This is a genomic window from Spongiactinospora sp. 9N601, from assembly GCF_044326295.1.
GTDB classification, from domain to species: Bacteria; Actinomycetota; Actinomycetes; order Streptosporangiales; family Streptosporangiaceae; genus Spongiactinospora; species Spongiactinospora gelatinilytica.
Genome location: NZ_JBIRBB010000021.1, coordinates 57,672 through 112,195 on the forward strand (window position 1 = coordinate 57,672; position 54,524 = coordinate 112,195).

The following is a 54,524-nucleotide window of genomic DNA, read 5'->3' on the forward strand; positions in this document are numbered from 1 at the left end:
GTCGCCGGCCCCGTTCGCCGCTCCGGTCACCCATGCCGCGCGGCCCCGGCTGGCGTGGTCCAGGCCGGCGAGCTGGGTGGCGAGGTGGAACGGCTCGGTCGTGGTCGCGTGCAGGGTGGGCGCGAGCCCGATCCGGTCGGTCAGCAGCGCGGCGTAGGCGGCCCGGACCCCGGCCTCCAGGCGTCCGGCGGCGTCGGTGGTGCTGCTCGGCGGGAGCGGCCCGTCGGCGAAGGTGGCGAGCGCGAAGCCCGCCGCCTCCGCGTCCGCCACGGCACGCCGCAGCGCGGCGGCGGTCAGCGCCTCGGCCGGCGGACGGCCGCTGTGCCGCCAGGCGGCCGGATGGGCGCCGTCCCCGTCCAGCTCGACGGCGAGTAACAGGCGGCGGTCGGTCGGATGATCGGTCGGGCGGTCGGTCATCGGCGGCGCTTCCCTTCGCTTCGTACGGCCTCTCCCGCGGCTTCTGGCACAAGGCCAAATTAGCCGCAATATTGGTAGGAATGCCATGAAATAGGGATCTGTTCCCGTAACGGGTGATCGATCCTTGGCGGGGTTCAGCGGGCGGCGGGCCGCCGGCCGAGTTCGGGGCCGAGCCTGGTGGCGATGTCGGTCAGGATCTGCACGTAGTCCTGGTGACCGAAGGTGAACGGCAGCGCGAACGCGACCTCGTCGACCTCCCGGAACGCGGCGTGCGCGTACCACGTCCGCCCGGCCAGCCCCGGCGAGTGCGGCTCGACCCGCTCGGAGTAGACCTCGATGCCCTCGGTGCCGTGGAAGCCGGAGGCCGGCTCGCCGCGCAGCAGGTCCAGCAGCCGGCGCACCCGCTCGCGGCCGAAGTCCTCAACGTCGGCCGAAGTCCTCAACGTCGGCCGTGTCCGTATAGAGCGCGTCCTTGACCTGGTCGAAGTGGGCCGGCGGGCCCACGCTCACCCCCGGATTGAGCCGCCCACCGGAAAGGACGTCCACCGTGGCGAGGTCTTCGGCCAGCCGCAGCGGATTCTCCCAGCCGAGCGGGATGACCGCGGTCCCCAGCGCGATGCGGGTGGTGCGCTGGGAGGCCGCGGCCGGCACCGCGACGGGGGAGGAGATGCCGTACTGCAGGTGCCGGTGGCGTACCCACGCGCTGTCGAAGCCCAGCCGCTCGCCCAGCTCGATGATCTGTAGCGTCGACTCATGTCCCGGGCGCGGGTCGCCCCCCTCGAACAGCCCGATCGTCAGGAATCCCAGCTTGCGCAGTGGTCGCGTGGGCAGCGGCGCGGTCGTTCCTTCCTTCGCGTGATCCACTCCCTACCAACCAGGAAAGCCGGGAAATAATTGCCCGGTTCAGCCTGCTTTGCGGACCAGTTCGCCGATCTCGGGCAGTACGGCGTCCGCGACCGAGACCTGCCGCTCGATCAGCCCGTTGGCGTGGAACAGGTCGGCGGCGTGCTGCTGCTCGGCGACGAACTCCTCGCTGATCGGATGCAGGCCCCACGGGCGGGTGCGCAGCGCGTGCTCCCAGGCGTCGAGGTCGCCGTCGAACAGTCCGGCCGCCTCGCGCGGGCGCTCTTCGGTCCAGCGGTCGGCCGCCTTGAGCGCGGTGACGATCCGGGCCAGTTCCCCGGGCCGCTCCTGCGCGAAGTCGCGGCGGGTGAACCAGAGCGAGCGGTGACTGAACAGGCCGTCGGTCTCGACGAGCGTCCTGGTGCGCGACTCGACCGGCGTCAGGTAGGGGTAGGAACCGACCCAGGCGTCCACCTCGCCGTTCACCAGCAGTTCGGCGGCGTTGCCGTAGGCGTCCACCGGGACGATGTCGGCCCAGCCGAGCCCGGACCGTTCCAGTGCCAGCAGCAACAGCGTGGTCTGCCACGAACCGTGCCCGAGCGCGACCCGCTTGCCCGCGAGGCCGGCCACCGAGTCGATCGGCGAGTCCTCGCGCACCACCAGGCGGCCGTTCTCCACCCGTGGCCCCGAGATCGCCACGTACACGATGTCGTGGCCCTTGGCCTGGGCGGTGACCGGGGGAGTGGAGCCGGTGCCGATGAAGTCGTAGCCGCCGTCGAACAGGTGGTCGCCGTGCGCGGACGGAAGCGCCTTTCGCGGATCGACCGGTTCGCCGCGGCCCAGCGTGTTCAGGTCCACCCACTCCACGCCGGGCAGCACGTCACGGTGGCGGGCCACCCACAGCGTGTTGTTCTGCGGGAAGTAGCCGACTCTGGTGGTCGTGAGGGTGGTCATGAGGTGCGTCCTTTCAGCAGTGGCAGTACGTGGCGGCCCACGCGGCGGGCCTCTTCGAGATGGGGCACCCCGGCCAGGATGAAGGCGTCCACGCCGAGGTCGAGGAGCTGGTCAAGGCGTTCGGCCACCTGGTGGTAGTCGCCGACCAGCCCGAAGGCCGGGCCGTCGCGCAGCTCGGCGAACCCGCCCCACACGTTCGGCGCGACCTCCAGGGCGCGGTGGTCGTCACCGGCGTCGGCCAGGAAGGAACGGCTGCGCCGCACGCCGACCGAATCGCCCTGGTCGCCGCCTGCCGCCCCGGCCGTCCGGGCCCGCCAGCCGTGCGCGATCTCCTCCCACGCCTCCTCCTCGGTCTCCCGGGCGAGCACGTCCACGCGCACCGCGAACCGGGGCGGGGTCTCGCTTGCGGCGCGCACGGCGTCGAACTTCTCCGCCAGCGCCTCGAACGGCTCCAGCCACGACAGGTAGTAGCCGGCGTGCCGGCCGGCCGCGGCGATGGCGGCGGGGGAGGAGCCGGAGAAGAAGATCTCCGGGAACGGCTGTCCGGCCAGTTCCTTCGGCAGCCCGGCGTCCTGCACCCGGTAGAACCTGCCGTGATGGGTGAACCCGCCCGCCCACACCCCCTTGAGCACATCGAGGAACTCCGAGGTGCGCGCGTAGCGGTCGTCGTGATCGACCTTGTCGCCCCACCAGAGCTGTGCGGGCCCGCCGCCGCCGGAGATGACGTTGTAGACGATCCGGCCGCCGGTCGCCCGCTGCAACGTGGCCGTCATCCTGGCCGCCTGCACCGGATGCAGGAACCCCGGCTGGAAGGCCACCATGAAGCGGTAGGAGGTGGTCTCGCGGGCCAGCGTGGCCGCCGCCGCCCACGGGTCGTCGGTGATCGGGAAGTTCGGCAGCAGCCCGCCGGTGAAGCCGGACTCCTCCGTCGCCCGCGCGACCTCGGCCATGTAGTCGGCGTGCGTGTAGCCGTCGTCACGGCCGTCCCTGGTGCCGGGGGCGGTGCCGCCGGAGACCAGGCCGCCGCGGCTGTGAACCCTGCGGCGCAGCGAGGACTGGTCGCCCTCCATGTGGATGCGCCAGTAGATGTCAACCGGCAAGAGCCCGCTCCTTCACGTGTTCGCCGAGGTGGTAGACGTCCTCGGTCTGGAGGAAGAACTCGGTGACGCCCCGCCCGGCGTACTCCTCCACCCGGTCCAGGGACGACAGCAGGACGCCGTAGCGCAGGCCGGGCAGCTCGGGGACGATGGCGTCCAGGTCGTCGCCCTCGGCGAAGACGTGTACGTCGGCGTGCTCCCGTGACAGTGCGACGGCCTCCTGCGAGGTGCCGGACAACTGCACCTCGGGGAAGGGCGGCGCGGACAGCGGCGGGCCGAAGCCGCCCTTGGCGACCTCGTAGAAGGCGCCGCGGAAGTCGAAGGGGCCGCGCCAGACGCCCTTGGCGACGGTCAGGAACTCCGCGGCGCGGGCGTACCGGTCGGCGCCGGTCAGGAAGTCGCCCTGGGCGCGGGCCACGGCCGGGTCCAGGTCCACCGCGAGCCGCCAGCCGAGCCGCCCGGCGGCGAAGCGCTGTAGCGAGGCCGAGAGCTTGGCGGCGTAGACGGGGGTGGCCACGGCGGCGTGGAACTCGGCCGTCACCCGCAGGTGACGGGTGCGGCGCAGGGCGCCGGCCGCGACGGTCAGCGACTCCTGCCCGCCGGGGTCGAAGGGGGCCAGCGCGCCCGCCAGCCCGGCCAGGTCGGCGGCCACGGCGGCGCGCCCGGCCGGGTCGGCGCGGGCCGGCCGCACGTCGGTGACGAACGGCGGCAGCTCGGCCGGCGCGGGGGTCCTGGTGGGGAGAACGATGGAGAAATGCCGTGTCTCGCGGTCTGTCACCGCGCCACCTCCTCGCGCGGCGTCCCCGCGTGGGTGTCCACTCCGAGGTCGGCGAGGAGACGCCGGCGCAGTTCGACGAATTCGGGGTCCGTGCGGTCGCGCGGACGGTCCAGTCCGACTTGCAGGTCCGTGACGAACCTGCCGTCGCGGAGCACCGCGATCCGGTCGGCGAGCAGGATGGCCTCCTCGACGTCGTGCGTGACCAGCACCACGGCGGGGCGGTGCCGGGCGCACAGCTCGGCGATGAGGTCCTGCATGTGCAGGCGGGTGAGCGCGTCCAGCGCGGCGAACGGCTCGTCCAGCAGGAGCAGTTCCGGCTCGCGTACCAGCGCGCGGGCGAGCGCGACGCGCTGGGCCTCGCCGCCGGACAGCGTCGCCGGCCAGGCGTCGGCGTGCGTGCGGAGGCCCACCTCCGCGAGGGCGGCCAGGCCTTTGGCGCGCATGGCGCGGCCCTGGCCGATGATCACGTTGGCCAGCGCCCGCTTGGAGGGGATGAGCCGCGGTTCCTGGAAGACGACCGTGCGCACCGGCGGCACCAGCACCGTTCCGGCGGTGGCGGAGTCCAGGCCGGCCAGCACGCGCAGCAGGGTCGTCTTGCCGGTGCCGCTCGCGCCGAGCAGCGCCAGGAACTCGCCGCGCCGTACGTCGAGGTCCACCCCGTCGAGCACCGCGCGGTCACCGAAGACCTTGCGCAGCCCGCGGGTCCGCACCGCGAGGCTCATCGGATCGTCACCGCCCTGCGCCAGGGCATCGTCACCCGTTCGGCCAGCCGCAGCGTGAGGTCGGCGGTCAGGCCGATCACCGCGTACAGCAGCACGCACAGCGCCAGGATGTCGGTGCGCAGGTAGTCGGTGGCGCGGGCCATCAGGTACCCCAGACCGGCCGTCACGTTGATCTCCTCGGCCGCGATCAGCGCGATCACGCTGAGCGTGGTGGACAGGCGCAGCCCGGCGAAGACCGAGGGCAGCGCGCCCGGCAGCACGACCTCACGGGCGATCGCCACCCGGCCGAGGCCGAACGAGCGGGCCGCCTCGACGACCTTGCGATCCACGTTGCGCACGCCGCTGGCGACGTTGATGTACATCGGGAAGGTGCAGGCCACCCCGATCAGCAGGATCTTGGAAGCCTCCTCGATCCCGAACCAGACGATGAACAGCGAGGTCAGCGCCAGGAAGGGGATGGCGCGCAGCGCCTGCATGGAGGAGTCCACCAGCTCCTCGCCGAGCCGGGTGAAGCCGGAGACCACGCCGAGCAGCAGGCCGGTGGAGGCCCCGAGCACCAGGCCGAGACCGGCCCGGGTGACCGACACGCGCAGCGCCTCGGGCAATTGGCCGTCTGCCCACAGCTCGCCGAAGGTCTTGATGACGTCCTGGGGACCGGCGAGCACGTCCTCGGTGAGCACGCCCGAGGCCGTGGCCGCGTACCAGGCCGCCAGCAGCAGCACCGGGCCGATGGCCCGCAGCCCGAACGTCACCGCGGGGTGGCGGCCGGCCGCGCGCGGCAGGACCGGCGTGACCAGCCCCTCGGCTTCGAGCACCGCGGTGCCGCTCATCGTTCCCCGCCCCCGATGCCGGTCACGACGTGCTTGGAGACGTCCAGCGGCGCGGTGAGCACCTTCTGCTCGACGAAGAACTCCGCCACTTCCTGATATCTCGCGATCTCGGCGGAGGTGACCGCCTGGGCCGGCCTGCCCTTCCTGCGGATGCCGACCACGAGGTCCTTCTGCGCGCCCTGCACCGCCTGCGGGCCGGTCTGGGTGAACACGTTCTGGTAGGCCGCCGGATCGGCGATCTCCTTGGCGCTGCCCTCACGGATGAACTCGAACAGGGCCTTGACCACCTCGGGGTGCTCGTCGAGCAGCTTGTTGGCGGCCACGTGGATCACGTAGTTGTCGGACTTGATCGCCGCGCCGTCCGCCAGGATCCGGGCGTTCAGGTCGGTGACGGCGGGGATGAGGAACGTGGAGAACGTCGACCACGAATCCACCTCGCCCGAGCCGAAGACCGGCGCGGTCTGCGGCGGCGGCAGGTAGACCCGCTTGACCTTCTCCACCGGCACGTTGAACGTCCGCAGCGCCTTGAGCAGCAGGTACTCGCTGGTGCCGCCGTGCCCGACGGCCACGCTGCGCCCGGCCAGGTCCGCGACCGACCTGATCGGCGAGTCCTTCTTGACCACGATCCCCTCACCGGCGAGGTCGGGCGGCACGGTGGCGAAGATCTTGAAGCTGGGCTTGACGGCCAGCGCGGTGACACCGGCCGTGATCGAGCCGGTGGCGATGTCGAGCGAACCGGCGTTGATGGCCTGGGCGGCCGGGGCGAAGACGGAGAAGTCGCCGGCCCACTTGACCTTGGCGTTGACCTTGGCCAGCGCGGCGTCCAGCGTGCCGTCCCGCTTGGCGACGGCCAGGAAACCGCTGTTGCCCGGGTCCGACATCCTGACGATCACCTGCCCGTCGCGGTCCGTGGCATCGGCGCCGCCACAGGCCGCGGCCAGCAGGGCGAGGAGGGCGAGCGGCCCGATGAGAAGCGGCCTACGCATGCGGGACTCCTTGCAGCGGTGTGTGATCGGCCCAGGCGGCGACGTCCACGGGCGATTCGAGAAAGCCCTGGCCGCGCAGGAAGTGCTCCTGCCGGGCCAGCAGGTCGAGTCGTTCGGGGGACAGGTCTAGGTGGAGGGAGGCCCCGGGGACGTAGGCGGCGGCCACACCCGCCGTACCCGCGCCCGTCTCGGCGCGCAGGATCCTGGCCACCTCCTCCGAGTGCCCGGCGGCCCAGTCGGCCGCGCGCAGCAGGACGCCCAGGAAGCGGGCGACCACCTCGGGCCGCTCGTCCAGCAGCCGCTGGTGCACGGTGATCGGCCGCGGCGTGCCGTTGTTGACCCGGGCCCGCCGGTCCGGCAGGGCGTCGAGGTCGATGCCGACCTCGGCGCCGTGGCGCGGCGCGGCCTCGGCGGCGAGCGCGCCCTTGACGTAGACCGCGTCCACCTCGCCGGCGGCCAGGGCGGCCAGCTCGGCCTCCCACTGGCCGCCGCCCGGCTCGGCCTCGACGTCCACCAGGCGGGCGTCGCCGAGGCCCAGCCCGGCCTGCGCCAGCGCGCCGTGGAAGCCGGAAAGGGCCATGGCCCGCCAGAAGTCGATCGCGATGCGATGCCGGGGAACGGCCAGGCGCAGCCCCTTGAGCTGCTCGGGACGCGCGACCCCGGCGCCCGCCCGGACCAGGACGGCCTGCCGTTCCTCGATCCAGGTGAGCCCGATGAGCCGGGTGGCCTCGCCGCGCGAGCGCGCCCAGAGCGCCGGTACGTTGCCGCCTTCGCGGAACAGGCCGGTGAGGGCGTGGGTGTAGTGCGTCTCGCGGGGGACGCCGGGAAAGTCGTCCTGCAGGGACCGCACCTCGATCCCGTCGGTGGCGAACTCACCGGCCAGCCAGCCCTGGTCCGCCGCGATGCCCGTCGCGGTGGGTACCGGACAGCGGGTGAACCAGATGGTGTCGAGTGCTGTGGTCATGTAGGAGAGTTTGCTGGTAATTTGGTAGGAAATACAAAGTATTTCCCGCGATGCGGGAAGGAATCTCGGCCGGACCGGCTCCCACCTGGTCTCGGATCTCCCTACTCAGAAGCCGGAGTTTCCCGCATGGCAGCACAAGACGGTGTCAAGTCGGTGCGCAGGGTGATCGCCATCCTGGACTGCTTCGGCGGCGGGGACGCCACGCTCAGCCTGTCGGAGCTGTCGCGCAGGCTGGAGCTGCCGACCTCCACCGCCCACCGCCTGGCCAGGACGCTGAGCGGCGCGGGCTTCCTGGAGCAGGAGGCGGCGACCGGCCGCTACCGGCTCGGGCCGTCGATCACCGAACTGGGGCAGCTCTCCTTCCACCGGCGCGGCCTGCACCGGATCGCCCCCGAACTGGCCGAGCTGGCGCGGGTCACCTCCGCCACGGTGGACCTGGCCGTCCGCAACGGCAGGCACGCGGTCATCCTGAGCGGCGGCTCGCTCAACCCCGACAGCGGCGCCGGCCTGCGCCGCCCGCTGCACTCCACGGCGCTGGGCAAGGTGCTGCTGGCCTGGGACCCGGAGGGACGGGCGGATCTTTCCGCGCTCGGGCCGCTGCGGGCGATGACCGGCCGCACGATCGTGGACCACGGCGAGCTGCGCGCCGAGCTGGACCGGGTCCGCGAGGCGGGGTACGCGCTCAACGACGGGGAGTCGGGCGATGGCATCCGCACGGTCGCGGTCCCGGTGCTCGACCGGCTCGATCACGTACGGTACGCGCTGGCCGTACGCTCCACGCCGCTGGTCATCAGCGACGCGCGGATCGGGTGGTTCATCGCGCACGCGCGGGCCTGCGCGGGGGCCCTGGAAGTGCTCCTGCTGCCGCCCACCGAACGCAGGGCCGAACGCAGGCCGCGCGCCCAGGACTGAACCCTTCTACGGCGGGCCGAGCCGGGCGGCGCGGCTGAGCCGGGGCACGCTGTCGAGCAGCCGCCTGGTGTACGGGTGCGAGGGAGCGCCCAGCACGTCGGCCGTGCGGCCCTGCTCCACCACCCGCCCGCGCTCGATGACCGCGGTGTCGGCGCACAGCGCCGCGACCACCGCCAGGTCGTGCGAGACCACCACGACCGTCACCCCGTGGGTCTCGGCCAGCCCGCCGAGCAGTTCGACCACGCGTACCCGGGTGGTGACGTCCAGCGCGCTGACCGGCTCGTCGGCCAGCAGCACCCGGGGGCCGCTCACGATGGCCCTGGCGATCGCGACGCGCTGCCGCTGCCCGCCGGAGAACTCGTGCGGGTAGCGGCGGGCCGCGTCGGCGGGCAGCCCGACCGAGCGCAGCGCCACGGCCACCCGCTCGGCCGCCTCCTCCCGCCGGGCCGCGCGGGACCCAGCGGCGAGCAGGCCGAGCGAGCGCAGCGGTTCGGAGACGATGCGGCCGACGCGGCGGCGCGGGTCGAGCGAGGAGTACGGGTCCTGGAACACCGGCTGGACCGCGCGGCGGAACGCCGGATCGCGCGGGTTCAGCTCCGCGCCGTCGAACAGCACCCGGCCCGAGGTCGGCCTGGCCAGGCCGAGCAGCAGCCGCAGCAGCGTGGTCTTGCCCGCGCCGGACTCGCCGACCAGGGCCAGGCCGCGCCCCGGCGTCACGGACACCGAGACCTCCTCCAGCACCGGCCGCCCGCCCCGGTAGGCGTACCCCACCTCGCGGGCCGCCAGCACGGCGGCCGGGGCGGCGGTCACGGGGCCAGCCGATCGAGTTCGCCCTCCAGCGCCCACGCGCTGTCCACCAGCGAGCGCGTGTAGGCGTGCCGGGGCTCGCGCACGATGTCACGCGTCCTTCCCGACTCCACCATGGAGCCGTCCTTGAGCACCACCACCCGGTCGGCCACCTCGGCGATGACCGCGAGATCGTGGCTGATGAACAGCAGCGCCATGCCCCGGCCGGTGACCAGGCCGTCCAGCAGGGCCAGGATCTCGGCCTGCACCGTGACGTCCAGCGCCGTGGTCGGCTCGTCGGCGATCAGCAGTTCGGGCTCGCAGGCCAGGGCCATGGCGATGGCCGCCCGCTGGCGCTGCCCGCCGGACAGCTCGTGCGGGTAGGCCCCGGCGGCCCGGTCCGGCAGCCGTACCTCCGCGAGGGCCGAGTGGACCGCGGCCCGCAGCCGCGCGCCGCGCAACCCGCGGCGGCGGCGGATCGGCCCGGCGAGCTGCCGCCCGACGCGCATCAGCGGGTCCATCGCGGTCAGGGGCTCCTGGAAGACCACAGCGGCGGCCCGGCCGCGCACCCGGTTCAGCCTGCGGTCCGGCGTCCCGATCACCTGGGTGCCGCCCAGCAGCACGCTGCCGTGCGCGGTCATCCCGGCGGGCAGCAGCCCCATGGCGGCCAGCGCGGTCAGCGACTTGCCCGAGCCGGACTCGCCGATCAGGCCGAGCCGTTCGCCGGGGGCGAGAGCGAAGGACAGGTCGTGGACCAGTTCGCGGCCGTCCGCGTGGCGGATCGACAGGCCGGTCACCTCCAGCGCGCTCATCGGCTCCTCCTGCGGGTCGGGTCGGCGAGGTCGCGCAGGCCGTCGGCGACCAGGTTCGTGCCCACGACCAGGACGACGAGCAGTACGCCCGGCGCGATGGCGCCGGTCGGCGCGGTCAGTACGGTCGCCTGGGCCTCCTGGAGCAGCCGGCCCCAGGAGGCGTTCGGCGGGGGAGGGCCGAGGCCGAGGTAGGACAGGGCGGCCTCGGCCAGTACCGCGAGCCCGAGCTGGAGCGCCAGGTTGACGAGCAGCATCGGCCAGATGTTCGGCAGCACGTGCTCGGCCACGACCCGCGGCCAGGAGGTGCCGGAGGTCCGCGCGGCCGTGATGTAGTCCTGCGCCAGCACCCGTTTGACCAGCACCCGCGTCAGCCGGGCCACGATCGCGGACATCCCCAGCCCGATCGCCAGCACCACCGAGCCGAGCGACGCCTCCCGCGCCGCCGCCACCAGCATCGCCAGCAGCAACGTCGGGAACGCGATGACGATGTCCAGCGCCGCCGAGAGCGCGTCGTCCAGCCAGCGGGTCGCGAAGCCCGCGAGCAGCCCGCCCGCCACCCCGAGCAGCCCGCCGACCAGCACCGAGCCGATCCCGGCGATCAGCGCGGTCCGCGCGCCCGCCATGAGCTGGGTGAGCAGGTCGCGGCCCAGCTTGTCGGTGCCGAGCAGGTGCGCGCCGCCCGGCGGCGCGAGCCGCCCGCCCGTGGTGTCGGCCGGATCATAGGGCAGCCACACCAGCGACACGAGCGCCACCGCGAGCACCAGCCCCACCAGCGCGCACCCCGCCGCGAACGTCAGCCGCCCCCTCACCTGCGACCCCCACTCACGTGCGCCCGCAGCCGGGGATCGACCAGCCGCTGCACCAGGTCCGCGGCGAACCCGATCACCAGCACCCCGAACGTACTGACCACCAGTACGCCCTGGATGACCGGATAGTCGTGCTCGGCGATCCCCTCGACCAGCATCGTCCCGAGCCCCGGCAGGGTGAACACGCTCTCCACGACCACCGCGCCGAGGAACGTCGTGGCCAGCTCGATGCCGAGGATCGAGATGACCGGCACGGCGGCGTTGCGCAGCCCGTGCCGCCACATGGCCCCGGCGAAGGACGACCCGAGCGCCCGCGCGGTGCGCAGGTAGTCGCTGCCCAGCACGTCGAGGGTGGCCGAACGGACGTACCGGATCAGGGAGGCCGACATGACCAGCGCGATCGTGATGACCGGCAGGGCCAGCGCGGTCAGCGCCCGGCCCGGCTCGGCCCAGTCATCGCGCGGGAACCCGCCCGCCGGCAGCAGCCGCAGCCGCAGCGCGAACACCGTCACCAGCAACATCCCGATCCAGAACACCGGCACCGCGATGCCGAGCTGGGAGACCGCGTTCAGCGCCGCCCCGTACCAGCGATCGGACCGCCACGCCGCCACGAACCCGACCGGCACCGCCACCGCCACGGCGAGCGCGAACGACAGCAGCGTCAGCGGCACGGTGACCGCCAGCCGGGCCGAGATCTCCGGCCCGACCGGCAGCCTGCTGACGAACGACGTGCCGAAGTCCAGCCGGGCCAGGCCGGTCAGCCAGGTCCAGAACTGCTCGGCCAGGGGCCGGTCCGACCCGATCTGGCGGCGGGCCGCGGCGAACTGCTCCGGCGTCGCCCCGACCGACAGCAACGCGTTGGCCGGGTCGCCGGGCAGCATCCGCAGCAGCAGGAACAGCAGCCCCGCCGCCGCCAGCAGCGAACCGAGCAGGAAGGCGGTACGGCGCAGCAGGTAGCGCGCCATCAGCCCTTCTTGATCCCATATGCGTAGAACTGCGAGTTGAGGCCGTTGACCGGGTAGCCGGACAGCGCCGAGGAGGCCACCACGATCTGCGGGTAGAGGTAGATCCAGTCGCTGGCCGCGTTCTCGGCGATCCGCCGGTTGGCCTTCTTCAGCAGCGCGGTCTGCTCCTCGGTGGTCTTGGCCCGCTCGGCCTCCGCCACCCACGCGGTGACCTGCCCGTCGTCATAGCCCCAGTAGAAGCCGGGGTCGCCGTACCAGACCACGTCCCGGTCGTTGACGTGCTCCTGCATGGTGGCGGCGAAGTCCCGGTTCTTGTAGACCTTGGTGTACCACTCGTCGGCGGTGATCACGTTGATGTCCACCGTGATGCCGACCTTGGCCAGCTCGCCCTTGATGAACGTGGCGGCGGTGGGGTGCGGGTCGTAGTTGGGGGTGTCGAGCGTGAAGCGGAAGCCCTGGGCGTAGCCCGCCGCGGCGAGGTCCCGCTTGGCCTGCTCGACGTCGTGGCGGTCGAGCGAGGTCAGGTCCTCGTACCACGGGTCGGTGGGCGGCACCATCGAGCCGATCAGGCTGCCGTGGCCCGCCCACACCGACTCCAGCAGCTTGGCGTCGTCGATGGCCGCGGCGACGGCCCGGCGCACCTGCGGCTTGTCGAACGGCGCCTTGCGGTCGTTGAAGGCGAGCAGCAGCTTGGTGGTGGAGTGCCCTTCGCTGATCTTGTAGTCCGGGTTGCCGGTGAACCGGCTCAGCGCGTCGGGGCTCTGCTGGCTGGTGACGATGTCCACCGCGCCGGTCAGCAGCGCGTTGTTGAGCGCGGTGGCCTCGGTGAAGTAGTGGAACACGACTCCGCCGTTGGCGGGGCGGGGGCCCCAGTAGCCGGGAAAGGGCGCGAGGCTCAGCGTCGAGCCGCGCTTCCACGCGCCCAGCCTGTACGGCCCGGTGCCGTCGGCGGCGGTGGTCAGGTCCTTGGCGGCGGCGTTGACGATCCACACGTAGCTCAGGTTGTACACCAGCGAGATGGACCGGCTGGACAGCTCGACGACGGCGGTGGCGTCGTCGGGGGCGGTCACGGACTTGATCACCTTGAGGTTGCTCTTGCGCGCCGACTGGGAATCCTCGGCGAGGACCCGCTCGATGCTGTTCTTCACGTCGGCGGCCGTCAGCGCCTTGCCGGAGTGGAACCGCACGCCCTGGCGCAGCTTGAAGGTATAGGTCAGGCCGTCGTCGGCGACCTTGTAGCTCTCCGCAAGCAGGTTCTCGACCTTGCCGGCGTCGGTCAGCCGGAACAGGCCCTCGTACACGTTGCCGTTGAAAGCCTCGGTCACGCCCTGCCCGCCGCCCGCGATGTTGTCGAGGTTCTGCGGTTCGTACAGGGAGCCGACCTCGATCGTGGCGGCGGAGCCGGGCGCGGCGGACGAGCCGCCCTGCGGCGTGTTCCCGGTACCGGACCCGCACGCGGCCACGAGCAGGGTGAGGGCGGCCAGGACGCCGGCGAGCTTACTCGACACCGTTACTCCGTAAGAACTAGGTAGGTTTAGTGGACTATATCCGGTTTGTCGTGGAGGGTCCGGTGTGGGCCCCGTCCCCGCCGCGCAGCAGCGGCAGGAGCAGATCGCCCTGCCGTTCGATCTCCGCCAGGTACGGGGTGTCGGACAGCACGAAGTGGGTGATGCCGAGGGCCTGGTACCTGCGCAGTGACCGCGCCACCTCCGCGGCCGACCCGACCAGCCAGGTCGTGCCCGCGCCACCGCCGCCGAACCTGCCGGGCGCGGTGTAGAGGTTGTCGTCCAGGACCTCACCCCGGGCGGTCAGGTCGAGCAGCCGCCGCTGGCCGACGGCGATGTGCCGGTTCGGGTCGCGGGCGATCCGGCCCTCGGCCATCCCGGCGACCTTGGCCTCGGCGTCGGCCCATGCCTGCTCGCCGGTGTCGCGCACCAGAGTGGTGACCCGCAGCCCGAACTCCAGCGGCGGGTGCTCGCGCCCCAGCTTCTCGCCGAGCCGCTTCAGCCGCTCGATCCGCTCTGCCACGTCGTCGAGCGGCTCCCCCCAGAAGAGCTGCACGTCGGCCTCGGTGGCGGCCACCCGCTCGGCGGCCTCGGAGGCCCCGCCGAAGTACAGCCGGGGATGGGCCCGCCCCTCCCGGACGACCGGCCGCTGCGCCAGGGTCGAGCCGGTGACGCCGAAGTGCTCGCCGTGGTAGGTGACGTCCTCCTCGGTCCACAGCTTCCGCGTGATCCGGATGAACTCCCTGGTCCGCGCGTACCGCTCGGCCTGGTCGCCTTCGCTGTCGCCGTACGCCCCCAGGTCGTCCTTGCCCGACACGATGTTGACCAGCACCCGCCCGCCGGTGAGCCGGTCCAGCGTCGCCGCCGCGGCGGCGAAGTTCGCCGGCCGCCAGTACCCGGGCCGGACCGCGATCAGCGGCCGGAACGTCGTCGTCCGCACAGCCAGCGCCGCCGCCACCGTGAACGTGTCGGGCCTTCCCCACCCCGTCCCGATGAGCGCCCCACCCCACCCGTGCTCCTCCAGGGCCCGAGCCTGGCGGGTGAGCGTCTCCAGACCGTTGTGGTCGGCGACGACATCGTCCCCCCGATGCCCTGGCTGAACCTGGTTGGGGATGTACCAGAGGAATTCAAGGCTCATCGGCAGATCTCCCTGTTCTCTTCGCGAGCGCGCTTTGGCGGTGTCACCCCCTAAATCCTACTATTCATGTAGGCAAAGCATGATTTTAGGCTGTGGCGAGGGTCCCGCGGCCGATCAGCGGGCCCAGGGTGCGGGCGGCGATGTCCAGCCCCTGGTGGATCTTTTCCAGGGTGCCGCCCCAGACATGGTCCTCGTGCTCGACGGCGACCGTTCCGTGGTACCCGTGAGCGCGGAGCGTGCCGATGATCCGCTTCCAGTCGAGCTCGCCGAGGCCGGGCACGCGGTACCGCCACCACCCGACATCGGTGGGGGAGTTCCGGCCGACCGTCTTGCCGAACACTCCGTAGTGGGTGCGGGCCCGCTCGTCGATCTCGATGTCCTTGGCCTGTACGTGAGCGACCTCGCCGCGCCGGAGCGCGTGCTCCAGGGCGTCGATCGGGTCGATGCCCAGCCAGGGGAGGTGCGAGGGGTCGAAAGTGAGGTGGAAGCCGAGGCCGAACATCCAATCCCACAGTTCGGGGGAGTAGGCGAGATTGCCGGGGTAGCCGTCGGGGTGCCAGCCCTCCATGGGACAGTTCTCGGCGAGCAGCCGAACGTCGCGTTCGGCGGCGTAGTCGACCAGCGGGGGGAGTTCCCGCTCGGCGAGTCTCAGGTTGTCGGCGACCGAGCGGCTCGTGTCCCGCCCGATGAACGTCCCCACATTACGGACCCCCAGGGCCGCCGCGGTGTCGATGACGTGCCGGAGGTGGCGATGGACGTCTTCGCGCCGGCCTTCGTCGCCGTGCAGGTTGTTCTCGCAGTAGGTGAGCGCGGCGATGGACAGCCGATGGCGTTCCATGAGCCGGTGGACGTGCTCGGCGTCGGCGGCGGAGAAGGCCGCCACGTCCAGGTGGGCGGCCTGGTGAACATGAGCGCTGTGCGTTGGCCAGGCGGCCACTTCCAGGGTCTGGTAGCCGGCTCGGGAGGCGGCGGCGGCGACTTCGTCCAGGGACGACTGCCCCAGGCAGGCGGTCAACAGTCCGAGTTTCATGACTTCTCCGCGTGTTCGGTGAGCATGGCGAGCCACATGCGCGTGTCGTGGGTGAGGGGATGGCCGGGGCCGTGCCGGTGCCGTTGAAAGCGCAGCACACGCCGCAGTTCGCGGACGGCTGCGCGGTGCTCGTGCCGGATGAGGGGGTATGACAGGGCGCTCGCGAGCGCGAGGTACTTACGTGTTTCGAGGGTGTAGGGATGGCGGGCGCCGAAGACTCGCCGCATGTCCGCGACGAGGGGGAGGAGTACCGTGCGGGCGGCCTGCCCGTCGCCGTTGTGCACGAACATCTTTCCCTTGGAATGCCGCGCGTCGAGCGTGTCGGGGTGATCGGCACCCTGGGTGCCGGCCCGGTCCGAGATGACATGGTCGTACAGGGCGGCCGATTCGCGAACCCGGTGGAGTGTTCCCAGTGTCCAGGCGTGCTTGCACTGGACGTGCTGGCGGTCGGTCGTTTCGACCCCCGGCATGCCCGCCATGCGCGTGTGGAGGCTGTTCAGTCCTGCTTCGGCCTTGTCGAACCGCTCCGCACTGTGCCAGGCCCAATAGCGCAACTGGGCCGTTTTGATCGTCTGGGGGTCGTGGGGGCCGAACACCTTCAGTTCGTCGCGCATGAGTTCTCGCAGGAGCGCCTCGGCCCGCCGATGGTCTCCAGTGGCGAGAACGGCGCTCGCGTGGGCGCGGCGGAGTCCCAGTACGGCCCGGTTGCCGCGTCCCATCCGGCCCATCAGCGGGAGGGCGGCCTTGACCAGGTCGAGCGCGGCGCGTTCGTTGCGGTCGTCGACATAGGCCTGGCACGTCGTCGTGGTGGTGGCGAGCAGTACGTCGGCGGTCTCGTCATCGAAGACCGCGCAGGGCTTGCCGAGCAGCGCCCGCAGTCGCGCGGCCTGCCGGTCGAACTCTTTGCGTCTCGCCGGAGGATGGGTGCGGATGTCGCCGCCGAAGCTCTGCAGGCCCGTGCGCAGGGCGGCCACGGCGGAGAAGATCTGGCCGGCCTCGGCGCTCTCCCAGCAGGTCTCCACCGGCGGCCCGATCGCCTGCTGTACGACCCCGCGGACGGCCCACCTTAGGGCGAACAGCAGCTTGCCGATCTCCCCGGAACAGTCGTCCAGGTTTTGGTACTGCTCCAGGAGCCTGATCTCGGCCCGGGGGGTTCTCCCGTGGGAGAGGCGAACCGCCCACCTGATGAGCCCGCGCGCCGCCCGCTGCAGAAGTCCGCAGCATTCTGCCGCTATCAGGGCGATGACGACCGCGGTCACGAAACTTTGCATGGTCATGGTGTCTCACCTGGCTATCGCGGGCCAAGTCGGCCGGGGAGGGGGTGGAAGAAGCCGCGGAGCGGCCTTGCGGCCGTCCCGTGCTCTGGGGCCGGACGGCGCAGCGCCGCGGGCCGGCGTTCGGCGAGGATGGCCCGGGCGGCGGGCAGGCCGGTGGGTGTGAGCCGATACAGGCGCCGCGCGGGTTTGCCCGGTTCCGGGTTCGCCTCCCACTGGCCGGCGATCCAGTGCGCGTCCTCCAGGCGGTCGAGCATCTTGTAGGTCGCCGCCCCGGACAGGCCGGTCGCCTTCTTGATCGCCCAGCCGTGCAGCGGGGTGTCGCTCTCGAAGGCGTGGACGAAGACCTCCAGGACCATGAGCAATGGATTGGTGATGCGCGTCGGAAACGACATACCTCTTAAGTTACCTATAGCAAGCTAAGCCGGAAAGCGCAGGTGACCATGAACTTCCCTATCGGTCACCCTGATGCCTGTGATGGGTGGCGGTCAGGGTGAGGGGGGTGATCAGGAGGGCGATGGCGCCGGCGGAGGCGATGGCGAATGACAGGTCGGTGAGTTGGGCGATGCCGCCGATCATGGGTGGGCCGATGAGGAAGCCCGAGTACGCGATGGTCGTGACGAAACCGATCTCGCGCTCGCCGCCGGTGCCGTCGGCGCGCAGGCCGGCCGCGCCGGCGAGGTCGAGTACGACCGGGAAGGCGAACGCGAGGCCGCCGCCGGCCAGCACGTAGCCGGCGAAGGTGAGCCAGGTGACCGGTACGGTGGCGGCCGTCAGCAGGCCGGCCCCGGCCAGCAGCGACCCGGCGACCAGGATGCGGGGCGCGCCGAAGCGGTGCTGGATCCGCTCGCCGGCCAGCCGGACCACCCCCATCGTGAGGCAGAAGACGGAGAACAGGATCGCCCCGGCAGCCTCCGGCATGCCGCGCTCACGGACCGCGAACAGCGCCGACCAGTCGTAGCTCGAACCCTCGACGATGGCCGCGACGAAGGCGACGCCGCCGAGCAGCCACAGCGCCGGGCGGCGCAGGACGCTGCGGCCGAGCCCGGTACGCCGGGCGGTGCCGGAGGCGGGCTTCTCTCGTGGGACGAACCGGATCACGCCGGCCGTGAGGGTCAGCGCGGCGACGGCGGCCACGCCGAAGTACGGGAGCAGCGGGACGCGCTGATCGGCGGCGAACGCGGCGCCCAGCGAGCCGGCCAGCGCGCCGAAGCTGAACCCGGAGTGGAAGACCGGCATCAGCGGCCGTCCCACCCGGCGGATGACGCCGACGGCGGCGACGTTCATCGACACGTCGAAGGCGCCGAAGGACGCGCCGAGCAGTACCAGGACCAGGCCGAGCTGGAGCGGCGAGGTGACCAGGGCGAGCACGGGCAGCACGGCCGAGGCGGCGAGGGCCGAGGCGAGCACCATGACGCGGGCGCCGAGGCGGGCGCACCCCCAGCCCGCGAACGACGCCGCCGCGGCCAGTCCGGCGTTCGCCCCGAGCAGGGCCAGGCCGAGTGTGCCGGGGCTCGCCCCGATCCGGTCCGCGAGCGCGGGCATGCGCGGCCCCCACGAACCGGCGATGAGGCCGTTGAGCACGAAGACGATGAACACGGAGACCCGCGCCGAACGCATCTGCCCACCCCTGTCGGACGCCTTTGGACCAGGCCGCCGAGCGCGCGGCGACGGTCACCCACCGCCCCGCGCCTCCCATCATGCCCGGCCGCGGGTGGGTCCGAAGGGGGTGCGGTTCAGGGTTTGCGGGCGACTCCGCACACCGCGCTGACGACCGGGAAGGGCGGGTCCCAGCGGTCCGGGTCCGGGCGCCACTCGGGGGTCGGTACCACGCCCGGTTCGACCAGTTCCAGGCCGGTGAAGAACTCGGCGAGCCGTGCCGGGCTGCGCAACTGGTAGGTGTTGGCCGCGGTGCGGTTGTAGCCGCGCACGGCCTCGACGAGCGCCGGGTTGGTGTCCACGCCGTCGCTGAGCGCCAGGTAGCTCCCGGAGACCAGCGGGGCGAGCAGGGTGTCGATGATCTGCTGGGGGCCGTCCTTGTCGGTGACCTGCCCGGCGATGCTCAGCATCATCACCGCGACGGGCTCGCGGAAGTCGAGTGTCTTGGCGGCCCCGTCGAGGATCTCCTGCGGGTTGCGCACGTCCGCGTCGAGGTAGTCGGTGGCGCCGGGCGGGGCGCTGGTGAGCAGGGCGCGCGCGTGGACGAGCACGATCGGGTCGTTGTCGACGTAGACCACGCGAGACTCGGGGGCCAGGCTCTGGGCGACCTCGTGGGTGTTCTCCGCCGTCGGCAGGCCGGTGCCGAGGTCCAGGAACTGCCGTACGCCGGCCTCGGTCACCAGGTACTTGACCGCCCGCCGGAGGAACTCCCGCTGCAACCGGGCGACCATCGCGAAATCCGGGAACATCGCCAGCAGCCGCTCGCCGACCTCACGGTCGGCGGCGAAGTGGTTCTTGCCGCCGAGCAGAAAGTTCCACACCCGGGCCGAGTGGGGGATGGTGGTGTCGACGCGATCCCAGGCCGACTCGGCGGCGTTGGCGGGGTCAGTCATGGTGGTCCTTATCAGAGATGGGGGTTCGACCGTATAACGGATGACCCCAGACCATGGTCAACGACCCTCCCTTTTTGCGAACTCGCCCCGCCGGATGTCAGGCGCGGCGGTCGCGGAGCCGCGATCCGGGGTCCGCGCCGGCCGTCGCCGGCCGTCGCCGGCCGTCGCCGGCAAGGTGCCGTCCGCCCCCGCTACCGAATACCGACCCGCCATTCCAGTATTCATCCGGACAATACCACCAAAGGCACCGGGACGCCGTAAAGGGCAGCACCCAGGGAGCCCGGTAACACATATCAGCCCCCGGCCCAAAAGCGGACACCGAGGGCTGAATTGGATGATAGGGGCAACGTAGGACGTCCGTCCTCCGGCTCTTTTCCAGGAAAGGCCGGAGAACGGACGCGTGTGATCGGTGACCGTCAGCTACACGGGTTCCCGTTCACCTTGCAGTTGGAGATGCCGGAGAAGTTGCCCGGAGTCCCGCCCACACCGAACGTGACCGACTGGCCCGGATTGACCGAGCCGTTGTACGGCTTGTTGGTGAAGGTGTAGTGGGTGCCGTTCTGGGTCCGGTTCGCGTCCCAGGTGCTGTTGATGCCGTAGCCCGCGGGCACGTCGAACTCCACGGTCCACGACGTCAGCGCGGTGCTGCCGGCCGTGACGCTCACGCTCGCCTCGAAGCCCGACCCCCAGTCAGCGGTCTTGGTAAAGGCCGCCGAGGCGTTGGTGCTGCTGTTCTGGCCGACCGTCCAGGACAGCGTCTGCGTCAGATCCGGCTTGTAGATCGGGTTGCGGACCATCGCGGTCTCGTCGGTGACCGTGCCCTTCAGCGCGAAGGTGGACTTGCCGGTCGATGCGAAGTCGGCCGGGGTCAGCGTCTTCTTGCCGTCCCAGGCGGGCACGGCCACGCCGTCCACCTGCCACTTGACCGTCAGCGGCAGGTCCACCGTGGTCACCTCGAGCGGCTGCGTGGCGTTGTGCGTGCCGCCCTCGGGAGAGGAGACGGAGTCCACCGGATTGATCTCGCCGTAGAAGGACTGGACCAGCTTCTCCCGGTTGACCAGGCCGAAGTCCTGGTTGAGGTTGCGCATCAGCGAGTTCTCGCTGGGCCGCCAGACGCCGAAGCGGCTGTAGTCGCCGCCCTCGAAGGCGCCGATGATGCCGCCGTCAGGGGTCGCCTCGCCCAGCCACACGCCCCACTTGGCGCCGGTGGAATCGATGGTGACGTTCGCCGGGTAGGGCTCGGAGGTCCCCGGGTACTGCTCGGGGCCGCCATAGTCGTACTCGTCGGCCAGGTCGCCCTGCGAGTGGCCGAGCTCGTGCAGCACGACCTCCCGGGAGAGCGGGTTGCGCGAGAAGGTGCCGACGTCGGAGCCGGAGTAGCCGGCGCCGCCGTACTTGGTGCTGTTGGCCTGCACCAGGAGCTGGTCGGCGCCGGGCACGAGCGCCTGCGCGTACTCCCAGGTCTTGGTGGTGTCCACACAGAGCAGGCGCTCGGTGCCGCCGCACCAGTACGTCGAGGCCAGCGGGCTGTCCACGTGCACATCGGCGGTCGGGTCGCCGCTCACCCCCGACTGCGGCGAGTCGATCTCGATGCGCCAGACGTTGAAGAGCTTGCGATAGGACTTGTACGGCTCCCGCTGCGTCATGGTCGCCCAGGCCGCGTCGATCTCCGTACCGTAGGCGGCCTGCTCGGCCGCGGTATAACCGTCGCCGAGGAACACCAGGTCGATGCGGTTGTCACTGGGGCCGTTGATCTCCACCTCCTTGAGCCTGGAGGGCGCGGCGGCCAGCGACTTGGAGACCTTCGGCAGGTCGGCCGGGTCCACCTCGACGTGCTTGATCGTCCCGTCGGGGGAGAAGACCTCGTGGGGGACGTCGGGCTTGGCGGGTTCGGCCACCGCCGGCGCCGCCGCAAGGGCGGCGGACATCGAGGCCGCGGCTAATACCGCGGCCAACGCGCGCACGTTCAAGCGATCCTCCCTGTTGATGAACATGGAGGATGAGAAAGGGGGCCCCCGGATTCCAGACGTAATCCCGCCTGGAATATCTCCCATCCCTTATGGCGATCGTATGCGGCCGATGTGGCATTCGCGCAAGGGTTTTCCGCGGATTTTTGATGAAGCACGAGTGACCGCCGGGAAAAGCCCCGGCTGAACGGGGTCGTATTCGCTGAGTGATGGTCTCGTGCGATTTTCCGTAACTTATTCGGCCCTCGCCAGGCCCCTCGCTCCGGCCCCTCGCCGGGGTCACTTCGGGGGCGGCTCCCGGCACGGGCCGGGCCGCCGTGCCGGGAGCCGTCTTTCATTTGTCCTCGCGCAGTTCGACGTGGTCGAGCTGGATCCAGTCGCCGCCGGGGGCGCCGACGCCCCAAAGGCCCGCGAACACCGTGGCCTGGGTGTGGTTCCGCGTCCGGAAACGCGAGGTCACCTTGGCGTAGGCGCCCTTGTGCGGACCGAAGTGGACCTCGCCCGGAGGGGGCCAGATGCCCGCGAGGCGCGCGCCGAAGAAGCCGGTGTTCACCCTGTCGGAGGTGCGGATCCATCCGGTCAGGACGTAGGGGGTGTCCGGCCGCACCGGGACGGTCTGCAGTATCGCGTTCCAGTTGCGTCCGGTCGACCAGGTGAAGGCGTTGTTCTGGCCGGTGAGCATCTGGCCGAGCCCGACGTCCACGCCCTTCCAGTCCGGGCCCTCGCCGAACCAGGGGGCGGTGAGGTCGCGCTGCGAGCCGTACTCGAAGCCGCCGTTGAACAGGTCCTCGACCTGGACGTCGAAGGTGGGCCGGTCGCCGTCGAAGCGGTGCAGCGGCGAGCCCTGCCGGGTGGACTGCCGCACCCGCTGCCACTCGCCGAGGGTGAAGGAACCGACGGTCACGTTCAAGTGGTCCATGTTCCAGTTGTCGAAGACGCCGAACGGGTCGTTGACCACCTCCAGCCGGAGGCCGCTGACCTCGTCCGCGGTGAACCCGTGGCTGTTCAGGCAGATGCGTACCGAGCTGACCTCCCCGTTCCCCCAGTTCCTGCCCCTGTTGACGTTCTCCACCCGAAACGCCGGCCGTACCCGGGAGACCACGGTCACCGCGAGATTGGAGTCGCCCAGCCAGTCGTCGCCGCGCAGATCGTCTGCGCCGGTCCGGAATTGGAGCAGGACATCGTCCCTCGCCCCAGGACCGCAGAAATGCTCCTCAAGATCCTCCGCCGCCGCGGGAGTCGCACTGAGCAGTGCCCCCGCCAGGGCCAGGGTCGCCACCAGGCCCCCGGCCGTCCTTCCGCACCGGCCGAGCCGTACCGGACCCGCCATGCGTCACCTCGTTTCGCTCGCTCGGAATTCGTTGCCGCCAGATCATTGCGGCAGCGTCCGGGCGATCGGCAAAGGTCTTCCCCAGATGTCCGGACAAGTCCGTACAGCGGGCGGCGGCACGGCGCAGAGCCCCCGAGGAGGCGGCCCGGGCTCACGTCTCTTTTGGTGAATTTTCAGTCGTAAACCCGGCATGCCGCAGCGTCACGGATCGCCCTGGTCCACTCGGCCAGCGCGGGATCGTGCGCCGTGGACTCACAGAGGTTCTGCCACAGGTTCGCCTCGGTCCAGCGGGTGAACCAGCGATGGGCGGTGGGCACGGTGACGCCGAACGCGGGCGGCAGGTTCTGCCAGGCGCAGCCGCTGGTGATCACGTAAACGACCGCGGTCATGACCGTACGCGCGTCGGCCGCGGCCCGGCCGCCCCCCTGACGCCGTGGCCGCCGCCCCGGCATGAGCGCCCTGGCCACCTCCCACATCTCGTCGGGGACCAGCCGGCGGGCGAGTACCTCCATCCGGCGATCCTGCTACATGCCCGCTGAGCTGCCAAATGAGACATGAGCTGAGGTGCGCTGGAAGGGCGCGCCGGGCTAATCTCGGCCCCCGATCGACGGCCACCGGCCGTCCGCCGGGGAGCACCCGGCGCCATCGACGAACGGAGGAGCATCGATGACCATCCTGGTGACCGGAGCGACGGGCACGGTCGGGCGCATCGTGGTGGACCGGCTGCTGCGCGCCGGGCAGCGGGTCCGGGCCCTGACCAGGAACCCGGCCACCGCCGCCCTGCCCGAGGGCGTGGAACTGGTCGCGGGCGACCTCGGCGGCGCCGCCGACGCGCTCGACGGCGTGGACCGGGTCTACTACCTGGCCGGCATGCTCGACCCCGCGACCGCCGCCGAGCAGGCCCGCGCCTTCGCCGAGCGGGCGGTCAAGGCGGGCGCCGGCCGTGTCGTCACCCTCACCGGCGTGGCCGTCACGGTACGGCGGCCGGGCAGCTACGAGATGCTGCTCGAAGTCGAGCAGGCGATCGAGGGCTCCGGCCTGGAGTGGACCCACGTCCGGCCGGGCGAGTTCGCCGTCAACAAGCTGGACCTCTGGGCGCATACGGTCCGTACCGAGGGCGTGGTGCGCAACGCCTACCCCGACGCGCTCGGCGTGCCGGTGCATGAGGCCGACATCGCGGAGGTCGCCGTGGCGGCGCTGCTGGAGGACGGGCACGCCGGCCGGGCGTACTCGCTGAGCGGCCCGCAGGCGCTCACCCACCGCGAGCAGGCCGCCGCCATCGGCGAAGGGCTCGGCAGGACCCTGCGCTTCGAGCCGCTGACCTACGGCCAGGCGCGCGCCGCCTACATCACCGCGGGAGTGCCCGCGGACATCGCCGAATACGTGCTCGGCTACCAGGCCGAATACGCCGAGGAGCCGCCCGTGGTACTGCCGGACGTCGAGCGCGTCCTCGGCCGGCCGGGGCGGACGCTCGCCCAGTGGGCCGCCGACCACCGGGCCGACTTCTCCTAGCGCCCGCGGCCGGTCGCGCCCGCGCACGGCCGGACTCCCGTCCGCCAGGCGGGTGACCGGACCGGGCGGCGATCGAGAATCGCGGCCCGCCGGCCGGAAATCATCGTCACGGCCATGGACGTGACGATGGTTTCCGGCGAGCCCCTTTCCCCCGTGACCGAAGACGAGAGGAGCGACCGAAATGAACGACGTGCCAAAGCCCGGCTCGGAGGGCTTCACCGAAGAGGAACGAGCCGCGATAAAGGAACGTGCCAAAGAGCTGAAGACGGCCCGCCGCCGTGGCGGCGGCAAGGAGAAGGCCGCCGCCGACAGGCAGGACGTGCTGAACACGATCGCCGGCCTGCCGCAGCCGGACCGCGCGCTCGCGGAGCGCGTCCACGACATCATCACCGCCGAGGCTCCGGACCTGACGCCGCGGCTGTGGTACGGGATGCCGGCCTATGCCCGGAACGGAAAGGTGCTGTGCTTCTTCCTGAGCGCGCACAAGGACGAGGCGCGGTACTCCACGCTCGCCTTCACCGGCGAGGCGAACCTCGACGACGGCGCCATGTGGCCGACCACCTACGCCCTGACCGAGCTGACCCCGTCCATGGAGGCGGCCATCCGTGCGCTCGTCCGGCGTGCGGTGAGCTGAGGCCGGGCATCTTTCTTCACTGCCTGGTGGAGTTTTATTGGCATGCCCCCTAGCATGTTCTTCATCGACCGATGAAGAAAGGCGGTGCGGCATGCGCGTGATCGTGGTCGGCGCGGGTCTCGGCGGGTTGACCCTGGCCCAGGGGTTACACCGAGCGGGAATCGACGTCGTGGTGTACGAACGGGAAGGGGAACACGGCCGTCCGCAGGGGATCAGCCTGCATGTGGACGACCGGGGAGCGACGGCGCTGCGCGCGTGCCTGCCGCCCGGGCACGCCGCGATGGCCGAGGCCACGATGGGCGGACCGCGGCGCGAGACGCTCTCCCTCACCGAGACGGACGGGAAGCTCACCGTGCTGGGCGCCCGGCCGCTCGACGGCACGGCGGGGACGGCGCGGCCCGGCCGCCAGACGGACCGGCCGCTGCTGCGCGCGGTGCTGCTGACCGGACTGGGGGACAGGGTGCGGTTCGGGGCCCGGTTCACCTGGTTCGAGCGACGGGCCGATGGCCGCGTACGGGCCTGGTTCGCCGGCGGCGGCAGCGACACCGCCGACGTGCTGGTCGGGGCGGACGGGATCGGCTCGGCGGTCCGCCGCCAGTACCTGCCGCACGTACGCGTGCTCGACACGGGAACGCACATGCTGATGGGCGCCACCCCGCTGCGGTCGGTGGCCGGCACCGGGCTGCCCGAACTGATCGGCCACAACGCCGCCGCCGTGCGGGTGCGCGGCGCGATGATGGCGCTGGGCGTGCTGCGGTTCACCCAGCCGCCGGTGGCCGCGCGGGACCGATGGCTGCCCGCCCTGCGCGGCCCCGCCGTCACGGCCGCCGAAGACTACGTGATGTGGGCGTTGCCCGTCACGGGGGAGCGGCCCGACCCCGCAGAGTCGCCCGCCGAGGTGTGGCACCGGGCCCGGAAGGCGGCCGAGACCCTGCACCCGGTGCTGCGGACGATCGTCGGCCGGGCGTGGCCGGGCGTCACGGTCGCGCTGCGCGGCGCGACGATGCCCGCGGTGCCGGCGTGGCCCGCCGGTCCGGTGACGGTCATGGGCGACGCCATCCACGCGGCACCCGGTTTCGGCGGCAACCTCGCCATGCAGGACGCCCACCGCCTCCGCGACGCCCTGGTCCAGGCCGCGCGGGGGGAGCGGGAGTTGCCCGCCGCGATCGGCGGGTACGAGGACGCGATGCGCCGGGACGGCTTCCCCGCCCCGGTGCCGCCGGTCCGGGTCCCCGGCGGGACCGGCGTCGCGGAGCGGCGCGCATGACCTCCAACCTGCTCGCCCAGAAGTCGATGTCCCTGTTCACCGCGATGGGCGGCTGGCGCACGGTCGCCGAAGGCATCGCCTCCAGGGCGCTGTTCCTGATCGCCTACCTGCTGACCGAGCAGGTGGTGACCGCCGGGCTGATCGCGGTGGGAGGCGTCCTCGTGTGCGCGGTGATCCGGGTGTACGGCGACCGGAAGTACTGGCAGGCGGCCGGCGGGCTGGTCGTCGTGGGGCTGTCGGCGGCGCTGGCCGGGAGTACCGGGCGCGGGGTCGATTTCTACCTGCCGACCCTGCTGCTCGGCGTGGCCGGGGGAACGGTGTTCCTGATCTCCACGCTGGTGCGCCGGCCGGTGGTCGGCCTGATCGTGGAGGCGGCCGGCGGCAAGCGGTCCGCCTGGTGGCGGGATCGCCCGCGGCTGCGGCGTTACCAGAAGTGCATGGCGGTGTTCCTGGCGAAGTTCGGCATCGCCCTGGCGGTGATGGTGCCGCTGTACCTGGCCGGGAACGTGGTCGCGCTCGGGATCGCCAGCACCCTGATGGGCGCGCCCGCGACGGGCCTGTGCGCCTACCTGAGCTGGCGAATCCTGCGCGCGGACGCCCCGGCCTCGGCGTTCCCCTGCTAGACGAAGGCCGTGACGCCCTCGTATTCCCCCACCGGGGCGGCGCCCGCGGTCTCGTACGTGAGCAGCAGCAGGCCCTTCGCCGTCACCTCGTGGTGAACGAACCGGAGGCCGATGGGCGGGCTCGGGTGGGTGAGCAGCCGCCGCCCGGAACCGATCACGGCCGGCGCGACGACGAGCCGGAGCGTGTCGACCAGGCCCGCCGCCAGCAGGGCGGCGCCGAGCCGGGCGCTTCCGTGGATCTGGAGCTCCCGCCCTGGCCGGGCCTTGAGTTCCCCCACGGTCTTGACCGGATCGCCGTGGAGCACGGTCGCCGGCTGCCAGCTCCCCTCGGTGAGCGTGTTGGTCACCACGTACTTCGGCAGCGAGTTCATCCGCCCGGCGAACGGGTCGCCCGGGTCGGTGATCCGCGGCCAGTCCCGGGCGAACGCCTCGTAGGTACGCCGCCCCAGCAGCAGGCCGCCGGCGAGATCCAGCCACTCGGAGGTGCGCCGGACGAAGAGTTCGTCCAGGTAGGGCACGAGCCAGCCGCCCCGGGTGAAGCCGCCTCCGGTGTCTTCGGCAGGCGATCCGGGCCCCTGGCTGACGCCGTCGAGGGTGACGAACTCCGTCAGGGTGAGCTTCATCGTCCGGCCCGGCTCTCCGCGAACCCGGCGAGCTGCCCGGTGACCGATCCCCAGCCCGCGGCGAACCCGAGCTTCTCGTGGCGGGCGCGGGCGGCCGGATCGCCGTGCCGGACGATGATCCGGTAGTCGGTGCCGTCCGGATGGTCGCTCAGCGCGATCTCGGCCGTCATGGGGACCGGTGCGGGATCGGCGGGCCGCCAGGCGCTGTCGATCGCGTTGGTGAACACGATCCGCTCAAGCTCCTCCACGACGAGGAAGCTCGCGTTCATGTGCGGGACGAACTCCTTTCCGTCGTCGCTCAGCCGGGTCACCAGCCCGCCGCCGGGCCGGACGTCCAGCCGATCGACGGCGCACACGGCCGGAGCCGGCACCCACCACTTCGCGAAGTGCGCCGGATCGGTCCAGGCGCTCCACACGATGGCGCGGGGGGCGCGGATGACGCGTTCCAATGTGAGGTCAAGGTCGGGATTCATCGTCTTTCTCTTTCAGTTCGGTGACGAGGTGTTCGAGCCGGTCGGTCCGTTGCTCCCAGATTCGCCGCTGCTCGGCGAGCCAGTCGTCGACGAGGGCGAGCCGGTCGCGGTTGAGCACACAGGTGCGCACCCGGCCGACCTTGACCGTGCGGATCAGGCCGTTCGCCTCAAGCGTCCGCACGTGCTTCATGAACGAGGGAAGGGTCATCGGGAACTCGCGGGCGAGGTCGCCCACACTCGTCGGCCCGCGACCGAGCCGCCGGATCACGCCACGCCGGGTCGGATCGGCGAGCGCGACGAACACGCCGTCGATCTCCGCCGAATACTGTGCCATGCGGCTAAGTATTGCGCGCCCAGAACACTTAGCGCAAGGGCTAAGTGTTTCGCCACGTTCGCGACGGCCTTTCTGTCGGATCGCGGTGATGTCGTTCGTAGAAGGAGTGAGAGGCCACCCGGCAGGGGAGCCTCAGAGAGGTACAGGGGGAGTAAGCGATCATGAAGTTGACGACCGTCACGAACGTCTCCGTCGACGGCGTGATGCAGGGACTCGGCCGGTCCGACGAGGACCGCAGGGGTGGATTCGAGCGTGGCGGCTGGGCCCTGCCGCTGTTCGACGGCGAGGCCATGGCGTTCCTCGGGCAGGTCTACCGGCGCGCCGACGCGTTCCTGTTCGGCCGGCGGACCTACGAGATCTTCGCCGGATCCTGGGGAGTGATGCCGGATCCGGAGAGCAACCCCATCGGGGGTCCCCTGAACGCGCGGCCCAAGTACGTCGCGTCGGCCACGCTCACCGACCCGCAGTGGGCGGGCACGACCGTCCTGCCCGGTGACGTCGCGGCGGCCGTCCGGGAGCTGAAGGCCGGACCTGCCGGTGAGCTGCAGGTACACGGCAGCGGCGACCTGGTCCGCCGGCTGCTCGCCGACCACCTGGTGGACGAGATCACCCTGTTCACCTATCCCGTGGTGGTCGGCCAGGGCACGCGGCTGTTCCCCTCCGACGGCCCGGACACGGCGCTGGAACTGATCGACCACCGGGCCTTCGCCGGTGGCATTACCCTCCAGGTCTACCGGCCCACCGGACGGCCGCGGTACGCCACCGGCGACGTCGGCCCGCACCGCGGCTGACCCGCCCCGACCACAGGAGATGACCTGAAATGCAGTACCTGGTTTCCGTGATCGACGACAGGACCGGATCGGCCACCTCGGACGAGATGGCCGCCATAGACACGTTCAACGACCGGCTGGTGGCCGAGGGGCACTGGGTGTTCGCCGGCGGCCTCGCCTCGCCGAGCGCGGCCACCGTCATCGACAACCGGGGCGGGGAGGCGCTGTTCACCGACGGCCCCTTCCTGGAGTCGAAGGAGTACCTCGCCGGATTCTGGGTGATCAACGCGCCCGACCTCGACGTGGCGCTCGCCCTCGCCGCCGAGGGGTCCAGGGCGTGCAACCGGAAGGTCGAGGTACGGCCGTTCCTGGAGGAGTGAGCATGGCCGGCGTCCGAGAGGCGATCACCCAGGCCCATCAGGGGGAGTGGGCGCGCGTGGTCGCCGCCCTGGCCAGGCGTTTCGGCGGCCTCGACATCGCCGAGGAGGCGGCGGCCGAGGCGTTCGCCACCGCGGTCGAGCGGTGGCCGGTCGACGGCGTGCCGCCCAACCCGGGCGCGTGGCTGACCACCACGGCCAGCCGCAAGGCCATCGACCGGATCCGGCGCGAGAGCAGGCGCGATGACAAGCAGCGGGAGGCGCAGAGGTTGTACGAGAACGACCCGCCCGGGCCGCCCGGCGCCATCGACGACGACCGGCTCCGGCTGATCTTCACCTGCTGTCACCCGGCGCTCGCGATGGAGGCCCGCGTGGCACTGACGCTGCGCATGGTCGGCGGCCTGACCGTGCCCGAGATCGCCCGCGCCTTCCTGGTGGGGGAGGCGGCCATGGGGCAGCGGATCACCCGCGCGAAGTCCAAGATCAAGGCGGCCCGCGTCCCCTACCGGGTACCGTCCGAGGCGGACCTTCCGGCGCGCGTCTCCGGCGTGCTCGCCGTCCTGTTCCTCGTCTTCAACGAGGGCTACCTGGCGACCGGCCCCGGCACCGACCCGGTACGTCCCGGCCTGACCGCCGAGGCGATCCGGCTCGCCCGCCTGCTCCGCGCCCTGCTGCCGTGGGACGGCGAGGTGGCCGGGCTGCTGGCGCTGATGCTGCTCACCGAGGCCCGCCGCACCGCCCGGGTCTCGGCGAGCGGCGAGCTGGTCCCCCTGGGCGAGCAGGACCGCGGCGCCTGGGACGCGGCGCTGATCGCCGAGGGCCACCGGCTGGTACGCGAGCGCCTGGCCGCGGGGGTGGCCCCGGGCCGCTACCAGATCCTCGCGGCGATCAACGCCGTGCACACCTCCGCCCGCGACGTACGCGACACCGACTGGTCGCAGGTCGTCGCCCTCTACGACCAGCTCGTCCGCCTCGACCCCTCGCCGATCGTCGCCCTCAACCGGGCCATCGCGGTCGCCGAACTCGACGGCCCCGAGGTGGCGCTGGCGGCCATCGGCCGTCTTGACGACGCGCTGGCCGGCTACCACGCCTACCACGCGACCCGCGCCGACCTGCTGCGCCGCCTGGGCCGCGGCCAGGAGGCGCGCACGGCGTACGACAAGGCCATCGAACTGGCGGGCAACACCGCCGAGATCGCCTACCTGACCCGCCGCCGCGGGTGACCCGGAGCGACGAATCCGGACATATTCTACTTTGTAAAGGCGCCGGGGTCGGGCCGATGGTTCAGGCGGCGGTGACCCAGTCGTCCACCAGGGCGCAGAGCTGGTCCAGGGCGGTCTCCACCCGTTCGCGATCACCGCTGGTGAGGAAGTCGAGCTGTAGCCCGGTGTACGCCGAGTTGGTCAGCGTCGAGATGCGCACCGCGTCGGCGTCGGGGACGCCGCGCTCCTGTAGGAGCTCCGCCACGAACTCCGACCGGTCCGCCAGTAGCCGGGGGATGTGGCCGTGCAGCTTGCCGGCATCCTCGCCGGGCGTGGCAGCGGGCGGCTGCCCGCCGCGGCGGCCATGGTCGAACTGGCCGCGCTCGCGCTCTTCTGGATCGCGAGCGCGTTCGGGAAAGGACGACGCGATACCGGGGCCCGGGTACGGCCCACACGATCGCCGCGATGAGCGGCCCCCGGCCTCGGCCCGGCTCGCCGCGCCGGGGCCGGCGGTCCCCTCTGGGCGGGGTCCCGCCAGACCCGGCGCGGTTCGAGCAGTCAGGTCATCGGCTCGGCGATGTGGTCTTCCGCAGGACGTCGGCGAGGGCGTCGAAATCGATCTCCTGTCCTTCCAGGATGTCGACGCATTTGCGCTCTCCACCGCCCAGCGCCCGGAGGAATCCCTTGACCACGGGAACGTCCGTCGCGTTGAACACCATGAAGGAGACCTTGTTCCGGGTGGCCGCGATGACGGCCGCGTGCTCACCTTCGTGCAGGAAGTGCGGCTTGCCGTACTGAAGCCGCTCCTCGATACCGGGAACGGTCTCGTGGACCATCGCCCGCAGCCGCTCGCAGACGGGCACCTGCCACGGGGTGGTCTTGTTGATGTACTGGGTGACCTCGTCGTTCATGTCGCTTCCCGATGTCAGTCGACGAGGGCGCCGCAGGAGATGTTGACCTGGGTGGAGGTGATGGTCCTCGCGTGGTCCGAGACCAGGAACACCGCGACTCGGCCGACGTCCTCCAGGGTCGCCGCCCTCTTGAGCAGGGTCGCGTCGATCATCTGCTGCTTGAAGGGCGCCATCTCGGGCACGTCGGGCAGGCCCTCGGGGATCCCGCCGGTCCGCATCGAGACGACGCGGACCGAGCTGGGGCCCAGCTCGCAGGCCCACTGGCGGCGCATCCCCTCGACCAGGTCGCAGCCGGCCTGCACGGTACCCAGGTTGGGTGTGGAGTTGGTCGGGTCCGAGCCGCCGAACTGCAGGATGACTCCCGAGCCCTGCTTGACCATGTGCCGGGCGGCGGCCTGGGTGGTCAGCAGGAACGAGCGTGCGACCTTTTCCATCGCCTGGCCGAAGGCGGCGACGGGCATGTCGAGCATCGGCACGAACAGCGCGTCCTGGGAGATGACGTTCACCGAGATGTCGATGCTGCCGGTCTGCGTCGCGACGGAGTCGACCCAGCCGTTGACGGCGCTCTCGTCCAGGGCGTCCACGATCGCCGTCTCGGCCAGGCCGCCCTCGCTCCTGATGGCCGCCGCGACGGCGTCGAGCTTTTCGGGGGTACGGCCGGCGAGGAAGACGCGGGCGCCCTCGGCGGCGAACGCGCGGCCCATCGCGCCGCCGATGGATCCGCCGCCGCCGTAGATCACCGCGGTTTTGTTCTCCAGCAGTTTCATGACTCGAATCTAGGAACGGCACGGCAGGGCGGGCATCGGCCTGATGACTGCTCCCGCGAAAGCGCTGATCAGGGCGCATGGCGGAGGCGGAGCCGGACCGGATCTCCGCCCGCGGCACACCGGCCGCGGTCAGGAGGTAAGTACGTCGACCGATACGAGCTTGGCGAGTTCCGTCCGGCGGGTCACGCCGATCTTGGGGTAAGCCCGGTAGAGGTGATGGCCGACGGTCCGCGGGCTGAGGTACAACCGCGCCGCGATCTCCCTGTTGCTGTGCCCGGCCGCGGCCAGCCGCACGATCTGGAGCTCCTGCGGGGTCAGCCGCTGGAGCGGGTCGTCGGCCAGGGCGCGGGCCGACGGCCGGTCGCCGAGCACCGCGAGTTCGGCACGGGCGCGCTCGGCCCACCGCGTCGCGCCGAGCCTGGTGAAGGTGTCATCCGCCTGCGCCAGGGTGGTCCGGGCCTCGGAACGGCGGCGCTTGCGGCGCAGCCACTCGCCGTACAGGAGCCTGGTCCGCGCGTGCTCGTACGGCCGGTCGGTGACCAGCGCCAGCGCGGCGCGATAGTGCCGGTCGGCCTCGTCGCCGTCGGCGAGCATGGCCTGGCAACGCGCCTCAAGAGCCTTCCCGAGGACGTTGTGCTCGGCCCACGCCGCCAGCCGCGGCAGGTGCCGCCGGGCCACGTCGCCGCGTCCGGCGCGGATGGCGGCCTCGACCTGGTCCGGTACGGCCCTGATCAGCACGTCGTGCCGGGCGGGCCCGCCGCAGACCTCCTCCAGCCGATCCAGCGCCTGCTCGAAACGCCCGTCCGCGAGATCGAGGAGACCCACCCCCCACGAAGCGAGTGCGGCATTGGTGGGATGCAGGGCCGCGTGCTCGCGTACGTCGGCCGCCAGCGCATGGCACCGGGCGGCGTCACCGGTGACCGCGGCGAGCCACACCGAGATGGCCTTCAGCACGGTCACCTGCATGTCCATGCCGATGTCCGACGCCAGCAGGATGCCCTCGGCGACCTCGCTCTGGGCGTCACGGAAGTCGCCGCGCAGGAGCCGTCCGATCGCCAGCGGCTCCAGCGCGTACGACAGCCAGCCGAGCGAACCCGCCGCCCTGACGTCGGCCACCAGCGACTCCAGCACCTCGACCGCCGCCTCCTCGTCGCCGGTCAGCAACCCCATGAACCCCGCTATCACCCGTTCCACGAAGCCTTCGACGGTTCCTGCCCTGGCCGCCTCGACCAGCGCGCGCATCGGCCCGACCGCCGCGCCGGGATCGCCGGCGGCGAGCCTGCCGTACCCGATGAGCGCCGCGGCGACGGGCCTCAGCGCCGCACCCGCAGGAAGCGGGACGGTCTCCAGCTCGGCGACGGCGCGGCTCAGGAGATCGTGGGCGCATGCGTCACGGGCCGCCCACACGGCCTCGGTCAGCATGGACAGCGCCCGTTCCGGACGGCTCTGCGTGATCAGCGTGGCGGCCTGCAACGCCAGCGCCGCGTCGGCGGCGGGCGACGTGCTCTCGTAGGCCACCTGCGCCCGGACATAGATCGCCTCGGCGGCGACGTCGGGCCGGTCGGTCAAGGCGGCGGCCTCGGAGGCCAGCCGGGTCGCCCAGTCCGGCCGGCCGGCGTCGTAGGCCGACCGGGCCGCGCGCACGATGCGCCGGGCCTTGCCGTCTTGGTCGGTACTGAGCCGCGCGGCCCGCTCGTACGCCAGAGCCACCGCCACCGACCCGCCGCGGTTGCGCGCCCGCTCGGCCGTGCGTTCCAGGTCCGCGGCGACGCTCTCGTCCGGGCCGGTGGCCGCGGCCGCCCGATGCCAGGTCCGGCGATCGTCATCCTCGGCGGGCGACAGGGCGGCGGCCAGGGCCTGGTGCACGGCGATGCGCTGATAGTGCGGGGCGCCCTGGTAGACGGCCGAGCGGATGAGCGGATGACGGAACCTGATCCCCTCCTCCGATGTGACCACCAGACGCGCCTTCTCGGCCTGGCCGAGATCGACAGGCGACACGCCGAGATTCTTCCCGGCGCGCAGGACCACACCCAGGTCGGACGTGCCGTTGGCCGCCGCCAGGAGGAGCAGCAGCCGGGTGGGGGCGGGCAGCTCCTCCAACTGCGCCCGGAAGGCGTCCTGGATGCGTCCGGTGATCCGGAGCGGACCGGGCGCGTCCTGCGGCACGCGGGCGAGCTCGATCAGGGCCAGCGGGTTTCCGCCCGCCTCCTCCAGGAGCCGGTCGCGTACCGGATCGGTCAGCTTGGGCGCGCACTGCGCCAGCACCTCCAGGGCCGATGCGCGATCCAGCCCTTCGAGCTGCATGACCTCGATCCCGGGCGTGGGGAACGGCTGGGCGGTGTCCCGGACCGCGAAGACCATCACGATCGGCTCCGCGTGCAGCCTGCGCGCCGCGAACAGCAGCGCGTCCGATGATGCCTGGTCCAGCCATTGCGCGTCGTCGATCAGGCAGACCAGCGGCCACTGCTCGGCCAGGTCCGACAGCAGGGTCAGCGTCGCGGCGCCGATGAGGAAGGGGTCGGGCACCGGGGTCTGCGCCAGCCTGAAAACCGACCGCATGGCCCCCGCCTGCTGCTCGGGCAGGGCGTCCAGCCGATCCACGAACGGGTGCAGCAGCAGGTGCAGGCCGCTGAAGGGCAACTCGGCCTCGGTCTCGATGCCGACTCCCCGCAGCACCTGCATCTCCTGCGCGGCCGACGCCAGATCGTCGAGCAGAGCGGATTTGCCGATCCCGGCCTCGCCCCTGACCACCAGCGCGGCGCTGCGCCCCTCCCGTGCGTGCGCGAGCAGCCGCTCAAGGCGGGCTCGTTCAAGGCGACGTCCTTTCAGCATGACCGCACAGTAATACAGCTCTGTTTCGGCGGGTGGCGACCGACGGCGACGGCTCTTGCAGGCGTAGCCTGCAAGTATGTCCGTCCATCTGAACCACACCATCATGCCGGCCAGGGACAGGGACACGACCGCCGCCTTCCTCGTCGAGATCCTGGGTCTGGAGCCGGCGCCGGAGTACGGCCCGTTCCGCGTCGTCTCGCTCGGCAACGACGTGTCGATCGACGTCGTGCAGGCGGGCGATGACCTGCCGTCGCAGCATTACGCGTTCCTGGTCGGCGAAGAGGAGTTCGACCAGATCTGGGGCCGGATCAAGGAGCGCGGGCTGACCTACTGGGCCGACCCGTACCACCGGCAGGCAGGGCAGATCAACACCAACGACGGCGGGCGCGGCCTGTACTGGTCCGACCCCAACGGGCACAACCTGGAGATCATCACGGTGCCGTACGGCGGCTAGGGGCCCCTGCGCCTGCGGTGCCTCGCCGGCGAGCGCCCGGCGAGGACGGCCGCTCGACGGCCCGGCGCTATCCTGTGGCACGTCGAGCCGGGTACGGCTCCCCGCCACGAGCCCGCCGGGAGGCGACGACCGTGACAGCCTCCCAGCGCCGGAGCACATGGCCGGCGGCGGCGGTGGTGGCGCACGTGGTCATGGCCCTGCTGACGGTGCTCACCCTGGTGGGCGCCCGGCAGCTCGGCGCGGGCCTGTGGCAGATCCTCATCGCGGCGGGTGCCGCCGCCCTGCTCCATGTGGGAGCGGTGGTGGCCCATCGGCGGCCGTGGGCGGGCTACGCGATCGGCGCGCTGGCCATGCTCGTCCTGGTGACGATGCCCTTCGTGGGCTGGTCACCGAACCTGCTGCCCTCGGCCGTGTACTTCCCCCTGGCGTTGTGGCGGCTGACCACCCGGGCCTCGCTGCGGTCCTCGGTGGTCGCGCTGGCCGTCGCCGCGCTCGGGATCGTCCTCACCGAGGTGGTGGCGTGGGCCAGGCTGCCCCCTGACGTCCCCGGGTGGGCCCGCCTGGGCGAGGGCGCGCTGCTGATGCTCGTGGTCGGCGGTGTGTGGCTTGCGGCCCTGCTGGTACGCCGCAGGCACGAGGCCGGCCGGCGAGCCGAGAGCGAACGACTGGCCGCGGCGGTCGCGGGCGAACGGGCCGGCATCCGCCGCGACCTGCACGACGTGATCGCCCACACGGTCACCGTCATGGTCGCGCGGATCGAGGCCGCGGCGGTGACGACGACGGATCCGGCGACCCGCCGCGAACTCGGCGACATCGCCGAGGCAGGCCGGGACGCCCACCAGGGGCTGCGAGCGATGCTGGCCACCGTGGCGCCGCGCGCCGGTGCCCGGCCCGCGGAGGTCCCGATCTCGCTCGACGCCCTCCCCGACCTGGTGGCCTCGGCGGCGAGCCCGCTGCACGCGGTGACGTTCGCGGAGTCGGGGGAGCGGCGGCCACTGAGCCTGAGTGCCGAGGTCGCGGCGGTCCGTACCGTGCAGGAGGGCATCACCAACGCGCTGCGCCACCTCGAACCACCGGTCGAGGTGGCCGTTCGCCTGTGCTGGACCCCGGCCGAGGTGGTGGTGGAGGTGCGCGACGACGGCGGCAGGGCGCCGCGCGACGCCGGAAGTCAGGGGACCGGTTTGATGGGGATCGAGGAACGTGTGCGTACCGCCGGTGGCACCCTGTCGATCGACGACGGGGCCGACGGGTGGGTGCTGCGGGCGCGGCTGCCCACGAAGGAGGGGGCGTGACCGGGATCCGTGTCATGCTCGTCGACGATCAGGAGTTGCTGCGGGCCTCGCTCCGTACGGTGCTGTCGGCCGACGAGCGCATCGAGGTCACCCATGACGTCGCGAACGGCGGCGACGCGATCGAGGTCGTCCGGCGGCACCGCCTCGACGTGGTGCTGATGGACATCCGCATGCCGCGCATGGACGGGGTCGCCGCCACCGCGGAGATCGTCAGGATCGCACCGGCGACGCGGGTGCTCATGCTGACGACCTTCGATGACGACGAACTGGTCGTGGCCGCCATCCGGGCCGGCGCGAGCGGCTACCTGACCAAGGACGTCCGGCCCGCCGCCCTGGCCCAGGCCGTGTGCGACGTCGCCTCCGGGACGTCGGCGCTGGCCCCGGGGGTGGCCGCGACGATCCTCGATCTCCTGCGGCAGGTGCCGGCGCGGCGGACGGCGGCCCTGGACGGCCTCACCCCGCGCGAGGTCGAGGTCTTCGGACTGCTCGCCCGCGGCAGGTCCAACAGCGAGATCTGCGCCGAACTGGTGCTGAGCGAGAACACGGTGAAGTCGCATGTCCGGGCCGTCCTGCAGAAGCTGGGCCTGCGTGACCGCGTACACGCGGTGATCCACGCCTACGAGAACGGGCTTGTCGGCCGCGGCGACCTGCCCGGGTGAGGCTTCCACCCTGCCGGGTGTCCCGGCCCACCCCCAGGGTGAGGCCGGCCGGTGACGCCCGGCCCAGGTTCGACGTCGTGTCCGGTACGGCCGGCCATGGTGAACGACCGACCTGGGCGGGAACCCGCTGGGTCAGGCGATCACGCGCGGCGGGCGGTGAACGCGCCGTTGTGCAGCAACTCGGCTCTGCCGTCGGGGCAGGTGAAGGCGATGTCCCAGGTGTGGTGGCCGGTGACGGCGTCGTCGAGGGGGAAGAAGCGGTCGCCGCCGAGGGGGCGCAGCGGCGTGGTGATCGTCTCCGCGCCCCCGGCGGACACGCCGAGCGTGAGTCCCGAGGCGCCCGCCGTGACGACATAGCCGAAGCCGTGCGCCTCGTAGCGGCCGGTGTAGCGGCGCGGGTCGATCTCCACGCTCGGATCGGGCTCGGGCCTGCGCGGCTTGGCGATGCCGAAGGACGGGAAGAGGACGTCGAAGACGGCGTCCGCGAAGGCGTATCCGCGCGCGGGTGTGTTGACGATGACGGCGACGGCCACGTCGCGCTCGGGCACCCAGAGCAGAGTGGAGGATCCGCCGAGGTTGGACCCGCTGTGGCCGAAGACGTCCACACCGTCCCAGTGCTTGCGGTACGGCCCCACGCACCAGGAGTCGGCGAACCACCGGGACGGTACGTCCACCTGCGGTGTGTGCATCTCGGCCACGCCGGCCGCCGACAGGATCCCGGCCCCGCCCCGCAGGAAGATCCGTCCGAAGCGCACCAGGTCGCCCGCGGTGGCGGCCAGCGTCGATCCTGACGGGCCCATGCCCCGCGAGAACGTCCAGCGCGGGACCGGCTCACCGGTGTCCGGCTGGTGGCCGACCGCCACGCGGTGGAACGGCAGCTCCTCCGGCAGGCTGACCGACGCGGACAGGCGCGCGGGTTTCAGCAGGCGCTCGCGCAGAGCGTCGTCCCAGGACAGGCCGGTCAGCCGCTCGATGAGGAGACCGGAGACGATGGTGGAGGCGTTGGAGTAACCGTAGGCGGTGCCCGGCCGGAAGCTCATTGGCACGTCGGCCAGCAGGGCCACGTACGCGGCCACGCAGTCGTCGCCCCTGCCGGTGTCGGCGTACGGGCCGTTGTCGATGCCGCTGGTCATCGCCATGAGCTGGCGGGGCGTCACCGTCCTGGCCGCCTCCTCGTCGTGAAGACGCAGCTCGGGCAGGTACTCGGCCACCGGCAGGTCGATGTCCACGAGGCCCTCGTCGGCCAGTTGCATGACCATGACGGCCGTGTGGAGCTTGGTGGTGGAGCCGATCTGGAGGAGGGTGTCCGCGGTCATCGGGGTGCCGAGGCGGGCGTTGGCCAGGCCGATGGCCTCCTCGCTGATCTCCTCGCCGCGCGCGACGGCGATCTGGGCTCCGGTGATACCGAGGTCCTTCGCGATCCGGCGGAACATGTCATGCCCCCATGAGCTGGTCGAGGAGTTCGGGCGTGAGCGGGATGTCCTTGAGCCGGTAGCCGCGCGGCGGCTCGGCGCCCATGAGGTGACGTACCAGGTAATCCCAGCGCCGGCGGGTCACATAGTGGCCGTACCCGACGAAACTGTGCTCGGCGCCGGGGACGATGAGCAGGTCGAAGTCCTTGTTCGCGGCGATCAGCCGGTCGGCGAGCCGCATCGTCAGGTGCGGGGTGACGTTGTCGTCCATCTCTCCGTGGACCAGCAGGAGCCTGCCCTGGAGCCGGTCGGCGATCTCGGTGTTGGCCGAGCGGGCGTACACCTCCGCGTCCACCGGGCCGTCATAGGACTCCCCCCAGAGCGCGTGGTAGAGGCGCTGGTCGTGGTTGCCGCACTCGGCGACGCCCACGCGGTAGAAGTCCGGATACGCGCACAGCGCCCGGACGGTCGCGAAGCCGCCGCCGGACATCCCGAACACTCCCACCCGGTCGAGATCCAGCCAGGGCCTGGTCTGCGCGAGTTGCCTGATGGCCGCCACGTGGTCGGCCAGGCCGCCCGCGTCGCCGAGCCTGCCGTACGACTCGTCGTGGAACTCCTTGCTCCGCCCGGGGGTGCCGCGGCCGTCGACCGCGACCACGGCGAAGCCGAGCGCCGCCGCCGCCTCGGCCTCGTGACCGTAGAATCCGGCGTCGAAACCGGCGTGCACGCGGTGGGCCTGCGGGCCCGGGTAGGGATGGTCCACCACGGCATAGCTCTTGCCGGGATCAAAGCCGGCGGGCTTGTACAGCAGGCCGTGGATCTCGCTCACGCCGTCGGCGGCGATCGTCGTGAACTCCTCCGGCGGTCGCCAGCCCGCCTCCAGCAGCGGGGTGACGTCGGCCCGCTCCAGTTCGGCCAGGACACCGCCGTCCCAGTCGCGGACGGTGGTCACCGGTGCCGTGCTCACCGTGGAGGCGGAGTCGACGAAGTAGGCGGAGGAGTCCGGTACCTGAACCGCGTGGTCGAGGTCGTCGTCGCCGAGCCGCTGGAAGCCGGTGCCGTCCAGGCCGGCCCGGCAGACCTGGCGGCGGTACGGGGAGCCCGCGACCAGGCCGGTCGCCACGAACACCACCGTGCGGGCGTCCTCGTCGACGTGCAGGATCTGCTGTACGCCCCAGGCTCCGGAGGTCAGTCGCCTGGGCGGGTCGCCGGGCTCGCCGTACAGGTAGAGATGACCCCAGCCGTCACGCTGGGAGTACCAGATCACCTCGCCGGTCCCGTCGAGCACCCGGACGATGGGGCGCTGGGCGATCTGCTGGGCGGGCTCGGTCCTGGTCGTGCCCGACTCCTCGACGAGGGTCCGCACCTCGCCCGTGGCGGGGTCGAGCCGGTTGAGCCGGAGGGTGCGCTGATCGCGGGTCTGCTCCAGGACGTACACGGCGGAGCCGTCGGCGGCCCACCACACCCGGCCTTGGTGGATCGGCGAAACGTACAGCATCGGCAGCGGAGGGCTCTCGGCCCGGACGACGCTCCCGGTGACCACATCGATGATCATCAGCTCGGCCAGCGGCACGGCCTCGTCGCCGGGCAGCGGGTAACGCTGCGTGAACACCTCTGGAGCCCCGCCACCGGGCGGTGCGGCCTCCACGAGCGGCATGACGCGGACCCCGCGCTGGTCGGTGCGATGAAGGACGATCTTGCTGGAGTCGGGCGACCAGACCACCGCGGGCGGCAGATGGGACAGCCCCAGCCGCCGCAACAGGGTGAACGGCGTGACCGCGTCGGTCGCGGCGCCGTAGGCGTGATCGGCGGTGCCGTCGTGGGTGAGGCGCTTCTGCTCGCCGGTCTTGAGGTCGCGAAGCCACAGGTCGTGGTCCTGGCGGAAGATCGCCAGGCGTTCGTCGGGGGAGGCCACGTCGAGGGGGCCTCGCACAGATGGATCCCGCTTCTCGCAGAGGTCCGGTGAATATCGCCAGTGCGCCCCGAACGCGTCGAACTCGACCGCCCCGTCCAGCACGGTGATCGCACGGAACGGCAGCGCGCCCGGGGAGACTGCCTCGCCTGACGCGGTCGTGAGGGCCTCGGCCAGCCGGTCGTGGTCGAAGGCCGGCTCACGGGTCCCGCGCGCCGGGTCGACCAGGACGAACTCGCCCGGCTCCACCCGGTACCAGAACCGGGCTCCTCCGTCGATCCAGTGCGGCCGGACCACGGCGCGCGGCACGAGCGCGGATCGGTACGGCGTGAGCAGCGACTCGGCCCTGGCATACGTGGCGGCATCGAGTTCCATGACGTCCTCCTGCGATAAGGTACATAGTACGTTAGCCGATAACGCACTAAGTACGTTATGCTTTCGCGGCCACGATCTGGAGGCATGGTGACGACGAAGCGCGCCCCGCGGGGGAGCCTGACCAAGGACCGCATCGTGACCGCCGCCATCGACCTGCTCGACCGCGAGGGACTCGACGCGCTGACCGTCCGCCGCCTGGCCACGGAGCTGCAGGTTCGTCCCATGGCGCTGTACAACCACGTGAACGGGAAGGCGGACATCCTGGCCGCCGTCGCCGAGGAGATGACCAGCCGCCTGGATCTTCCGGACGCCGCCACGGCAGGGGCCGACGGCCTGCGCGCCGTGTTCCGGAGCTACTTCCGCCTGCTCGTCGAGCACCCCGTCCTGCTCCAGTTGAACGACACCCTGGAGCAGGCCAACCCGGCCGAGCTGCGCGTCTCCGAGCGGGCCTACGCCATCATGCGGCAGGCCGGCCTCGAACCTCGCGACGCGGTCGGGCTGCTGGCCGGCATGGTCCGCTTCACCATCGGCTGCGCGCTGCTGTACCCGCACCGGCACGCCTGGGACGATGACCCCGGCCACTGGGATCGGACGCGCGAGGCGATCATGGCACTACCGGCGGGGGAGTATCCCGAGCTGCGGGCGATGGGCGCCGACCTGCCGATCTTCACCCAGGAGGACGCCTTCGAGTTCGGTCTCGACGTCTTCCTCGCCCGGCTCGGCCCCTGAGCGGCATCGTCCGAGTTCACTCGCGCTGTTCCGTGGGAAAGAAGATCGCGCTGATCACATGCGGCCGTCGCTTCGGCGCGGGCCCGTTCCCCGCCCTGGCTCTCAGCACCTCCAGCAACTCACCCGCGACCTCCTCCATCTCCGCCGGGCTGAGCCATAGCGTGCCCTGCCGATACCCCACCCGATCCGCGGCCGGATCGGCTCCCGGCCGATCGAGATAGGCGTTGAACTCGGCGAGCAGCGCCGCCATGGCCACCGCGAACCCGTGACGGTGGTCTTCGTTCGACATGGCCTGGGCCGTGTCGGGGTCGATGTGCAGGGCGTCGTGCCGGAGGCGGTAGTGGCGCTCGATCATGCCTCGCACCCGCTGCTCGCCGGCGACCTCCAGCAGGCCGGCGTCGGCGAGCATGCCGACGTGCCGGTACAGGGTGGTCTTGGGCACGTCGGGCAGGCTCTCGCACAGGTCGGACGTGGTCCGGGTGCGCCCACCCGAAAGTGCCCACATGATGCGCAGCCGGACCGGGTGCAAGATCAGCTCAAGCGTGTCCACGAGTCAATTCTCCCATAGATGGTACTATTCCCAAACTTGGGACTATTGGAGGGCATCGATGAGCACGCACACCACGACACCACCGGCCCGGCTCGGCGACGCGGCCGTGATCCCCCTGCGCACGCTCGATCCGGCCGCCGCGCTGGACGACCTGGAATGGCTGGACGAGGCGATCGGGGACGCGCGGGTGGTGGCGATCGGCGAGAGCGCGCACTACAACCGCGAGTCCTACGAACTGCGCCACCGCCTCCTGCGCTACCTGGCCGAGCGGCACGGTTTCGACGCCTACGCGATGGAGACCGGTTTCACGGAGGGATGGCGTACCGACGCCTGGGTCCGCGGCGGTGACGACGATCGGCTCGGCGGGGTCATGGCGGGCGGTCTGACCTCGCTGATGGGCCTGTGGCGGCAGATGGGCGCCCACCTGGAGTGGATGCGCGGGCACAACGCCTCCGCCGAGCACCCGGTCGGCTTCTACGGCATCGACCTGGGAGGCCAGAACGCCTCGCTGATCCCCGCCCTGGACGCCGTGCTCGCCTTCCTCGCGCGGGCCGATCCCGGCTTCGAGGCTGACCCGGTCATCCGGGAGACGGCCTCGGCCTTCGCGGCGACGTCCCCGTTCGCCGCGCCCGCGACCATGGCCGCCTACGCACGGCTTCCGCTTGAGACCAAGAACGCGCTGACGGCCGGGCTCGCCGGCCTTGCCGCCCGGATGAAAGGCCGCCGTCTGGAGTACGTCAGGCGCGCCACCGCCGAGGCGTACGAGCGCGCGCTGCGCTCCATGCGTCACGCGCTCACCCTGGACTCCGTCATCCGCGGCATGACCGGCGGTGACCAGCGAAGCGTGCTCTACAACCGCGACGCCGAGATCGCCGGCACCGTCGAAGAGATCCTGCGCAGACACGACCGGATCGTGCTGGCCGCCCACAACGCCCACATCCAGCGCGGGCCCGCCGTACTCCCGGGCATGGACCCGGTGACCCCGATGGGCATGCACCTGGCAGACCGGCTGGGCGAGGACTACCTGGTCATGGGCACCACGTCGGGAACCGGCCAGATGCTCAACTCCGACGCCGCCGCCTTCATGTCCGGCACCCTCTTCGCACCGATGCCCGCCCCGGAGCCCGGCAGCCTCGACGCCCTCATGCACGCCAGCCACGACGGCCCCTTCGCCACCGACCTACGGCGACTGTCCCCCACAGACGCTCACACCGTCCGTACCACCACCGCCCAGCGCGCCGGCCTCGGCGCCTTCTACGCGCCGGTCAACGCCCTGAACGCGTACGACATCCTCATCCACCTCCCACACGTCACCGCCGCCGACCCCGACGAGGCCGCACTGGCCTGCTCGCCCCAGGAGGTACGGGAGGCGTTCTCCCGCCGATGAACGCACGGCACTGGTGGCGACAGTGCTCCGCCTGGTCGTTCGGCCGATCGGGATCGTCCTTTCGGTCGATGATCATGCTCGGGTGGGCGGGGAGAATGCTGCTCCGTGATCCGATTCCCGATGATTCTTGCCGTGGTGTCCGCATCAGTGGCCGGTCTGGGCGGTGGTGCGTTCGCCTCTGCTTCCGCCCCTGCTCCGGGCGGCCTGTCCTGGCACGAGTGTGCTGACCGGCCGGGGGCCGAGTGCGGGGTGATCGATGTGCCGCTCGACTGGGGCGCGCCGTCCGGTGCGAAGATCAAGCTGACCGTCGTACGCCGGAAGGCCACCGATTCCGCCGCCCGTGTGGGCACCCTCTTCTACAACCCGGGTGGCCCGGGGGTGCCTGCGGCTCTACTGGTGCGCGACTATCCTTCCGACACCTTCTCCGACGAGTTGCGCCGCCGCTTCGACATCATCGGCATCGACCCGCGCGGGGTGGGGGAGAGCACGCCCGCGGTGCGGTGCGGCCTGCCCGTCCACGACCCCGCGATCACCCAGTTCCCGGAGAGCAAGGCCGGATACGATCGGCTCGCCGCGTCGAGCACGGCCGTCGGCCGCAGTTGCCTGACGGCCACGGGCCCCCTGCTGGGGCGGCTCGACACGGCGAACGTCGCGCGCGACTTCGACGCGGTACGGGCCGCGCTCGGTGAGGCGAAGATCAGCTTCTTCGGCAAGTCGTACGGCAGCATGCTTGGCGCGCGGTACGCCCGCCTCTTCCCCGGCCGGGTGCGCACTATGGCGCTGGACGGCGCGGTCGACCAGGGCATCCCCACGTCCCGGCTGGTCATCGACGCGGCTCAGGCCGTGGAGGACTCCTTCGACCGGTTCACCGCCTGGTGCGCGGGCACCGCGGCGTGCGCCCTGCACGGCCGCGATGTCGGCAAGGTGTGGGACGACCTGGTCGCCACGGCGGAACGCGAGCCGATCGATGTGCGAGGCGGCCGGCCACTGACCGCAGAGGAACTGCGCTACTCCGCCTACGCATACCTCACCAACACCCCGCAATTCGCCAGGGGACTGGCGACCGCGATCACGCAGGCCGAGCAGGGGGACGGCCGGCTCTTCGCGACCATGCGAGCCCAGGCGCTGGAAGACCCGGTGAGCACGGCCGCCTACCGCTCGATCCTCTGCTCGGACGTCGATCCCCGGATCCGTGGCTACGGTGACGTGCGCAACCGACTGCGGAAGGTCCTCAAGACGGCCCCCCACATGCGCGGTACGTCGGAGTTCTGGGACATGACCGTAGGCTGCCTGGGCTGGCCGATCTCCCCGGCCCGCGCCCCGCACGAGAGCCCGATCAAGGGTCTGCCGCCGGTCCTTGTCGTCGGCAACACCCACGACCCCGCCACCCCGCTTCGCTGGGCGCGCAGCCTCTCAGCGCGTATCCAGGGCTCTGGCCTGCTGACCAACGACGGTGACGGCCACACCGCCTACCGCAGATCCGCCTGTGCGACCCGGCACATCGACGCCTACCTCGTGACGGGGAAGCTGCCCGCCACCGGCACCGTGTGCCAGGCCGAGACGCCCTGACCTGTTGAACCCGCCGGCGTTTGCGCTCGCCGACGGTGGGTGCGGCGGAGCCGGTCGTGCTTGGCGCGGATCAACGACCCGCCCATCAACGAGCGCACTGGCCGCCGTCATGGACCGAGGAAACGGCCAAGCGGATCGTCGGGCAGAAGGTGAACCCGGTGGCCACGGCCGAGAAGCGACGGCGATTCACAAGATGGCATGCGAGGCGCAGGTCGCCGCGGCAGCGCTCACAGACCTCCGACGCAGAGTGCCCGCACCTACGACAGCCCCGCCGAGCCCGCCCTGACGGGGTCCCTGAGCAGGCATGGCCTCACCAGCGGTGAACGCGTGTGCGGGCATGGCCCGAACAGGGTGCGGGGCACCGGCACGACGGTTTCGGCTGATCAATTCTGTGGAGCCGGGCGGGCGCGCGGTGGTGCTGGGCTGTGCTGGCCCCGTGATCAAAGACTTTGAGATGGTGGTGGGGATACTAGATTGAAGAACCAGTGGCCTCTACCGTGTCGAGGCGGTTCGGATGGTTCGCTGACCTGTGACGCTCCTGGATTCGTAGGGCAGTGGCGTCAAATGGGACCGATTGACGCAGGTTGAGAGCCGTTGGGATCGATCGAGCGCTCTTGTTGATCTTTAAATTTGGTCGGGGGGCACGGGGAGCAAGCAGCCGCACTGCACATGCACGTCATGGTGCTCCACCTGGCGTGCGCCGGGGAGACGCGCGTGTCGGCTATCATCGGCAGCACCTTGCTCAGACACCTGCGATGCCGTGCCGACCTGCACCCTCATGTTGGTGACGCAGAGTGCCTGGATCGGGGCAGGCTCGATCCCATCGAGCTCGGCGATGTGCCGCCCCCGCGCGGCGCGCCTCCAGCGGGCTGAGCGACGGAAACGTCATCCTGTGCGCGCACGACATGAGCCTCCGCGAAAGGGGGGCCCATCGACGGCTTGAACGGCTTCGAAGACGCCCCCATGTGCGGATCATGGATTTGTGTCCGTGTCACCCGACCCGCTCCCTTGAGCCTCCTCCAGGCGGGCCCGGTGATACCTGCATTGTGCGCGTCCGCATCACACACTCGAACTCCCACCATCGACCTGTCCGCCGCCGCACCCGAACCCATCGGCGGGAACCCGCCACCGGTCTATCCACTTACGGTCACGGCTAACGGCGTCGCCTCGGATGAGCGACCATGCGGTGACGGCGGCACGGTTCAATCCTGCCTGCCCGAACCCGCCCCCGTCGCCGGTGGCTGCGCCACCACGGGCTTTACGATGTTCTCGTGCACGGTGGAAGAGCCCCGGCCCGGCCAGGGCGCCCCCGCGAATCCCACCGCGGAAGACCCCGCCCCCGCCCCCGCCAACCCGCAACCCGGCGGCACAGGCGGCAAACCCCCAAGAAAGCCACCTACTTCCACAGAGGGCGACTGCACGCCTGATCCAGATGAGTCGGATTGGGTAGATCCTGATCTCATCAATTTTTCGCAGCGTACCGTGTCACCGCACAACTATGCTCAGCTCATGCAAGATGGGGCTGTGGGATTGGAGCCGCTCTGGTGCCGCCCTGCGGGTGATCGAGGTAGGCGGCCAGCTGGTCACGTACGACAACCGTCGCCTCGACGCCGCACGCGAGGCGGGCCAAGCGGGTGCGAGTCGTATGAGTGAACCCCGACGACCCATTCCCAGAATCCACAACAGGGAAAACTTGGCAGCAGAAATTCCAAGAGCGCTACAACGATCCTCGTAACCGTCGCGCCGGGGGCTGCGTACCTGACACAGGGCTTCCGGATCGGCCCGGATGGACCTCAAAATGAGTATCAGCAGGATCGAGCGGATGTGGGCAGAAGGCAAGCTGCCAATCCATGACGGACTTTACCGTGCGGACGGCTCAAGCTGGACGATCGGCATCGACGTTTCCGCCCGCCCGAGCATAGATTTGCTGGGCCCTTTTGATCTTGAATCCTTTCTTGATGCCGACCCCGACTATATGGCTGCCATAGATATCACAATCGAGAAGGAAATTCCTGGTGGCTCCGGCTTTATGTGTGCAGGAGAAGGATCCCATGGGTCGGAGGGATTCTTCGCCAGGTTGGACCGGCGGAGAAGGTTGATTTGGGTGGTCTATCTGGAGTTTTCGAACCCCTTTATCGAAATGGTGATAGACGAGAGGGTTGCCCTGGTACCCTCTAGCTCGGGCTTGTGTATTAGTGTGGATCTGACGTACCCAGAATTCAGTAACTGAGTATGTCGACGCCCTTGCGGGCACAACGGCGCGAACACGCCGATGGGGGCAGGGCTGTCGTGGGCGTCGCACGCAACTTTTATGGTGGGCCACCATATCTGCCGCCTGCCTTCAACCATGCGGGTGCCTCGGCGAGGGAGCGTGCCATCGGGGGGCGAACCGGTTGCGGGCAAACTCGGCCAGGGCCTCCTCGTCGAGCGGCTTGACTCGTACAGGTATGTGCGAGCGCTGTGTAGCAGCTCCACCTCACTGGACGGCTGCGCGGGAGCGTCCGGAGCGGCCTTCCGATCGGCCGGCGCCCATAGCAGGGTCTCTCGATCGCACTGGTCGGGAATCTGGTGGAGTATCAGCTCTCGCAGCCGATCCACGGGCTTGGCAGAACGCGCCGCGTTCAGGGTCGCCCGCCAGTCCACCGTACTTCTGGGCCACCAAGGCCGCGAGCGTCTCGCTCCAGCGCTTAGGTTGACGTGAATGGTCGGCCGCTGGGCCAGGATCACGATCGAGATCAGGGCGATTCACCCTGCAGGCCGAGCGGCGCATGCGCGTGCTCGGCCTGCAGGGTGCCCGCCGGGGTAAGAAGATCCGCACCACGACGCCCGATCCGGGGCATGCGCGGGCGGCCGACCGGCTACGGAGTGCCCGCCTGGTGCGGCGTCGTCTATGTCGCGTTCGTCGTGGACATCTACTCCCGGGCGATCGTCGGCTGGGCCGCCCCGTCGGCCAAGCACACCACGTTCGTGCTGGACGCCCTGGACATGGTTGGCCGCTGGGCGGACGGCAGTGGTGTAGCGGCGGGACCGCTCCCGCACGGCCGGCCGAGGGGGCGGCCGTGCGGGAGGATCCGGTCAGTTCCAGGTGGTGCCGGCGGGATCTTTGATGATGTTGTTGATGGTGTTGAAGAGATTGCCGGCGGCCGTCCACAGGATCAGGGTGGCGCGCTGGCGTTCGTCGAAGTGCTCGACGAGTTCGTCCCAGACCGCGTCGGGGACGGCATCGCCGGACCGGTCGTTCATACGGGCCGCCGCCTCGGCCAGCGCCAGGGCGGCCCGTTCGGCTTCGGTGAAGTACGGCGACTGCCGCCATGCCGCCACCGTGATCAGTTGGTCGTCGGTGACTCCGGCCCTTCTGGCCTCCGCAGTGTCGGCGTACAGGCAGGCGCTGCCGCCGTTGACCTGGCTGCCGCGCATGGCGGCGAGCATCAGCGTCGACGCCGGGACGATGCCCTGCTCCATGTCGTGCCGTATGGCCCGCATGAGCGCCCCGATCGCGTGTCCCGCGTCCGGTACCAGGTAGGCGGGATTGGCCATCCGCGCGTGCATGATTCGTTTCTCCTTGAGATGCCGGTGTGCTGAACGAGGGCGCTCACGACCTCCACTGCTCCGCCGGCGACACCCCGGGCAGCGGCTTGCCGATGAGGGCCAGGGGGAGGAAGAAGCAGACCTGGCCGATGGCCATGATGAGCGTGGCGAGCGCCTTGTCGTCGTACTGCTCGGAAGCCCTCGCGTACAGCTCGTCGGAGACGCGCTCGCCGGACGGGTTCGGGGTGAGCACGGATTCGACCAGTTCCAGGGCGATGCGTTCGGCATCGGTGAAGTAGGGGGCGTCCCTCCAGGAGGCCACGGTGGCGATGCTCTCCTCGGTGGCACCGGCCGTGCGGAGGTTGCCGGTGTGCAGGGTGGTCAGGTAGGTGTTGCCGGCGATCTGGCCGGCGCGCAGCTGTAGCAGGCTGATGGTGGCCTGCGGGATGGCGCCGTTCCCGGTCGCCTTGTACAGGGCGCCGCCGATGTCCTTGAGCTCGGGGATGAGCGCGGCGGGGTTGGGCAGGCGCGATTCGGTGGTGGTCATTGTGGGGTTCCCTTCCGGGTTTCAGATGGTGGATCGCTGCACTGACGGATCGCACGCCGCGAAGGTGACCGGTGAGGCGGCCGATTTCATCCGAGCGTTGCTGCTCAGGGTTTCCGGCGTGGGTTCGGTCTCCCGGTTCCTGGGGCGAGGCCGCAGAAGGAGGACGGCGGTGCGGATCGCGGCCAGGCAGAAGCCGCCCGCGCCGAGCATGCCGACGGCATAGCCGCTGGTGAGCGCGTCGTGCGGAGGTGTGCCCCGCGGCCGGCTCGTGGCGGCCGTGCCGGCGATGCCGGCCAGGACGGCCAGGCCGAGCGCGCCGCCGATCTGCTGGCGATTGGTGTACTCATCCGAAGCTCCTCAGGCGGGCGTGGCGGCGCGGTGAACGGCGGCGGCGAGCCGGTCGTGCTCGGGGTAGGACCAGCCGAAGCCGAAGCGGCGCCGGGTGTAGCCGAAGGCGATGCCGCTGCGCGGGTCGGCGAAGGACTCCGAGCCCGCCGAACCGTCGTGGCCGAACGCGTTCGCGCTCAGGAACGCATATCGCAGGCCCTTGGCCTGGAAACCGAGCGCGTAGTTGCCCTGCTCGCCGCGGACCAGGTCGGTGCCGACAGAGTGGATCTGGGCGAACCCGGCGACGGTGTCCTGCTTGAGCAGCGGGGGGCGTCCGTCGATGCCCCAGACGGCCGCCGCGTACAGGCCGGCCAGGCCGCGCGCGCTGCCCACCCCGCCGCCCGACGCCTGGCCGTTCGCGCGGACGGCGCGGGAGTTGGCGAAGGCCACCTGGTCCAGCGGTGGTGTGCTGTTGAGCCCGTAACCGATGCCGGGAATGCTGTGCGGGCCGGGGAGGTTCGACCGGAACGCGGCCTCCTGCTCCGGCGTGGCCGTCCACCATTGGATCGGCCGGAACCGGTCCTCCTCGGTCTCGGGCAGCCCCAGATAGAGATCCAGCCCGTACGGGATCCGGATGCGCTCGTCGTACACCTGTTGCAGCGACCGCCTCGTCACCCGCCGGATCACCTCGCCCGCCATGGCGAACGTGACGAACCCGCCGTAGCCGTAGGCCGAGCCGGGCCGCCAGTACGGCCGCTGCCCGGCCAGGCGGCGGGCGATCATCGCGTCGTCGGCCAGTTCGTCCGCCGGCAGCCCGCCGTCGATGCCGATCACGCCGGAGCGGTGGGTCAGCACATCCCGCAGCGTGATCCTTTCCTTGCCGGCGGCGGCGAACTCCGGCCAGTGCCGGGCCACCGGCTCGTCGAGATCGAGGACGCCCTCCTGGACCAGCAGCGCCGTCACCAGCGTCGCGGCGCCCTTGGTGGAGGAGTAGACGCCGGTGAGCGTATCGCCGCTCACCTCCTCCCCGGCCCACAGGTCCACCACCCGCTGGCCGCGTACGTAGGCGGCGAGCTGCGCGCCCGCCTGGCCGTCCTGCTCGGCCACCACCGCGGCGAAGGTCTCGCGCACCGGCTCGAAGCCGTTCTCAACCGTTCCGTGGACATCCGTCCTGCTCATCGCCTGAAACCCTTCGTGAGTGAGGGTCGATTGCGGGCATGACGGATGGTCCGGGGGAGAGGTGACCGGGTGCGTGCGCCGTCACCTTTCGCTGGTTCGATGCGTCACCGGTACAACGTTTTGCCGTTGGAGAGGAACGCGACCATGACGCCCCAGGATTTTCTGGCCGACCGGTTCCAGGGGCACCGTCCCCATCTGAAGGCGGTCGCCTACCGCATGCTCGGCTCGCTGAGCGAGGCCGAGGACGCGGTTCAGGAGGCATGGCTGCGGCTGGCGCGTTCGGAGGCGGGCGACATCGAAAATCTCGGTGGCTGGCTGACCACCGTGGTCGGCCGGGTGTGCTTGGACATGCTCCGCGCCCGCAGGTCCCGGCGCGAGGAGCCGCTGGAGGAACGCCTGCCCGACCCGGTGATCAGCCGTGCGAATGCCGTCGACCCGGAGCAGGAAGTGCTGCTGGCCGACTCGGTGGGCCTGGCGCTGCTGGTCGTGCTGGAGTCCCTGACCCCGGCCGAACGGCTCGCGTTCGTGCTCCATGACATGTTCGGCCTGCCGTTCGACCAGATCGCGCCCATCGTGGACCGCACCCCCGCGGCAGCCAAGAAGCTCGCCAGCCGCGCCCGCCGGCGCGTGCGCGGCGCCGCCCCGAACCCCGACCCCGACCTGGCCGATCAGCGCCGAGTGGTGGAGGCGTTCCTGGCCGCCGCGCGCGGCGGCGACTTCGAGGCGCTGGTGTCCATTCTCGACCCCGGCGTGGTACTGCGCGCCGACGGCGGGACGCTCACCGGCGGCCTGAAGGTGCTCCGCGGCGTCACGGCCGTGGCCGGACAGCTCGCCACCTTCGAGCGCATGGCCACCAGCGCCGCCACCCGCCCGGCGCTCGTCAACGGCCTCGCCGGCCTGGTCAACACCATCGACGACCGGCTCATCTCCGTCATGAGCTTCACCATCTCCGACGGCAAGATCGCCACAATCGACATCTTGTCCGACCCCGACCGGCTGGCCCGGCTCGACCTCACCAGCCTGGAGCCGTGAAACCTGACCCCGGTCCGGTGCTCACCGCCGAACGTCCGCGAGAACATCCCCTCACGACGGGAAACCGGGCTGCCGGACGCCGATCGCTCCTCTGCGTCGCTGTGGATGGTGACGGGCGAGGTGCCGGCGCAGCAGGTCGCGTCCGTAGTCGCCGCCGTTGGGGGTGCGCACGATGGTGTGGACATGGAACGGTTCGGGCTGGTCGTTGTCGAGGAAGACGCCTTGCTGACAGTCGTATTCGATCAGGACGACGGGGCTGTGGATGCGGTAGTAGAAGGCGTCATCGTCGCCGCTCCCGCCGATCCAGGCGATGTGCGTTTCGTCGAGATGCCGCTCGATGCCTTCCATGAACGCGGCGGCGGGACCGTCCGGGAGTCGCCGCGCGTAGGTCTGCACCAGGTGGAGCAGCGACTCCCGTTGCCCATGGGAGAGCCCGCCGGCCGGTAGCCCCGCGTAGGGGATGACCCGATTGTCCTGGGCGGCGCCGCCCAGGAGCCTGCCGTTGACGGGGTCGGCGAGTTCGGCGGGCAGGTCCTGCATCCGCATCGATGTGTGGAGAACGGCCTGACGTGCCTGTTCAGGGCGCAAGCTGCGCCGCAGGTCGAGTCCGGCCGTCCGCTGCTCGACGAGCAGCCGCAGGCCCTTGTGGGTACCGCGGTCGGCCTCGGTGGGCTCGGCGCCGATGAAGGCCGGGGTGAGGACCATCTGCCGGCCGATGATGAAGCAGTGCACGTCGAGGTGGTGGCCCCACAGTTGCCATCCCCACGGCTCCGTTGCCGAGGGGGTGCCGAACAGTGCGATGGAGTAACCGTATTCGGTGAGGGTGTCGCGCTACCGGCCGATCAGCTCGCCGAGCGCGGCGTTGAGTTTCATCGCCGTCCGAGCGTCGGAGAAGCCGGTGGCGGATAAGGACGCCTCCAGGATCGCGAGCGCACGGTCGCGCTGCCCGGGCTCAAGGTCCGTAAGGCGCAGGCCGTGCGGATCCCAGTTCGGAAAGGCATTGATCCACATACGCCATTCGTCCGCGTCGATGGCGAACAGGACGTCTTCGCGCTGCGCGGGAGTGAGGGAGTCGAGGAAGGCGGTCGCCGCCTTACTCGCGGCTCGGGATTCCAGCCGGTGTCCTGGAGGGCGAACAGATCGGGTACGACGTGCCCGTCCGTCGTGACGCCGACCAGCGGCTCCTTCGCCCTCTGGACCACGGGCGGGAAGAACTCCTGCACCACCGCCTGGAGATTCGGGGGCAAGGCCGCGAGATCCACCCGGGAGTCCTGGATCGGCAGCCCGAGGACGGGTCCGAATCCCCGGTAATCCGTCTTTTCATATCCATCGTCCATGATGGAACGTGCCCTTCTTGCGCTTGGGCGCCGGACGGCGAACCGAATCTCGCTGGGATCACCTCAGTGGGCGAGGTTGACCTGTGCCCTGTGGTGGTCGCCCTTCTCGATCAGATCGACGAACCCGAGGGCGTAGTCCGCGGCGGAGATCGCACCGCCGTCCTCGGGCTGGACCGCGACGTCGCCGCCGAGCCGGTAACGGCCGAGTCGTTCGCCGGGCATATGCGCGCCGAACCTGAGCGCCGGGCTGACAAAGACCCAGCCGAGGGTCGCGGGTGTGGCCGGGAGGTCCTCGATGATGAGCGCCGCCCCGGCGAGGATCTCGTCGTGGAGCTCTGCGGGGACGTGGCCGAGGTCGGTGACGAAGCGATCCGCCCCGGGCGCCGGGCGCAGCGACGAGGCGCCGCCGACGATGTACAGGGTCGCGCCCGCGGCATCGGCCAGACGCGCGATGGTGCGGTAGACGTCGCGGAAGCTGCCGGCCAGCGGGCCGCGTGGGGCGAGTGCGCCCACTACGACGTCCGCGCCCTCGATGAGGGCTCGGAGCGTTGTTTCGTCGGTGGCGTCGCCTTGGACATAGGTCACGTCCGGGACCGGCGCGTCGGGGAACGAGCGGCTCAGCGCGGTGACCTGGTGACCCCGGGCAGCGGCCTCGGCGACGATGGCCGAACCGGCATAGCCGGTGCCGCCGATGACGGTGATACGAGACACGAGGTGCCTTTCTGGGAGACGGGTGGCGTCGGGCGACGCACTGCGATTACCGTATGAGAGCAACTCTCCAGTGGGAAGAAGGCACTTTGTGGTAACCACCCCGGCCGAGTCGGCGCTCCACGGCAGCCCTTACCGTGCGGACTGCCCGACCCGCCGCATCCTGGATCGCATCGGCGACCGTTGGACGGTGCTCATCGTGGGCGCCCTCTGGGACGGCAGCGCCCGCTTCTCGGAGCTGCGCCGACGCATCGAGGGCGTCTCGCAGAAGATGCTCACCCAGACTCTCCGCGGGCTCGAACGGGACGGGCTCGTGCGCCGCACCGTCTACCCCGAAGTCCCGGCCCGCGTCGAGTACACGCTCACCGAGGCGGGCCGCACCCTGCGCGAGCCGCTGCGCGCACTACAGGAATGGGCGATCGCGCACCTCGGCGACGTGTCGGCGTCGCAGGAAGCCTACGACCACGCGAATCGACCTGCTCCTGACTCTGCGGACCGCGACGAGTGACCTGCGACATCGGCGCTGCTCACTGC

At 71.2% G+C, this 54,524-nt stretch carries 57 protein-coding genes and 1 pseudogene (1 of these 58 only partly in view); 18 read left to right on the forward strand and 40 right to left on the reverse strand.

Annotated elements, in window-relative coordinates:
* The 10 genes from ACH34R_RS37125 to ACH34R_RS37170 form a co-directional block, all read right to left on the reverse strand.
* A protein-coding gene (locus tag ACH34R_RS37125) for an LLM class flavin-dependent oxidoreductase (protein ID WP_397566268.1) crosses the window boundary here: on the reverse strand, positions 1-417 show its start. Its footprint begins 705 nt before the window's first position; only the first 417 of its 1,122 coding nucleotides appear in the window; the start codon lies at positions 415-417; its stop codon lies beyond the left edge, outside the window.
* A 134-nt stretch (positions 418-551) separates the two neighbouring features.
* Positions 552-860: a hypothetical protein gene (locus ACH34R_RS37130; protein ID WP_397566269.1), complete on the reverse strand. Its 309-nt coding sequence runs from the start codon at positions 858-860 to the stop codon at positions 552-554.
* On the reverse strand, positions 838-1,281 hold the full coding sequence (locus ACH34R_RS37135; protein ID WP_397566270.1) for an LLM class flavin-dependent oxidoreductase: 444 nt from the start codon (positions 1,279-1,281) through the stop codon (positions 838-840). Before ACH34R_RS37135 ends, ACH34R_RS37130 begins: the two co-directional genes overlap by 23 nt.
* Positions 1,282-1,320: 39 nt before the next feature.
* Complete coding sequence (locus ACH34R_RS37140; protein WP_397566271.1) at positions 1,321-2,214, reverse strand: ABC transporter substrate-binding protein; 894 nt, start codon at positions 2,212-2,214, stop codon at positions 1,321-1,323.
* Positions 2,211-3,314: an LLM class flavin-dependent oxidoreductase gene (locus ACH34R_RS37145; protein ID WP_397566272.1), complete on the reverse strand. Its 1,104-nt coding sequence runs from the start codon at positions 3,312-3,314 to the stop codon at positions 2,211-2,213. The genes ACH34R_RS37140 and ACH34R_RS37145 overlap by 4 nt, the downstream gene beginning before the upstream one ends.
* Entirely contained in the window at positions 3,304-4,089 is a 786-nt protein-coding gene (locus tag ACH34R_RS37150; protein ID WP_397566273.1) for an LLM class flavin-dependent oxidoreductase, read from the reverse strand. Before ACH34R_RS37150 ends, ACH34R_RS37145 begins: the two co-directional genes overlap by 11 nt.
* On the reverse strand, positions 4,086-4,811 hold the full coding sequence (locus ACH34R_RS37155; protein WP_397566274.1) for an ABC transporter ATP-binding protein: 726 nt from the start codon (positions 4,809-4,811) through the stop codon (positions 4,086-4,088). Before ACH34R_RS37155 ends, ACH34R_RS37150 begins: the two co-directional genes overlap by 4 nt.
* On the reverse strand, positions 4,808-5,641 hold the full coding sequence (locus ACH34R_RS37160) for an ABC transporter permease (protein ID WP_397566275.1): 834 nt from the start codon (positions 5,639-5,641) through the stop codon (positions 4,808-4,810). The genes ACH34R_RS37155 and ACH34R_RS37160 overlap by 4 nt, the downstream gene beginning before the upstream one ends.
* Complete coding sequence (locus ACH34R_RS37165) at positions 5,638-6,627, reverse strand: ABC transporter substrate-binding protein (protein ID WP_397566276.1); 990 nt, start codon at positions 6,625-6,627, stop codon at positions 5,638-5,640. Before ACH34R_RS37165 ends, ACH34R_RS37160 begins: the two co-directional genes overlap by 4 nt.
* On the reverse strand, positions 6,620-7,591 hold the full coding sequence (locus tag ACH34R_RS37170; protein WP_397566277.1) for an ABC transporter substrate-binding protein: 972 nt from the start codon (positions 7,589-7,591) through the stop codon (positions 6,620-6,622). The genes ACH34R_RS37165 and ACH34R_RS37170 overlap by 8 nt, the downstream gene beginning before the upstream one ends.
* A gap of 126 nt (positions 7,592-7,717) precedes the next feature.
* Here ACH34R_RS37170 and ACH34R_RS37175 point away from each other — a divergent pair, with 126 nt between their 5' ends.
* Positions 7,718-8,503, forward strand: a complete 786-nt coding sequence (locus ACH34R_RS37175) for an IclR family transcriptional regulator (RefSeq protein ID WP_397566278.1) — start codon at positions 7,718-7,720, stop codon at positions 8,501-8,503.
* A 6-nt stretch (positions 8,504-8,509) separates the two neighbouring features.
* Here the strand turns inward: ACH34R_RS37175 and ACH34R_RS37180 are convergent, their stop codons facing one another.
* The 14 genes from ACH34R_RS37180 to ACH34R_RS37245 all read right to left on the reverse strand — a co-directional run bounded on the left by ACH34R_RS37180 (position 8,510) and on the right by ACH34R_RS37245 (position 23,180).
* Positions 8,510-9,313 (reverse strand): ABC transporter ATP-binding protein, encoded by an 804-nt coding sequence (locus tag ACH34R_RS37180; protein WP_397566279.1) that lies wholly within the window; start codon positions 9,311-9,313, stop codon positions 8,510-8,512.
* A complete protein-coding gene (locus ACH34R_RS37185; protein ID WP_397566280.1) occupies positions 9,310-10,101 on the reverse strand; it encodes an ATP-binding cassette domain-containing protein in 792 nt (263 codons plus the stop codon). The genes ACH34R_RS37180 and ACH34R_RS37185 overlap by 4 nt, the downstream gene beginning before the upstream one ends.
* Positions 10,098-10,910: an ABC transporter permease gene (locus ACH34R_RS37190; protein WP_397566281.1), complete on the reverse strand. Its 813-nt coding sequence runs from the start codon at positions 10,908-10,910 to the stop codon at positions 10,098-10,100. The genes ACH34R_RS37185 and ACH34R_RS37190 overlap by 4 nt, the downstream gene beginning before the upstream one ends.
* Positions 10,907-11,872, reverse strand: a complete 966-nt coding sequence (locus ACH34R_RS37195; protein WP_397566282.1) for an ABC transporter permease — start codon at positions 11,870-11,872, stop codon at positions 10,907-10,909. The genes ACH34R_RS37190 and ACH34R_RS37195 overlap by 4 nt, the downstream gene beginning before the upstream one ends.
* Positions 11,872-13,380 carry an ABC transporter substrate-binding protein gene (locus tag ACH34R_RS37200; RefSeq protein ID WP_397566283.1) on the reverse strand — a complete coding sequence of 503 codons (1,509 nt, stop codon included), beginning with the start codon at positions 13,378-13,380 and terminating at the stop codon, positions 11,872-11,874. The genes ACH34R_RS37195 and ACH34R_RS37200 overlap by 1 nt, the downstream gene beginning before the upstream one ends.
* Before the next feature lie 34 nt (positions 13,381-13,414).
* On the reverse strand, positions 13,415-14,515 hold the full coding sequence (locus tag ACH34R_RS37205; protein ID WP_397566284.1) for an LLM class flavin-dependent oxidoreductase: 1,101 nt from the start codon (positions 14,513-14,515) through the stop codon (positions 13,415-13,417).
* Between the two features lie 85 nt (positions 14,516-14,600).
* Positions 14,601-15,545 (reverse strand): sugar phosphate isomerase/epimerase family protein, encoded by a 945-nt coding sequence (locus tag ACH34R_RS37210; protein WP_397566285.1) that lies wholly within the window; start codon positions 15,543-15,545, stop codon positions 14,601-14,603.
* Positions 15,542-16,822 carry a hypothetical protein gene (locus ACH34R_RS37215; protein WP_397566286.1) on the reverse strand — a complete coding sequence of 427 codons (1,281 nt, stop codon included), beginning with the start codon at positions 16,820-16,822 and terminating at the stop codon, positions 15,542-15,544. The genes ACH34R_RS37210 and ACH34R_RS37215 overlap by 4 nt, the downstream gene beginning before the upstream one ends.
* Positions 16,823-16,836: 14 nt before the next feature.
* A complete protein-coding gene (locus ACH34R_RS37220; RefSeq protein WP_397566287.1) occupies positions 16,837-17,214 on the reverse strand; it encodes a PadR family transcriptional regulator in 378 nt (125 codons plus the stop codon).
* A 58-nt stretch (positions 17,215-17,272) separates the two neighbouring features.
* Positions 17,273-18,439, reverse strand: coding sequence for an MFS transporter (locus ACH34R_RS37225; protein ID WP_397566288.1), 1,167 nt, complete (start codon positions 18,437-18,439; stop codon positions 17,273-17,275).
* A 116-nt stretch (positions 18,440-18,555) separates the two neighbouring features.
* Entirely contained in the window at positions 18,556-19,371 is an 816-nt protein-coding gene (locus ACH34R_RS37230) for an SAM-dependent methyltransferase (protein ID WP_397566289.1), read from the reverse strand.
* Positions 19,372-19,787: 416 nt separating this feature from the next.
* Positions 19,788-21,335 carry a M64 family metallopeptidase gene (locus tag ACH34R_RS37235; RefSeq protein ID WP_397566368.1) on the reverse strand — a complete coding sequence of 516 codons (1,548 nt, stop codon included), beginning with the start codon at positions 21,333-21,335 and terminating at the stop codon, positions 19,788-19,790.
* A gap of 337 nt (positions 21,336-21,672) precedes the next feature.
* Entirely contained in the window at positions 21,673-22,668 is a 996-nt protein-coding gene (locus tag ACH34R_RS37240) for a hypothetical protein (protein ID WP_397566290.1), read from the reverse strand.
* A 173-nt stretch (positions 22,669-22,841) separates the two neighbouring features.
* Positions 22,842-23,180, reverse strand: a complete 339-nt coding sequence (locus ACH34R_RS37245; protein WP_111168223.1) for a transposase — start codon at positions 23,178-23,180, stop codon at positions 22,842-22,844.
* A 154-nt stretch (positions 23,181-23,334) separates the two neighbouring features.
* Here ACH34R_RS37245 and ACH34R_RS37250 point away from each other — a divergent pair, with 154 nt between their 5' ends.
* From ACH34R_RS37250 to ACH34R_RS37265, 4 genes are all read left to right on the forward strand, one after another.
* Entirely contained in the window at positions 23,335-24,180 is an 846-nt protein-coding gene (locus ACH34R_RS37250; RefSeq protein ID WP_397566291.1) for an NAD(P)H-binding protein, read from the forward strand.
* Between the two features lie 181 nt (positions 24,181-24,361).
* Positions 24,362-24,814: an iron chaperone gene (locus ACH34R_RS37255; protein ID WP_397566292.1), complete on the forward strand. Its 453-nt coding sequence runs from the start codon at positions 24,362-24,364 to the stop codon at positions 24,812-24,814.
* 91 nt (positions 24,815-24,905) lie between these two features.
* Positions 24,906-26,081 (forward strand): FAD-dependent oxidoreductase, encoded by a 1,176-nt coding sequence (locus tag ACH34R_RS37260; protein WP_397566293.1) that lies wholly within the window; start codon positions 24,906-24,908, stop codon positions 26,079-26,081.
* On the forward strand, positions 26,078-26,704 hold the full coding sequence (locus tag ACH34R_RS37265; RefSeq protein WP_397566294.1) for a DUF3159 domain-containing protein: 627 nt from the start codon (positions 26,078-26,080) through the stop codon (positions 26,702-26,704). Before ACH34R_RS37260 ends, ACH34R_RS37265 begins: the two co-directional genes overlap by 4 nt.
* Here ACH34R_RS37265 and ACH34R_RS37270 read toward each other — a convergent pair.
* The 3 genes from ACH34R_RS37270 to ACH34R_RS37280 are packed head-to-tail and all read right to left on the reverse strand — an operon-like array spanning position 26,701 to position 28,134.
* Entirely contained in the window at positions 26,701-27,327 is a 627-nt protein-coding gene (locus ACH34R_RS37270; RefSeq protein WP_397566295.1) for a dihydrofolate reductase family protein, read from the reverse strand. The two genes, ACH34R_RS37265 and ACH34R_RS37270, sit on opposite strands and share 4 nt — an antisense overlap.
* Positions 27,324-27,800 (reverse strand): SRPBCC domain-containing protein, encoded by a 477-nt coding sequence (locus tag ACH34R_RS37275; protein ID WP_397566296.1) that lies wholly within the window; start codon positions 27,798-27,800, stop codon positions 27,324-27,326. Before ACH34R_RS37275 ends, ACH34R_RS37270 begins: the two co-directional genes overlap by 4 nt.
* Positions 27,784-28,134: an ArsR/SmtB family transcription factor gene (locus ACH34R_RS37280; protein WP_397566297.1), complete on the reverse strand. Its 351-nt coding sequence runs from the start codon at positions 28,132-28,134 to the stop codon at positions 27,784-27,786. Before ACH34R_RS37280 ends, ACH34R_RS37275 begins: the two co-directional genes overlap by 17 nt.
* 161 nt (positions 28,135-28,295) lie before the next feature.
* Between ACH34R_RS37280 and ACH34R_RS37285 the strand changes: the two genes are divergently transcribed.
* The 3 genes from ACH34R_RS37285 to ACH34R_RS37295 are packed head-to-tail and all read left to right on the forward strand — an operon-like array spanning position 28,296 to position 30,504.
* Positions 28,296-28,925, forward strand: coding sequence for a dihydrofolate reductase family protein (locus ACH34R_RS37285; RefSeq protein WP_397566298.1), 630 nt, complete (start codon positions 28,296-28,298; stop codon positions 28,923-28,925).
* 29 nt (positions 28,926-28,954) lie between these two features.
* Positions 28,955-29,284 (forward strand): YciI family protein, encoded by a 330-nt coding sequence (locus tag ACH34R_RS37290; RefSeq protein WP_397566299.1) that lies wholly within the window; start codon positions 28,955-28,957, stop codon positions 29,282-29,284.
* A 2-nt stretch (positions 29,285-29,286) separates the two neighbouring features.
* Positions 29,287-30,504 (forward strand): RNA polymerase sigma factor, encoded by a 1,218-nt coding sequence (locus ACH34R_RS37295; protein ID WP_397566300.1) that lies wholly within the window; start codon positions 29,287-29,289, stop codon positions 30,502-30,504.
* Between the two features lie 61 nt (positions 30,505-30,565).
* Here the strand turns inward: ACH34R_RS37295 and ACH34R_RS37300 are convergent, their stop codons facing one another.
* Positions 30,566-30,748, reverse strand: coding sequence for a hypothetical protein (locus tag ACH34R_RS37300; protein WP_397566301.1), 183 nt, complete (start codon positions 30,746-30,748; stop codon positions 30,566-30,568).
* 39 nt (positions 30,749-30,787) lie between these two features.
* Here ACH34R_RS37300 and ACH34R_RS37305 point away from each other — a divergent pair, with 39 nt between their 5' ends.
* Complete coding sequence (locus ACH34R_RS37305) at positions 30,788-30,952, forward strand: hypothetical protein (protein ID WP_397566302.1); 165 nt, start codon at positions 30,788-30,790, stop codon at positions 30,950-30,952.
* A gap of 94 nt (positions 30,953-31,046) precedes the next feature.
* Here ACH34R_RS37305 and ACH34R_RS37310 read toward each other — a convergent pair whose 3' ends face one another.
* The 3 genes from ACH34R_RS37310 to ACH34R_RS37320 form a co-directional block, all read right to left on the reverse strand.
* On the reverse strand, positions 31,047-31,394 hold the full coding sequence (locus ACH34R_RS37310) for a DUF1801 domain-containing protein (protein WP_397566303.1): 348 nt from the start codon (positions 31,392-31,394) through the stop codon (positions 31,047-31,049).
* A 14-nt stretch (positions 31,395-31,408) separates the two neighbouring features.
* Positions 31,409-32,161, reverse strand: coding sequence for an SDR family NAD(P)-dependent oxidoreductase (locus ACH34R_RS37315; protein WP_397566304.1), 753 nt, complete (start codon positions 32,159-32,161; stop codon positions 31,409-31,411).
* A 129-nt stretch (positions 32,162-32,290) separates the two neighbouring features.
* The gene (locus tag ACH34R_RS37320) at positions 32,291-34,993 is read right to left on the reverse strand and encodes an ATP-binding protein (RefSeq protein WP_397566305.1); all 2,703 of its coding nucleotides are present in this window, start codon (positions 34,991-34,993) and stop codon (positions 32,291-32,293) included.
* A 76-nt stretch (positions 34,994-35,069) separates the two neighbouring features.
* On the opposite strand from ACH34R_RS37320, the gene ACH34R_RS37325 reads away from it, so the two are divergent.
* The 3 genes from ACH34R_RS37325 (at position 35,070) to ACH34R_RS37335 (ending at position 37,398) form a co-directional block, all read left to right on the forward strand.
* Positions 35,070-35,447 (forward strand): VOC family protein, encoded by a 378-nt coding sequence (locus ACH34R_RS37325; RefSeq protein WP_397566306.1) that lies wholly within the window; start codon positions 35,070-35,072, stop codon positions 35,445-35,447.
* Between the two features lie 131 nt (positions 35,448-35,578).
* Entirely contained in the window at positions 35,579-36,739 is a 1,161-nt protein-coding gene (locus ACH34R_RS37330) for a sensor histidine kinase (RefSeq protein ID WP_397566307.1), read from the forward strand.
* Positions 36,736-37,398, forward strand: coding sequence for a response regulator (locus ACH34R_RS37335; RefSeq protein WP_397566308.1), 663 nt, complete (start codon positions 36,736-36,738; stop codon positions 37,396-37,398). The genes ACH34R_RS37330 and ACH34R_RS37335 overlap by 4 nt, the downstream gene beginning before the upstream one ends.
* Positions 37,399-37,538: 140 nt before the next feature.
* On the opposite strand, the gene ACH34R_RS37340 is transcribed toward ACH34R_RS37335, so the two are convergent.
* Both ACH34R_RS37340 and ACH34R_RS37345 read right to left on the reverse strand, forming a co-directional pair.
* Entirely contained in the window at positions 37,539-38,831 is a 1,293-nt protein-coding gene (locus tag ACH34R_RS37340; RefSeq protein WP_397566309.1) for a serine hydrolase domain-containing protein, read from the reverse strand.
* Position 38,832: 1 nt separating this feature from the next.
* Positions 38,833-41,097, reverse strand: a complete 2,265-nt coding sequence (locus ACH34R_RS37345; RefSeq protein WP_397566310.1) for a DPP IV N-terminal domain-containing protein — start codon at positions 41,095-41,097, stop codon at positions 38,833-38,835.
* 84 nt (positions 41,098-41,181) lie between these two features.
* Between ACH34R_RS37345 and ACH34R_RS37350 the strand changes: the two genes are divergently transcribed.
* Positions 41,182-41,826, forward strand: a complete 645-nt coding sequence (locus tag ACH34R_RS37350; RefSeq protein ID WP_397566311.1) for a TetR/AcrR family transcriptional regulator — start codon at positions 41,182-41,184, stop codon at positions 41,824-41,826.
* A 16-nt stretch (positions 41,827-41,842) separates the two neighbouring features.
* On the opposite strand, the gene ACH34R_RS37355 is transcribed toward ACH34R_RS37350, so the two are convergent.
* The gene (locus ACH34R_RS37355) at positions 41,843-42,376 is read right to left on the reverse strand and encodes a helix-turn-helix domain-containing protein (RefSeq protein WP_397566312.1); all 534 of its coding nucleotides are present in this window, start codon (positions 42,374-42,376) and stop codon (positions 41,843-41,845) included.
* 58 nt (positions 42,377-42,434) lie between these two features.
* Here ACH34R_RS37355 and ACH34R_RS37360 point away from each other — a divergent pair, with 58 nt between their 5' ends.
* The 3 genes from ACH34R_RS37360 (at position 42,435) to ACH34R_RS37370 (ending at position 47,562) form a co-directional block, all read left to right on the forward strand.
* A complete protein-coding gene (locus tag ACH34R_RS37360; RefSeq protein WP_397566313.1) occupies positions 42,435-43,763 on the forward strand; it encodes an erythromycin esterase family protein in 1,329 nt (442 codons plus the stop codon).
* A gap of 135 nt (positions 43,764-43,898) precedes the next feature.
* Positions 43,899-45,332 (forward strand): alpha/beta hydrolase, encoded by a 1,434-nt coding sequence (locus ACH34R_RS37365; RefSeq protein WP_397566314.1) that lies wholly within the window; start codon positions 43,899-43,901, stop codon positions 45,330-45,332.
* A 1,798-nt stretch (positions 45,333-47,130) separates the two neighbouring features.
* Positions 47,131-47,562 (forward strand): hypothetical protein, encoded by a 432-nt coding sequence (locus ACH34R_RS37370; protein WP_397566315.1) that lies wholly within the window; start codon positions 47,131-47,133, stop codon positions 47,560-47,562.
* Positions 47,563-48,407: 845 nt separating this feature from the next.
* On the opposite strand, the gene ACH34R_RS37375 is transcribed toward ACH34R_RS37370, so the two are convergent.
* From ACH34R_RS37375 to ACH34R_RS37390, 4 genes are all read right to left on the reverse strand, one after another.
* Positions 48,408-48,881, reverse strand: coding sequence for a carboxymuconolactone decarboxylase family protein (locus tag ACH34R_RS37375; RefSeq protein ID WP_397566316.1), 474 nt, complete (start codon positions 48,879-48,881; stop codon positions 48,408-48,410).
* Between the two features lie 43 nt (positions 48,882-48,924).
* Positions 48,925-49,407 carry a carboxymuconolactone decarboxylase family protein gene (locus ACH34R_RS37380; RefSeq protein ID WP_397566317.1) on the reverse strand — a complete coding sequence of 161 codons (483 nt, stop codon included), beginning with the start codon at positions 49,405-49,407 and terminating at the stop codon, positions 48,925-48,927.
* 21 nt (positions 49,408-49,428) lie between these two features.
* Entirely contained in the window at positions 49,429-49,617 is a 189-nt protein-coding gene (locus tag ACH34R_RS37385; RefSeq protein ID WP_397566318.1) for a hypothetical protein, read from the reverse strand.
* A 147-nt stretch (positions 49,618-49,764) separates the two neighbouring features.
* Positions 49,765-50,913 (reverse strand): serine hydrolase domain-containing protein, encoded by a 1,149-nt coding sequence (locus ACH34R_RS37390; RefSeq protein WP_397566319.1) that lies wholly within the window; start codon positions 50,911-50,913, stop codon positions 49,765-49,767.
* 144 nt (positions 50,914-51,057) lie between these two features.
* Between ACH34R_RS37390 and sigJ the strand changes: the two genes are divergently transcribed.
* Positions 51,058-51,945 carry an RNA polymerase sigma factor SigJ gene (sigJ, locus tag ACH34R_RS37395; RefSeq protein WP_397566320.1) on the forward strand — a complete coding sequence of 296 codons (888 nt, stop codon included), beginning with the start codon at positions 51,058-51,060 and terminating at the stop codon, positions 51,943-51,945.
* Between the two features lie 51 nt (positions 51,946-51,996).
* Here sigJ and ACH34R_RS37400 read toward each other — a convergent pair.
* Both ACH34R_RS37400 and ACH34R_RS37405 read right to left on the reverse strand, forming a co-directional pair.
* A pseudogene (locus tag ACH34R_RS37400) lies at positions 51,997-53,247 on the reverse strand (DUF3500 domain-containing protein).
* Positions 53,248-53,345: 98 nt separating this feature from the next.
* Positions 53,346-53,993, reverse strand: a complete 648-nt coding sequence (locus ACH34R_RS37405; RefSeq protein WP_397566321.1) for an NAD(P)-dependent oxidoreductase — start codon at positions 53,991-53,993, stop codon at positions 53,346-53,348.
* A gap of 88 nt (positions 53,994-54,081) precedes the next feature.
* On the opposite strand from ACH34R_RS37405, the gene ACH34R_RS37410 reads away from it, so the two are divergent.
* Positions 54,082-54,498: a winged helix-turn-helix transcriptional regulator gene (locus ACH34R_RS37410; RefSeq protein ID WP_397566322.1), complete on the forward strand. Its 417-nt coding sequence runs from the start codon at positions 54,082-54,084 to the stop codon at positions 54,496-54,498.
* Positions 54,499-54,524: the final 26 nt, after the last annotated feature.

Coding starts and splice junctions, on each gene's coding strand:
- ACH34R_RS37140 (WP_397566271.1), bottom strand. CDS start 2,214: ATGACCACCCTCACGACCACCAGAGTCGGCTACTTCCCGCAGAACAAC.
- ACH34R_RS37155 (WP_397566274.1), bottom strand. CDS start 4,811: ATGAGCCTCGCGGTGCGGACCCGCGGGCTGCGCAAGGTCTTCGGTGAC.
- ACH34R_RS37160 (WP_397566275.1), bottom strand. CDS start 5,641: ATGAGCGGCACCGCGGTGCTCGAAGCCGAGGGGCTGGTCACGCCGGTC.
- ACH34R_RS37165 (WP_397566276.1), bottom strand. CDS start 6,627: ATGCGTAGGCCGCTTCTCATCGGGCCGCTCGCCCTCCTCGCCCTGCTG.
- ACH34R_RS37170 (WP_397566277.1), bottom strand. CDS start 7,591: ATGACCACAGCACTCGACACCATCTGGTTCACCCGCTGTCCGGTACCC.
- ACH34R_RS37175 (WP_397566278.1), top strand. CDS start 7,718: ATGGCAGCACAAGACGGTGTCAAGTCGGTGCGCAGGGTGATCGCCATC.
- ACH34R_RS37185 (WP_397566280.1), bottom strand. CDS start 10,101: ATGAGCGCGCTGGAGGTGACCGGCCTGTCGATCCGCCACGCGGACGGC.
- ACH34R_RS37195 (WP_397566282.1), bottom strand. CDS start 11,872: ATGGCGCGCTACCTGCTGCGCCGTACCGCCTTCCTGCTCGGTTCGCTG.
- ACH34R_RS37205 (WP_397566284.1), bottom strand. CDS start 14,515: ATGAGCCTTGAATTCCTCTGGTACATCCCCAACCAGGTTCAGCCAGGG.
- ACH34R_RS37210 (WP_397566285.1), bottom strand. CDS start 15,545: ATGAAACTCGGACTGTTGACCGCCTGCCTGGGGCAGTCGTCCCTGGAC.
- ACH34R_RS37215 (WP_397566286.1), bottom strand. CDS start 16,822: ATGACCATGCAAAGTTTCGTGACCGCGGTCGTCATCGCCCTGATAGCG.
- ACH34R_RS37220 (WP_397566287.1), bottom strand. CDS start 17,214: ATGTCGTTTCCGACGCGCATCACCAATCCATTGCTCATGGTCCTGGAG.
- ACH34R_RS37225 (WP_397566288.1), bottom strand. CDS start 18,439: ATGCGTTCGGCGCGGGTCTCCGTGTTCATCGTCTTCGTGCTCAACGGC.
- ACH34R_RS37230 (WP_397566289.1), bottom strand. CDS start 19,371: ATGACTGACCCCGCCAACGCCGCCGAGTCGGCCTGGGATCGCGTCGAC.
- ACH34R_RS37240 (WP_397566290.1), bottom strand. CDS start 22,668: ATGGCGGGTCCGGTACGGCTCGGCCGGTGCGGAAGGACGGCCGGGGGC.
- ACH34R_RS37245 (WP_111168223.1), bottom strand. CDS start 23,180: ATGGAGGTACTCGCCCGCCGGCTGGTCCCCGACGAGATGTGGGAGGTG.
- ACH34R_RS37250 (WP_397566291.1), top strand. CDS start 23,335: ATGACCATCCTGGTGACCGGAGCGACGGGCACGGTCGGGCGCATCGTG.
- ACH34R_RS37255 (WP_397566292.1), top strand. CDS start 24,362: ATGAACGACGTGCCAAAGCCCGGCTCGGAGGGCTTCACCGAAGAGGAA.
- ACH34R_RS37260 (WP_397566293.1), top strand. CDS start 24,906: ATGCGCGTGATCGTGGTCGGCGCGGGTCTCGGCGGGTTGACCCTGGCC.
- ACH34R_RS37265 (WP_397566294.1), top strand. CDS start 26,078: ATGACCTCCAACCTGCTCGCCCAGAAGTCGATGTCCCTGTTCACCGCG.
- ACH34R_RS37270 (WP_397566295.1), bottom strand. CDS start 27,327: ATGAAGCTCACCCTGACGGAGTTCGTCACCCTCGACGGCGTCAGCCAG.
- ACH34R_RS37275 (WP_397566296.1), bottom strand. CDS start 27,800: ATGAATCCCGACCTTGACCTCACATTGGAACGCGTCATCCGCGCCCCC.
- ACH34R_RS37280 (WP_397566297.1), bottom strand. CDS start 28,134: ATGGCACAGTATTCGGCGGAGATCGACGGCGTGTTCGTCGCGCTCGCC.
- ACH34R_RS37285 (WP_397566298.1), top strand. CDS start 28,296: ATGAAGTTGACGACCGTCACGAACGTCTCCGTCGACGGCGTGATGCAG.
- ACH34R_RS37290 (WP_397566299.1), top strand. CDS start 28,955: ATGCAGTACCTGGTTTCCGTGATCGACGACAGGACCGGATCGGCCACC.
- ACH34R_RS37295 (WP_397566300.1), top strand. CDS start 29,287: ATGGCCGGCGTCCGAGAGGCGATCACCCAGGCCCATCAGGGGGAGTGG.
- ACH34R_RS37310 (WP_397566303.1), bottom strand. CDS start 31,394: ATGAACGACGAGGTCACCCAGTACATCAACAAGACCACCCCGTGGCAG.
- ACH34R_RS37315 (WP_397566304.1), bottom strand. CDS start 32,161: ATGAAACTGCTGGAGAACAAAACCGCGGTGATCTACGGCGGCGGCGGA.
- ACH34R_RS37320 (WP_397566305.1), bottom strand. CDS start 34,993: ATGCTGAAAGGACGTCGCCTTGAACGAGCCCGCCTTGAGCGGCTGCTC.
- ACH34R_RS37325 (WP_397566306.1), top strand. CDS start 35,070: ATGTCCGTCCATCTGAACCACACCATCATGCCGGCCAGGGACAGGGAC.
- ACH34R_RS37340 (WP_397566309.1), bottom strand. CDS start 38,831: ATGTTCCGCCGGATCGCGAAGGACCTCGGTATCACCGGAGCCCAGATC.
- ACH34R_RS37345 (WP_397566310.1), bottom strand. CDS start 41,097: ATGGAACTCGATGCCGCCACGTATGCCAGGGCCGAGTCGCTGCTCACG.
- ACH34R_RS37350 (WP_397566311.1), top strand. CDS start 41,182: ATGGTGACGACGAAGCGCGCCCCGCGGGGGAGCCTGACCAAGGACCGC.
- ACH34R_RS37360 (WP_397566313.1), top strand. CDS start 42,435: ATGAGCACGCACACCACGACACCACCGGCCCGGCTCGGCGACGCGGCC.
- ACH34R_RS37370 (WP_397566315.1), top strand. CDS start 47,131: ATGAGTATCAGCAGGATCGAGCGGATGTGGGCAGAAGGCAAGCTGCCA.
- ACH34R_RS37375 (WP_397566316.1), bottom strand. CDS start 48,881: ATGCACGCGCGGATGGCCAATCCCGCCTACCTGGTACCGGACGCGGGA.
- ACH34R_RS37380 (WP_397566317.1), bottom strand. CDS start 49,407: ATGACCACCACCGAATCGCGCCTGCCCAACCCCGCCGCGCTCATCCCC.
- ACH34R_RS37385 (WP_397566318.1), bottom strand. CDS start 49,617: ATGCTCGGCGCGGGCGGCTTCTGCCTGGCCGCGATCCGCACCGCCGTC.
- ACH34R_RS37390 (WP_397566319.1), bottom strand. CDS start 50,913: ATGAGCAGGACGGATGTCCACGGAACGGTTGAGAACGGCTTCGAGCCG.
- sigJ (WP_397566320.1), top strand. CDS start 51,058: ATGACGCCCCAGGATTTTCTGGCCGACCGGTTCCAGGGGCACCGTCCC.